The organism is Collimonas sp. NPDC087041 (assembly GCF_044745265.1).
Classification (GTDB): domain Bacteria; phylum Pseudomonadota; class Gammaproteobacteria; order Burkholderiales; family Burkholderiaceae_D; genus Collimonas.
The window spans coordinates 228,026-271,764 of the sequence record NZ_JBIUZX010000007.1 but is presented as its reverse complement, the minus strand read 5'-3'; the positions used below and the strand labels follow the sequence as shown (position 1 = coordinate 271,764).

Annotated in this window: 39 protein-coding genes and 1 riboswitch (1 of these 40 cut by a window edge); of the genes, 20 read left to right on the top strand and 19 right to left on the bottom strand. The window is 59.3% G+C overall.

Annotated features, from left to right (window positions below):
- A partial coding sequence (locus ACIPF8_RS15325; RefSeq protein ID WP_400422432.1) for a hypothetical protein occupies positions 1-214 on the top strand: 214 nt, incomplete at its 5' end.
- 47 nt (positions 215-261) lie between these two features.
- Here the strand turns inward: ACIPF8_RS15325 and ACIPF8_RS15320 are convergent.
- The 3 genes from ACIPF8_RS15320 to ACIPF8_RS15310 all read right to left on the bottom strand — a co-directional run bounded on the left by ACIPF8_RS15320 (position 262) and on the right by ACIPF8_RS15310 (position 2,321).
- Positions 262-903, bottom strand: coding sequence for an alanyl-tRNA editing protein (locus ACIPF8_RS15320; RefSeq protein WP_400422430.1), 642 nt, complete (start codon positions 901-903; stop codon positions 262-264).
- Positions 904-1,040: 137 nt separating this feature from the next.
- Positions 1,041-1,895: a pirin family protein gene (locus ACIPF8_RS15315; RefSeq protein WP_400422428.1), complete on the bottom strand. Its 855-nt coding sequence runs from the start codon at positions 1,893-1,895 to the stop codon at positions 1,041-1,043.
- A 42-nt stretch (positions 1,896-1,937) separates the two neighbouring features.
- On the bottom strand, positions 1,938-2,321 hold the full coding sequence (locus ACIPF8_RS15310) for a DoxX family protein (RefSeq protein WP_400422426.1): 384 nt from the start codon (positions 2,319-2,321) through the stop codon (positions 1,938-1,940).
- A 193-nt stretch (positions 2,322-2,514) separates the two neighbouring features.
- On the opposite strand from ACIPF8_RS15310, the gene ACIPF8_RS15305 reads away from it, so the two are divergent.
- Both ACIPF8_RS15305 and ACIPF8_RS15300 read left to right on the top strand, forming a co-directional pair.
- Entirely contained in the window at positions 2,515-3,426 is a 912-nt protein-coding gene (locus ACIPF8_RS15305; RefSeq protein WP_400422423.1) for a LysR family transcriptional regulator, read from the top strand.
- Between the two features lie 62 nt (positions 3,427-3,488).
- Positions 3,489-3,587, top strand: a riboswitch (Fluoride riboswitch).
- Positions 3,588-3,675: 88 nt separating this feature from the next.
- Entirely contained in the window at positions 3,676-4,998 is a 1,323-nt protein-coding gene (locus tag ACIPF8_RS15300) for a voltage-gated chloride channel family protein (RefSeq protein WP_400422420.1), read from the top strand.
- Between the two features lie 9 nt (positions 4,999-5,007).
- On the opposite strand, the gene ACIPF8_RS15295 is transcribed toward ACIPF8_RS15300, so the two are convergent.
- Positions 5,008-6,258 (bottom strand): Hsp70 family protein, encoded by a 1,251-nt coding sequence (locus tag ACIPF8_RS15295; protein WP_400422418.1) that lies wholly within the window; start codon positions 6,256-6,258, stop codon positions 5,008-5,010.
- Between the two features lie 136 nt (positions 6,259-6,394).
- A complete protein-coding gene (locus tag ACIPF8_RS15290; RefSeq protein ID WP_400422415.1) occupies positions 6,395-7,426 on the bottom strand; it encodes a DUF2804 domain-containing protein in 1,032 nt (343 codons plus the stop codon).
- Between the two features lie 416 nt (positions 7,427-7,842).
- Between ACIPF8_RS15290 and ACIPF8_RS15285 the strand changes: the two genes are divergently transcribed.
- The 6 genes from ACIPF8_RS15285 (at position 7,843) to ACIPF8_RS15260 (ending at position 15,967) form a co-directional block, all read left to right on the top strand.
- The gene (locus ACIPF8_RS15285) at positions 7,843-9,282 is read left to right on the top strand and encodes a Wadjet anti-phage system protein JetA family protein (RefSeq protein WP_400422413.1); all 1,440 of its coding nucleotides are present in this window, start codon (positions 7,843-7,845) and stop codon (positions 9,280-9,282) included.
- Positions 9,269-10,033, top strand: a complete 765-nt coding sequence (locus ACIPF8_RS15280) for a DUF4194 domain-containing protein (protein ID WP_400422411.1) — start codon at positions 9,269-9,271, stop codon at positions 10,031-10,033. The genes ACIPF8_RS15285 and ACIPF8_RS15280 overlap by 14 nt, the downstream gene beginning before the upstream one ends.
- Positions 10,030-13,650 carry an ATP-binding protein gene (locus tag ACIPF8_RS15275; RefSeq protein WP_400422408.1) on the top strand — a complete coding sequence of 1,207 codons (3,621 nt, stop codon included), beginning with the start codon at positions 10,030-10,032 and terminating at the stop codon, positions 13,648-13,650. The genes ACIPF8_RS15280 and ACIPF8_RS15275 overlap by 4 nt, the downstream gene beginning before the upstream one ends.
- A 40-nt stretch (positions 13,651-13,690) precedes the next feature.
- Positions 13,691-14,287 (top strand): transglutaminase family protein, encoded by a 597-nt coding sequence (locus tag ACIPF8_RS15270; protein ID WP_400422406.1) that lies wholly within the window; start codon positions 13,691-13,693, stop codon positions 14,285-14,287.
- Positions 14,288-14,304: 17 nt separating this feature from the next.
- The gene (locus ACIPF8_RS15265; RefSeq protein ID WP_400422404.1) at positions 14,305-14,856 is read left to right on the top strand and encodes a hypothetical protein; all 552 of its coding nucleotides are present in this window, start codon (positions 14,305-14,307) and stop codon (positions 14,854-14,856) included.
- A 67-nt stretch (positions 14,857-14,923) separates the two neighbouring features.
- Positions 14,924-15,967: a menaquinone via futalosine step 2 gene (locus tag ACIPF8_RS15260; protein ID WP_400422402.1), complete on the top strand. Its 1,044-nt coding sequence runs from the start codon at positions 14,924-14,926 to the stop codon at positions 15,965-15,967.
- 82 nt (positions 15,968-16,049) lie between these two features.
- On the opposite strand, the gene ACIPF8_RS15255 is transcribed toward ACIPF8_RS15260, so the two are convergent.
- The 8 genes from ACIPF8_RS15255 to ACIPF8_RS15220 form a co-directional block, all read right to left on the bottom strand.
- Complete coding sequence (locus tag ACIPF8_RS15255) at positions 16,050-17,195, bottom strand: D-alanyl-D-alanine carboxypeptidase family protein (protein ID WP_061534936.1); 1,146 nt, start codon at positions 17,193-17,195, stop codon at positions 16,050-16,052.
- 230 nt (positions 17,196-17,425) lie between these two features.
- Positions 17,426-18,061 (bottom strand): alpha/beta hydrolase, encoded by a 636-nt coding sequence (locus tag ACIPF8_RS15250; protein ID WP_400422399.1) that lies wholly within the window; start codon positions 18,059-18,061, stop codon positions 17,426-17,428.
- 169 nt (positions 18,062-18,230) lie between these two features.
- Positions 18,231-18,551, bottom strand: a complete 321-nt coding sequence (locus ACIPF8_RS15245; RefSeq protein ID WP_061537483.1) for a ferredoxin — start codon at positions 18,549-18,551, stop codon at positions 18,231-18,233.
- 108 nt (positions 18,552-18,659) lie between these two features.
- A complete protein-coding gene (locus ACIPF8_RS15240) occupies positions 18,660-19,829 on the bottom strand; it encodes a VanZ family protein (protein ID WP_400422396.1) in 1,170 nt (389 codons plus the stop codon).
- Positions 19,829-20,431 carry an ABC-type transport auxiliary lipoprotein family protein gene (locus ACIPF8_RS15235; protein ID WP_400422394.1) on the bottom strand — a complete coding sequence of 201 codons (603 nt, stop codon included), beginning with the start codon at positions 20,429-20,431 and terminating at the stop codon, positions 19,829-19,831. Before ACIPF8_RS15235 ends, ACIPF8_RS15240 begins: the two co-directional genes overlap by 1 nt.
- Positions 20,432-20,477: 46 nt before the next feature.
- Positions 20,478-21,431 carry an MlaD family protein gene (locus tag ACIPF8_RS15230; protein WP_400422391.1) on the bottom strand — a complete coding sequence of 318 codons (954 nt, stop codon included), beginning with the start codon at positions 21,429-21,431 and terminating at the stop codon, positions 20,478-20,480.
- Between the two features lie 59 nt (positions 21,432-21,490).
- Entirely contained in the window at positions 21,491-22,273 is a 783-nt protein-coding gene (locus tag ACIPF8_RS15225) for an ABC transporter ATP-binding protein (RefSeq protein ID WP_400422388.1), read from the bottom strand.
- Complete coding sequence (locus ACIPF8_RS15220) at positions 22,273-23,394, bottom strand: MlaE family ABC transporter permease (RefSeq protein WP_400422385.1); 1,122 nt, start codon at positions 23,392-23,394, stop codon at positions 22,273-22,275. Before ACIPF8_RS15220 ends, ACIPF8_RS15225 begins: the two co-directional genes overlap by 1 nt.
- 186 nt (positions 23,395-23,580) lie before the next feature.
- On the opposite strand from ACIPF8_RS15220, the gene ACIPF8_RS15215 reads away from it, so the two are divergent.
- The 4 genes from ACIPF8_RS15215 to ACIPF8_RS15200 all read left to right on the top strand — a co-directional run bounded on the left by ACIPF8_RS15215 (position 23,581) and on the right by ACIPF8_RS15200 (position 26,987).
- The gene (locus tag ACIPF8_RS15215; protein ID WP_400422382.1) at positions 23,581-24,435 is read left to right on the top strand and encodes a biotin--[acetyl-CoA-carboxylase] ligase; all 855 of its coding nucleotides are present in this window, start codon (positions 23,581-23,583) and stop codon (positions 24,433-24,435) included.
- A gap of 3 nt (positions 24,436-24,438) precedes the next feature.
- Positions 24,439-25,224: a type III pantothenate kinase gene (locus tag ACIPF8_RS15210; protein WP_400422380.1), complete on the top strand. Its 786-nt coding sequence runs from the start codon at positions 24,439-24,441 to the stop codon at positions 25,222-25,224.
- A complete protein-coding gene (locus tag ACIPF8_RS15205; protein WP_400422378.1) occupies positions 25,218-25,922 on the top strand; it encodes an SPOR domain-containing protein in 705 nt (234 codons plus the stop codon). Before ACIPF8_RS15210 ends, ACIPF8_RS15205 begins: the two co-directional genes overlap by 7 nt.
- A gap of 213 nt (positions 25,923-26,135) precedes the next feature.
- Positions 26,136-26,987 carry a class I SAM-dependent methyltransferase gene (locus ACIPF8_RS15200; RefSeq protein ID WP_400422375.1) on the top strand — a complete coding sequence of 284 codons (852 nt, stop codon included), beginning with the start codon at positions 26,136-26,138 and terminating at the stop codon, positions 26,985-26,987.
- On the opposite strand, the gene ACIPF8_RS15195 is transcribed toward ACIPF8_RS15200, so the two are convergent.
- Positions 26,984-27,166, bottom strand: coding sequence for a cysteine-rich CWC family protein (locus ACIPF8_RS15195; RefSeq protein ID WP_400422372.1), 183 nt, complete (start codon positions 27,164-27,166; stop codon positions 26,984-26,986). The genes ACIPF8_RS15200 and ACIPF8_RS15195 overlap by 4 nt on opposite strands.
- Positions 27,167-27,564: 398 nt before the next feature.
- On the opposite strand from ACIPF8_RS15195, the gene argB reads away from it, so the two are divergent.
- The 5 genes from argB to ACIPF8_RS15170 all read left to right on the top strand — a co-directional run bounded on the left by argB (position 27,565) and on the right by ACIPF8_RS15170 (position 35,237).
- Positions 27,565-28,467: an acetylglutamate kinase gene (argB, locus tag ACIPF8_RS15190; protein WP_061534928.1), complete on the top strand. Its 903-nt coding sequence runs from the start codon at positions 27,565-27,567 to the stop codon at positions 28,465-28,467.
- Between the two features lie 380 nt (positions 28,468-28,847).
- A complete protein-coding gene (locus tag ACIPF8_RS15185) occupies positions 28,848-31,340 on the top strand; it encodes a type VI secretion system Vgr family protein (protein WP_400422369.1) in 2,493 nt (830 codons plus the stop codon).
- A gap of 86 nt (positions 31,341-31,426) precedes the next feature.
- Positions 31,427-32,977 (top strand): lipase family alpha/beta hydrolase, encoded by a 1,551-nt coding sequence (locus tag ACIPF8_RS15180; protein WP_400422367.1) that lies wholly within the window; start codon positions 31,427-31,429, stop codon positions 32,975-32,977.
- 99 nt (positions 32,978-33,076) lie between these two features.
- Positions 33,077-34,069: a T6SS immunity protein Tli4 family protein gene (locus ACIPF8_RS15175; RefSeq protein WP_400422364.1), complete on the top strand. Its 993-nt coding sequence runs from the start codon at positions 33,077-33,079 to the stop codon at positions 34,067-34,069.
- Between the two features lie 184 nt (positions 34,070-34,253).
- Entirely contained in the window at positions 34,254-35,237 is a 984-nt protein-coding gene (locus ACIPF8_RS15170; RefSeq protein ID WP_400422462.1) for a T6SS immunity protein Tli4 family protein, read from the top strand.
- A gap of 351 nt (positions 35,238-35,588) precedes the next feature.
- On the opposite strand, the gene ACIPF8_RS15165 is transcribed toward ACIPF8_RS15170, so the two are convergent.
- Entirely contained in the window at positions 35,589-36,305 is a 717-nt protein-coding gene (locus ACIPF8_RS15165; RefSeq protein ID WP_400422361.1) for a pseudouridine synthase, read from the bottom strand.
- A 142-nt stretch (positions 36,306-36,447) separates the two neighbouring features.
- Between ACIPF8_RS15165 and ACIPF8_RS15160 the strand changes: the two genes are divergently transcribed.
- The gene (locus ACIPF8_RS15160) at positions 36,448-36,783 is read left to right on the top strand and encodes a low molecular weight protein tyrosine phosphatase family protein (protein ID WP_400422358.1); all 336 of its coding nucleotides are present in this window, start codon (positions 36,448-36,450) and stop codon (positions 36,781-36,783) included.
- A gap of 15 nt (positions 36,784-36,798) precedes the next feature.
- On the opposite strand, the gene ycaO is transcribed toward ACIPF8_RS15160, so the two are convergent.
- The 4 genes from ycaO to ACIPF8_RS15140 form a co-directional block, all read right to left on the bottom strand.
- Positions 36,799-38,526, bottom strand: a complete 1,728-nt coding sequence (gene ycaO, locus ACIPF8_RS15155; RefSeq protein WP_400422355.1) for a 30S ribosomal protein S12 methylthiotransferase accessory factor YcaO — start codon at positions 38,524-38,526, stop codon at positions 36,799-36,801.
- A gap of 187 nt (positions 38,527-38,713) precedes the next feature.
- Entirely contained in the window at positions 38,714-39,292 is a 579-nt protein-coding gene (locus ACIPF8_RS15150) for a DNA-3-methyladenine glycosylase I (RefSeq protein WP_400422352.1), read from the bottom strand.
- A 72-nt stretch (positions 39,293-39,364) separates the two neighbouring features.
- Complete coding sequence (locus tag ACIPF8_RS15145) at positions 39,365-40,843, bottom strand: PepSY domain-containing protein (RefSeq protein ID WP_400422349.1); 1,479 nt, start codon at positions 40,841-40,843, stop codon at positions 39,365-39,367.
- Between the two features lie 19 nt (positions 40,844-40,862).
- Entirely contained in the window at positions 40,863-43,043 is a 2,181-nt protein-coding gene (locus ACIPF8_RS15140) for a TonB-dependent receptor (protein ID WP_400422459.1), read from the bottom strand.
- Between the two features lie 230 nt (positions 43,044-43,273).
- Here ACIPF8_RS15140 and ACIPF8_RS15135 point away from each other — a divergent pair, with 230 nt between their 5' ends.
- Positions 43,274-43,739: the 5' portion of a D-amino acid aminotransferase gene (locus ACIPF8_RS15135; RefSeq protein ID WP_400422347.1), read on the top strand. The gene runs 383 nt beyond the window's last position; only the first 466 of its 849 coding nucleotides appear in the window; its start codon is at positions 43,274-43,276; its stop codon lies beyond the right edge, outside the window.

Sequence of the window (43,739 nt, the reverse complement as noted above, 5' to 3'; positions counted from 1 at the left end):
GATGGGACACAAACTCGCTGCGCTCAAACATGTGTCCCATAATTCCCGACTGTCGCACGGCTCATTTGGCAACGTCAGCATGCGAAAAGTCAAAAGCAACGGCAACGTCAAAAGCAACGGCAACTTCAAAACCAATAGCAACGTCAAAACCAACCCCGCGCAGTTAAATGGGGTCGGAGTTTTTTTTCGCGGCCTTTTGCGAAAATTACTCTGACCCCTTTTAACGGACCACGGAGCGCACGCCGTAGCATTCGCCAGGCTTTATTCAACCAGGCTGATTTCAATGCGCTCCTTGCCCTTGCCAGTGTTTTTTCGCTTCAATTTGAGCAAGCCGATTTCTGCGGTCGAGCGTGGGTGGGTGCCGCCGCATGCCATGCGGGCGAAGCCGGCGACTTCCCAGTAGCGGCGTTGCGCGGCTTCATCGGTGAAGGCGGTGACGATCGGCAGGTCTGCCTGCGACAGCGCCGCTGCTTCCTGTTCGATCTGCGGGAACAACGTGGCGATGCTGCCTTCATGGGCAAAATCCACGCGTGCCTTGTCGGCCGAGATGTGGGCGCCGATGCGTTCGATTCCGGGACACAGCCGGTACACCATCTGCAACACCATTTCGGCGGCGAAATGCAAGCGCATCAGGCGATAGCGGCGCTCCCAGTCGATGCAGATTTCGACCTCGCTGCCGACCTGTAATCCATGTCCGTCCGCCAGCGTATAGACAATTTCCAGGCCATCCTTTTCCGCCGCCAGCACCGGCTGCCCGCCGATCGTGCCGGCGTCGCTTTCCTGGCCGCCGGAAAAGGCGAAGAAAATGGTTTCCGCCAGGCGGATGCGCTGCTTGTCGACTGCCGTCACCCGGGTTGCGAGCGTGCTGCGGTAAGGGTCTTGCCAGAATAGCTTGCTGGTCATGGCTGGTTTGGATTATCGAAGATTCTTCAAGGATAAATCGCTTTGGCGATTCAGGCTCGAATATTCTTTTTGAATTTGCGCGCCGGCATAAAAAAGGCGAGCTCGCGGCTCGCCTTTTTACTTCCTTGTCGCGAAGCTCAGAACTTGCCATCCCGGAAATCCTGGATCGCTTGCTCGACCTGTTCGCGGGTGTTCATCACGAACGGTCCCCATTGCGCAATCGGCTCGTTCAGCGGCCGTCCGGCGATCAGCAGGAAGCGACTGTTGCCCTGGGCTGTCACGCTGACGCCAGCGGCATCGGCGCTATTGCTCAGGATCGCCATGCGGCCTGCCGGCGCACTGCGCGCATCCTCGCCGATCTGCAGCGCGCCTTCAAACACGTACAGGAAGGCGTTGTGGGTCGCCGGGATCGGCAGGTCGAGCTGCTGGCCGGCTTCCAGTTGCACATCCAGGTACAGCGGTTCGGTGGTCGGCCGTTGCATCGCGCCGGCGGTGCCGAAGGCGTTGCCGGCGATGACCTTCACCTTGACGCCGGGCTGTGGCGACACTTGCGGGATCTCGTCGGCTTGCAGGTCGCGGTAGCTGGGCGTGACCATCTTGTCGCCCGAGGCCAGGTTCAGCCACAGCTGGAAACCGCTCATCAAGCCGTCTTCCTGTTCCGGCAATTCCGAATGCACCAGCCCGCTGCCGGCAGTCATCCACTGTACGCCGCCGGGTTGCAGCAAGCCCTCGTTGCCGGCATTGTCGCGATGGCGCATGCGGCCGGCCAGCATGTAGGTGACGGTTTCAAAGCCGCGGTGCGGATGGTCGGGAAAGCCGGCCAGGTAATCTTCCGGCTTGTCCGAGTGGAAATTGTCCAGCATCAGGAACGGATCGAGGCGACGTTGCAGATCGTGCGTCAATACCCGCACCAGGCTCACGCCAGCGCCGTCCTGGGTGGCAACGCCGGTGACCAGGCGTTCAAGTTGGCGATTGAAAGTTGGGTTGCTCATAAAAATTCTCCGTTCCGTGATAACTGGGCAAATGGTGTGCGCTTACTTTTTTGATTCTGAGCTGGTAGCAGCCAGCATCAGCAATGCACCGATGATCGAGATGTTTTTCAGGAAATTATTCAGCTGGTTCTGCACGTTGGCTGGATCGGCTTCCCAGAAGCGGTGTGCCGTCAGGGTTGCCGCCACCGTGAACAGCGCCACGATGATGGCGATCGGACGCACGTTCCAACCGGCCATGAGCGCCAATCCGCCGCCAAGTTCAACCACGATCGTGGCCGGCACGGCGAGGGCCGCAAACGGCACACCGAGGCTGGTCATGTAGCCGACCACGCCGGAGAAGGCGGTGATTTTCAGGATGCCGGAAATGACGAACAGCGAAGCCAACAGGACGCGGCCGATGCGATACAGGTTTGGCGAAGTTTGCATGATAGATCCAATCTATAAAAGGGTTGTAGTGTAAGTAAGCAGTTGCTTTCACGTCGCCGCATTTACTGATTGCGCATGTGCCGAATAGGTATTTCGTGCAGCGAGTGAAGCCATATTAATCCTGTTGCCGCCGGCAGGATATTGATTATCTTGCGATAATCTATATCTAATTATTAGATAGTGTTGAATCGCCATGAATATCGAACGGCTGTCACTGGATCAATTGCGGGTGTTTGCCCAAGTCGCCGATAGCGGCAGTTTCCTGGCTGCGGCGCGGGCCTTGACGCGCGCCCAGTCGGCAGTCAGCTACGCCATCACCACACTGGAAAGCCAGCTCGATGTCGCCCTGTTCGACCGCAGCAGTTATCGGCCGCAATTGACTGCGGCCGGGGTCGAGTTGCTGCGCGACGCGCGCCAGGTGCTCGATCAAGTCGATGCCTTGCAGGCGCGCGCTGCCGCCTATTCGCAAGGACAGGAGCTGGAGGTCACATTGGCGCTCGATGTCTTTTTCCCGACTTCGACGCTGGTGGGTTTGCTGGACGAATTCCGCGCGGCATTTCCCGGCGTCACGTTGCGGCTGGAAATCGAGGCACTGGGGTCGGTCGCCGAGCGCGTTATCGATGGCGAGGCAATGCTCGGCATATTGGGAACCCTGCCGATCATTCCGCCGAATCTGTTGCACGTCAGCCTGCCGACCGTGCTGCTGGTCGGCGTGGTGGCGCCGACCCATGCGCTGGCGCAAATCAGCGGCCGCATTCCCGGCCATGTACTGAAGCAGCAGGTGCAACTGGTGCTGAGCGACCGCAGTGCGCTGACTGCCAACCAGGATTTCTCTGTGCATTCGTCGCTGTCCTGGCGCATGAGCGATCTTGGCACCAAGCACGCGTTGCTGCGGGCCGGCATGGGTTGGGGTTACATGCCGCGCCATGTGGTGGCCGACGATCTGGCCAGCGGCCGCCTGGTGCAGATCCAGACCGCCGGCCATCCGCCGCAGGGGGCGGCGTTGCCGATGCAATGCGTGTACCGTCCTGACCGCCATGTCGGCCCGGCGCTGACCTGGTGGCTGGATGCGCTGGCCAGGCTGACCACCTTCGATCCGGTGTAACGCTGTTGGCTGTACGCCACGCTTGGCGGTTGCATCGGGCCTTGCTGTCCGGCACAATGGCGGCAGCAATCGGAGATGGCATTCCTCCTCGAACCGCTGCTTTGTGCTCTGGACCGACAAGGGTCACACGGTCGACAGCAGCTGATGATGCCTACAAGTTCCTGGATGGGAAGTTGTAGGCGCGCGTGCCCCGATTGACGTTGCGTTGCCATCCGGGTTTGAGTTCTTCAAATCCAATTCCAGTTATATATGAAAAAAACAAAATATCCCGAACAGCTATCGATGCTGGTGTATCTGGCGCGCTGGCTGGTCTTGGCGTCCGCGGTGGGCGCTTTGGCCGGCCTGGCATCATCGGCATTGCTGCTGTCGCTGGAATGGGCGACGGATACGCGCAATGCCCATCGCTGGCTATTGTGGTTGCTGCCGCTGGCCGGGTTTGCGGTTGGTTTGCTGTATCACCTGCTGGGCAAATCGGTCGAGGGCGGCAATAATCTGCTGATCGATGAAATCCACGATCCGAAGAAAATCGTGCCCAAGCGCATGGCGCCATTGATCCTGCTCGGCACCGTGATCACCCACTTGTTTGGCGGCTCGGCCGGGCGCGAGGGGACGGCGGTGCAGATGGGCGGTGCGCTGGCCGACATGATTACCCGCATCACCCGCCTGGGACCGGACGAGCGCCGTATCCTGCTGATGGCGGGGATCAGCGCCGGCTTTGCGTCGGTGTTCGGCACGCCGCTGGCTGGCGCCATCTTTGGATTGGAAGTGCTGGCCATCGGCCGCTTGCGTTACGACGCCATCCTGCCTTGCTTCATCGCCGCGATCATCAGCGACCAGATCCCGGGTTTGCTCGGCGTTCATCACACGCATTACGTGATTCCGTTCGTACCGCATTTCAGCATCGGCATCTTTGGCGCCACGCTGCTGGCCGGCATCGTATTCGGCCTGGTCGGCATGCTGTTTGCCGAGGCAACCCATGGCCTGTCGCGGCTGATCAAGCGGGTGATTGCATTTCCGCCGCTGCGGCCGTTTGCCGGCGGGGTAGTTGTGCTGCTGCTGGCCTTGCTGCCGAATACCGATAAATATCTGGGATTGGGCATTCCGACCATCGTCGAGGCCTTTGAAAAGCCGTTGCCGGTATATGACTTTGCCGGCAAGATCGTCTTCACGGTAGTGACGCTGGCGTCCGGCTTCAAGGGTGGCGAGGTGACGCCGCTGTTCTATATCGGCGCCACGCTCGGCAACGCGCTGGCGCAATTGCTGTCGATGCCGATTCCGGTGCTGGCTGGTTTGGGATTCGTCGCAGTGTTTGCCGGCGCAGCCAATACGCCGATTGCCTCGACCGTGATGGCGATTGAATTATTTGGGCCGGAGATTGGCGTGCTGGCGGGGATCGCCTGCGTGGTCAGCTATCTGTTTTCCGGGCACAGCGGCATCTATCATGCACAGCGCGTCGGCCATGCCAAGCGCCTGACGATTCCCGAAGGCATGCGCTTGTCGGACATTGCCGGCTTCCGCAAGCGCGAGCGGAACCGGGATGACACCGACAAACCGGATGCCGACCGCAAATAGAGCGGCCGTTTAGCCGAACTTGCGCACCGCATCCAGCGCCAGGCCGGCGCCGATGCTGCCGAACAGATCGCCTTCCACCGCTTTTGCCGAAGGCACCAGCGCAGCGATCTTGTGACGCAATAGTTGTACGCCGCTGGAGCCGCCGGTAAAGAACACCGTGTCGACTTGTTCGGCACTGACGCCGGCATCGCGCAGCAGGTTGGTGACCGTGTCTTCCACCGAACCGACCAGGTGCGAAATGCTGTCGTTGAATTGTTGGCGCGTCAGTTGCAGCGTCTGCTCCGGCGCGATGCGATCCAATCCCAATTGCACCGTCTCGGCATCCGACAAGCCGATCTTGCCCTGTTCCACCTGCAATGCCAGCCAGTGGCCGGCGCGCTGTTCGACCAGGTCGAGCAGGCGGCCGAACTTGTCGCGTTCAACGGTTTCGCGGTGCACATCCTTCAGTTGCTGCCACGCCTTGCGGGTATAGATCTGGTTGATGGTGTGCCAGGTCGCCAGGTTGAAGTAATAGCTGGATGGCACTTCACTGTTGTTACGCAGGCGGCTGCCCAGGCCCAGCATCGGCATCACGCTCGACAGGCTCAGGTATTTATCGAAATCGGTACCGCCGATATGGACGCCGCCGGTGGCCAGGATGTCGTCGCGTCGCTCGCTGTTGGCGGCGCGCTGCGGTGACAGCCGCACCAGCGAAAAGTCCGAGGTGCCGCCGCCGATGTCGGCAATCAGCACTAGTTCTTCGCGTTCGATGGTGGATTCATAATCGAAGGCGGCGGCAATCGGTTCGAATTGGAAAGCGATGTCCTTGAAGCCGACCGAGCGGGCGATTTCCGCCAGCGTGTCTTCGGCGCGTTGATCGGCAGTCGGGTTGTCGTCGACAAAGAAGACCGGACGGCCTAGCACCACGCTGCTGAATTCCTTGCCGGCCGCAGTTTCGGCGCGGGCTTTCAGTTCGCCGATGAAATGGGTCAGCAACGCGCGGAACGGCAGCGCCCGGCCGCCGACTTCGGTTTGGGCATCGATCAGGCTGGAGCCGAGCAGGCTCTTCAGCGAACGCATCAGGCGTCCTTCATAGCCGGTCAGATAGCCGCTGAGCGCAGCACGGCCGAAACTGAAGGCTTCATCCTCGGCATTGAAGAATACCACCGACGGCAAGGTCACCTTGCCGTCTTCCAGCGGCAGCAAGGCATCGTGTCCAGGCCTGCTCCAGCCAACCGTCGAATTAGACGTGCCGAAATCTACGCCACAAGCGAAAGACATTCGAATACCTCGCAAACAAAAAATGGGTCGGCAATGGTATACCAAACGTATTCCGGGCGCAGAGGAAATGCTGGCGGTGTTGGAAATTTGCGAATATCGGGGGTCGGAGTTGATTCCAGGCAATTTTACCCGGCGATTACCAGCGCGAGAAGTGTTCTTCGGTCACGCCTACCAGATGCTCCACCGGGCGCGGCGCGGCTTGCCGGTTCGGTTTGACCCAGCCGCTGAAACTGCCGATCGGCTGGATATAGCGGGTGGCGGCGATCAGCATGTTCTTGTTCTCGCGGCGCGCGCCTTCCGGCATGAACTGCAAATCCAGCAAGCCGTCGTCGGTATAGATGTGCCACGGCGCCATTGGCGCATTCATGTCGTACTCAAAGCGCACATGGCCGAGCGCATGCAGCTGGCCGTCCAGCCACAGCACGTTTTCCTGGTTGCCGAAGTAGCCAGCCTGCAGGTTGAAGCCGATATCCAGGCCGTGGGCGGAAGCCCAGCGCCATTCGGTATTGCGCGCCAGCAAGCCGTTCGAATAGTCGAAGCTGGCTACCCCGCCCTGCAGGTCGAAGCGCTGGCCGTCGACATGCACTTCGCCAGTAAGCGGCATGCCGGGCGATTTTTGCGTCGCATGCACCGAGCCGTTGACGATCGGCCCGACCGCCAGCAGCAGCGGCGCCGTACCCTCGGCAGCGAATTCGGCGTCGATGCTGAACTGGTCGCATTGCAGGCTGAGCCGGTACTTGCCGTCGGCAGCAGCGCCGGCGGCCGGCGGCAGGTAATCGATGCGGCTGCCGAAGAAACGGAAACTGCTGGCGCCGCCCGGGCGATGGCTGACGGTGGCGCTCAGGCCGGGGATGCCGTCCTGGGAGAAACTGGCGATCTGCTTGCCTTGCCGACGGTCAAAAACATAGGCAAATGCGGTGTTGGTCCAGCCAACATCGACGATGGCGATACCGCACAGCAGCTCCGGCGTTGACAAAGCTACGTATTGCCAGCGTTTGTGATGAAAACGGCGCCATACCTTGCTGCGGGAGAACGGCGCGCTCAGTTGCGACCAGTCGATGGCGCCGGTCTGGCCGGCATAACGCCCCATGCGCGGCTGGCCGCCGCCATCGATAACGTTGTCGGGAGCGGCAGGCAGGTTTTGCAGCGGCGGTTGCGCGGATGTCATGGAAGTAGGCCTTGGGTGGGGGCGGGTAGGGCTTTAGCTGGCCTCAAACAGCTGTTTCAACGTCGTCAGGTCGTTCATCAAGGCGTCCACCAACGGGCAGGCGATGGCAATACTGAGTTGGTAGCTGGGTACAAGCATATTTGTCTCCTGGCGGCTGGCGTGGGTAAGCCTTGCCGGTGGCGTTGATTTTCTCGACAGCCCGGATGGTTGCCGGGCTGCGGCGGCCTTATCCCCCAAATGCACAGGATAATCCAATGATGGGAAAGCATGTTACGGACCCCTCAGGGTTCTGTCCACAGGCGAATATGGATGCTCGCAGCCGGGCATCAGCCTTTACAATGGCGGTCAGAATATTCCGTATGGACAGCGCCAAGGCGATATATTCACGCCTTGGTCATTACAGCAGGCGAATTGCATTGTTTTTTGAACCCGAACGACTTAATTTTTTCCGGCCCCTTGCCGGCAAGCACCGCAGCGTGGTGGTGGCTTGCGTGCGTGCGCTGTATGAGCGGCTGCACGGCCCCAGCGCCGATTACGGCCAGAACCTGACGCGCGACGGCTTGCGCGACCTGTTGCTGCCGGTGATCCAGGAGTCGCGCCAGATCCTGCTGCAGCAGGAAGACGCCGCCGCCGGCTTGCCCGACGACGATTTCATTGCCGATGGCGGCGACGACCAGCAAAGCAGCAGTGCGCTGCTGCGCACGCTGCTCCGGGACGGCTGGCTGGAAACCTTCGGCGACCGCGCCGGGCTGGTCACCGCCTATCGCTTCACCCGCGCCGGCAAGCTGTTCGCTGAAGCGTTCTGGTCGCTTGAGCGGCGCAGCGCCCGCACCCGCCAGCGCAATGTCCGTAGCTGCCGCAACGCCCTCAACGCCGCACTGCGCAATGTCGATGCCTACGATCTGATCGACGCCTACGACTACGCCGAAAAAGTCATCAGCGATTTGTCGGAAGGCGTCGATTATTTCCAGGAATTGGTGCGGCGATTGATGCTGGAAGCCTCGCAAACGCCGTGGGACGGTTTCATGGAATTCCTCGACCGTTTCGAAAAGGAATTCAAGAAGCAGCTGACCGCCGACAGCATCGAACGGCACCGGCAGGCGATCCGCGATGTCATCGCGCGTTTGCATAGCCTGGAGGCGGAACCGGCACAGGCGCTGGAGTTGCAGCTGAACGACATCGCCCGTTGGGCCACCCAGGAACGGCAAGGGCCGTCGACCCTGGACTGGATGCTGGACCGCATCGAGGAAATGGTGGAAGCCGCTTGCACCACCAAGCATCCGGAACTGATCAAGGCGATGAGCGTATACATGCAGCGCGCCGCCAGCATCGTGCAGCAGGCGTTGATGCTGCGCGGCGGCCAGACCCGCCAGGCCTATAGCGTGGCGATCGGCAAGACCGCCAGTCTCAGCGGCGCAGAGCAGGATGCCTTGCTGCTGCGGATCGGCGCCGCCATCGCGCCGGCAGAGATTCGCCTGCTCGATCCGGCCGCCTTCAAATTGCGCAGCGCATCGCAGCGGCGCAAGGCGCTGACCGTCACCGCGCAGCCGAAAGTGACGCGCGATGCGCGTCTGGCGGCCGCCATGTACCGCGCCGAAGCCGACGCCTTCGCACTATCCAATGACGACATCGTGCATCGCCTGCGCGCCGAACTGCGCTTGCGCGACCGGCCGATCCGCCTGTCAACGCTACCGGTGGCAACCACCACCGACGTCCTCAACAACATGCAGGTGGTGGAAGCGGTGCGCGGCGCGCGCGATCCGCGCCTGACCGTACAAAAATTGCCGGGCAAGCTCTGGAACGAGTTCTATGCCGGCGATGATTACCAGATCGAGATGAAACATGACACTGAATGAAACATTGCACACCCAGCTAAGCCTGCACGGCTTACCGCTGGAACGTTTCCGTGAAATCGTCGCGCGCCTGTTCGCGGCCGGCATCGTGATGCGCGAGGAAGATGGCGTCGAGCAGCGTTTGTACGACGACGCACGCCGCATCGAAGCCTGCCTGGGCGATTATTTCCAGCTCGGCGGTTTTCGCCTGGAGCACAATTTGAAAGGCGAATTCTTTCGCCTGTATGCGCCCGGCGCCGAAGTGCCGGGATTGCCGGAAGATGGCCTGGAACCAGTGCCAGGTTTGCGCGCGCGGCTGTCGCCGGATTTCGTGGCGGCTGCATTGGCTCTGCGCTTCCAGTATCAGCAGGGCCTGGCCGAAGGCGGCAGCCGATTGACCGACAGCGGCGAGGTGCTGACCCGCTTCGAAGAACTATCGGCCACCTTGCAGACGCAACTGAAACGCGCGCTGCCGCCGACCAGCGTCGAACGGCAACGCCTGCTGAACGAACTCAAGCGCCATCGCCTGATCCGCCTGGCCGCCAATTTTTCAATGGACGATGAAGACGCGCTGTTGGCGATCCGTCCGACCATCCTCGGCATCATCAGCGACGACATGCTGGAAGCTGCGCTGGAATCCGAACCGCTGGCAGCCGGCAGCGAGGCCGCGGCAGACGAAGAGCCGGGCGATCTGCAAGGCACTTTGGATGAGATGTCGGAAGATGCGTTGGAAGACAGCCTGGAAGCAGCACATAAAGAAGGAAGCATCGAATGAAGCTGGATAAACTGATCCTGGTGAACTGGGGCGCGTTGCGCTCGCAGGAATACCCGATGGGTAACATGACCCTGCTGACCGGGCCGACCGGTTCCGGCAAATCGACCATGCTGGATGCGCTGCAAACCGTGATGACGGCGGTGTACCAGAATATTTTCAGCTACAACCCGGGCCAGGACGAAACCACCCAAGGCGCGCGCAACGGCAAGACCAAGCGCAGCCTGTGGTCTTACATTGTCGGCGCCGAGGACAACCTGTTTGCGCGGCCGAACGGCGCGCATGGCTATGTCGCCGCGGTGTTCAAGCCGAGCGAAGGCGAAGAGGGACGCGAGTTCACCGCGCTGGTGGCGGCTTCGGCGCGCGTGGATGGCGCCGGCGAGCGCCGGCAAGCGGTATCGGAACGGTTGGCGCTATTGATCATTGATGGCGTCGCATTGCAGTTGGGCGACCTGACATCGACCGAAATCGATGGCGGCATGGCGGTGGTAGCGGTGGAAAAGATCGAGCGCCATCTGTCCGGAAAATACCGCGGCGTCACCAATTTCCGCGACAGCAAGCGTGAGTATCTGTGCCAGCTGTACGGACGTTTCCGCGGCCAGAAAACCGTTTCCTTCGCCGAAGCTGAAAGCGCGGCGCGCGCCTGGAGCCAGTCGATCGCGCACAAGCCGATCGGCAGCGTCGACGATCTGGTCAAGCACCAGATCCTGGAACTCGATACCACGCAACTGTCGCAACGCATCGGCCAGATCAGCAAGCTGATGCGCCAGGTCAACGAGCTGCGCAAGGAAGGCGAGCGTTTGAGCGACAACGTCAAGCGGCTGGAGCTGTTGAGCAAGACGGTCGGCGATACGGCGCGCGCACATCAGTCGGCCAGCCAGTCGCAATTACTGGTGTCGTCGTTGGCGCTGCGCGAAGATCAACGCCAGTTGGAAACTGCGGCCTCTGCCATCGAGGGATTGCAGGCATTGATCGATGACGAAACCGAAACCGTCGATCAGCTGGAGCAGGACCGCAATGCCAAGAACCGTAGCCTGACGCAGATTCATGCGCAGATGATGGGTATTCCGGCGGCCGAACAAAAGACCCGCATCCAGAATCGCATCGAGCAATGCGACGGCAAGATCAAGGCCGTCTTCAATTCGCTGCAGCACAATGCGCTGATCGCCCAGCAGTTGGAAACCGCCGCACGCAGCGTGGCCGGCATGCAGATCCCGCTGGAACAGAAAGAGATTGCCGATGCCGCGCGCCAGGTGGTGCTGGCCTTGTCGGCGGCCGGCACGCTTGATCTCGCCACGCATCTGCGCAGCATCGCCGAACTGGCCAAGGCCGATCAAGTGGATGTACTGAAATCGCTGATGCTGGTCAACGACTTTGAAGGCGTCGACGCCGCGTTAGGCAAGCTGCATGGCGCGCTGGCCGGCACTGAACACAGTTTCGTCTCTGCCCTGCACACGCAAATCGCGCAGTTGCGCAACACCGAACACGAAGCGCTGCGTCGCGAAAAAGATGCCGCCTCGCGCAAAGCCAACCTGGCCGAAGGCGGCGCCGACTATCCGGCACACATCCGCCACGCGTTGAAGGAATTCCGTAGTGAGCTGGGTGCGGCGCGCGCGCAAGTCTTGTGCGACCTGGTCGAACCGTTGTCGGAAGAATGGCAGGCCGCCATTGAAGGCTATCTGGGCGGCGCCCGCTTCAATCTTGTGGTGGATCAGGCCTGGGAAGGCAAGGCCATCGATTTCGTGCGCCAGAAGCGTCTGCGCGCCAATGTGATCCAGGGCAGCTTCTGCCTGAAGAACCTGAAGGTCGAAAGAACGCCGAGCGATTCGATCGTGCATGAACTCAGCACCGAACATCCGATCGCACATGCCTACCTGCACGACCAGTTCGGCCAGGTGGTCAAGGTGAGCGATACCGAAGCGCTGCGCCACACATCACGCGGCCTGACCAAGGACGGCAAGGGCAGCGGTTCGCGCACGATGTTTACTGCCGATACCGACTTGCTGGTGTTCGGCCAGGAAGCCAAGCGCCTCGCCAAGCAAAGAGCCGAGCAGGAACATGCTCAGGCAGAACAGGAACTGACGCAAGTGCGCGCCCAACTGCGCGAACTGCAGGGCGCGCTGGCATTGATGGGGCAGCTGCAGTGCCCGTCGTTTGCGGCGATTGACGACCTCGGCAGCCTGGTGCGCGATCTCGACGCCGCCCGCCAGGATCTGAGCCGGCTGGATCTGACCCAAGTCAGCAAGCTGGAAGACGAGGCCGAAGCGTTGAGTGTCGAAATCGCCAACCTTGAAGCACGCAAGACCGCCTGCAGCAAAAATATCGGCGGCCATGAAAAAGCCATCCAAGGCCATCAGGCAGCGATAACCAAGCTGGACCTGGGCATGGGCGGCAAGCAAGCGCGGGTCGACAGCGATACCGCAAAACTGCGCGACTTGTGCATCGTCAACGGCAGCCTGTCGTTCACTGCGCTCACCGACGAAGTCGCCGGCTGGGTCAACGAAGGCAGCTATACGCCATTCCAGGCTTCCAGCAACGTCGCCAAACAAACAGCGCTCAGTTGGCAACTGTACGGCGATGCGCGCAACGCGCTTGGCGAATACCATGCCCACGCACGGATTGATGAGCGTTTCGACGTGGCGCAGGGCGACGATCTGCGCGACGGCGATTTCGCGCCGCTGTATGCAATGATGGTGACCTTGCAGGAGCGCACCCGCGGCCAGCTGACGCGCCAGAAAGATATCGGCCTGATCAAGAACCTGGAGCAGTTGCGCACTGCCGAATCGTCGTTCAACGACGTCTTCACCAAGCAGTTCTGCTACGAGATCCGCAACGCTGTCGACACCGGCGTACGCACCTTGAAAACGCTTAACATCGAACTCGACAAGCTCAAGTTCGGCACCGACAAATTCCGTATTGACTGGTCGGAATGGATACCGGAATTCAAGGCTTATTACGACTTCTTCTGCGCCACCTCGGAAATGTCGGATACGCAGGAAAACAGCAGCCTGTTCTCCGGCCCCGGCCTGAGCGCAGAAAACTGCCAGGTGCGCGATCGCCTGGTGCAATTGCTGTTGTCGGACGATGAAGACAAGGCCGTCAAGGAGTTGCAGCGGGTTGCCGATTACCGCAACTATCGGCGCTACGAAATCTACAAGGAATCCGATACCGGCTCTCACGTGCGTCTGTCGGAATGGGGCACCGGCTCCGGCGGCCAGCTGGAGACGCCGGCCTATATCATTCACTCGGCAGTGGTCACCAACCGCCTCAAGCGGTTTGAGAAAGGCACCAGCCTGCATTTGCTGGTCAATGACGAATCGTTCGCCAAGATGGATGAAGGCCGCGCACGCGACGTCCTGAAATTCTTGCGCGACAACCTCGGCATGCAATTGATCTGCGCGATGCCGACCAAGCACGCCGGCGCCATCAAGCCGGAATTTTCGCGCGAATGGAGCTTTAGCCGCACCGTCGCCGACGGCAATGGCGAAGTCGGCTTCGTATCGGAATCGGATGAACGCGAACTGCGTTCGGACAAGCTGCGCGAGCTGTGGGAATTGCGGCGCGCTCAGGTGCGCGAACAGGCACAGATCAATTTTGAAGCTGCCGAGCAGGCAGCGTAAATCGACAAAGATTGCGCGAGACAGATTTCGGACCGAATACATGAATCAATATCTGGCATTGAGTACTTACATCGATGGCGACCATCCCGAAGTCGCCGCCAAGGCGCGTGCGCTGGCTGCCGACTGCGTATCGGAAGAAGAAGTGGTCAAGGCTTGCTTCGAATTCGTGCGCGACGGCATCAAGCATAGCTGGGATTTCAAACTGGACCCGGTGACTTGCCGCGCTTCCGATGTGCTGCTGCACGGCACCGGATATTGCTATGCCAAGAGCCATCTGTTGGCGGCGTTGTTGCGTTGTAACGGTATTCCGACTGGCTTGTGCTACCAGCGACTGTCGGTGGGGATGGAAGGACCGCCGTTTTGCCTGCATGGGTTGAATGCGGTTCATTTGAAGCAGCATGGCTGGTACCGTATCGATGCGCGGGGTAACAAACCTGGTATCGATGCCCGCTTCATGCCGCCTGTGGAGAGGTTGGCGTTCCCGATCCTGGCGGAACAGGAAAGGGATTTGCCGGAAATCTGGGCAGAGCCGTTGCCGCAGGTCGTCGATGCGTTAATGCGGTATTCTTCGATCCGGGAAGTGGCGGAAAATCTTCCTGATATTGAATTGATCTCGACTCACTCAATCGGCGATTAGTCTTCGGAGACAACGACATGGCAATTCCCGCGCATCCTTCCTTCGTGGTTTCCGCCGGCATTGCCGCGTTGATTGTCTGGCGCCTGTATGCGCGTATCCGACGCATGGTCGGGCGGCAGAAATTGTCCAACGTGCGGCCTTGGATCACCATCTGTTTCTTTACCTGGCTGGTCGGCATGCTGCTGCTCGGCTCTATCGCCAATACCGCCCACGCTGCTGCCATCGCCGGCGGTGCGCTGTTGGGCGCGGGACTGGGTGTCTACGGACATCGGTTGACCAAATTCGAGAAAACGCCGGACGGCTTGTTCTATACGCCCAGCCTGCATCTGGGGATCGCGCTATCGCTGCTGTTCATCGTGCGTATCGGCTATCGGGCGATTCAGCTTTTCTATTTCTCGTCCGAGCCAGTCGTCTGGCCATCTGCCAACCTTTCCGGTAGTCCGTTGACGTTGCTGATTTTCGGCATCCTGGCCGGTTATTACGTCACCTACGCAATCGGCTTGCTGCGCTGGCGCTACAGCACCCGAGCGCATGGCACAGGAATTGCACAAGGTCCGGACAATACCTGATTCATTTATCCGCCTGTGGCGGCAGACGAATTGACCGCCGCTGAACCCCTTTGCGAAAGGAAGCCCCTTGCTTGCCAAAACCCCTGTATTGAAAATCCTCTGCCGGACCATGTTCAGTTTGCTGGCCGGCGCCGCATTGATATCGAGCGCCAGCGCCGCGCCCGCAGCGCAGAAGCAGTGCCTGACTGAATGCAAGCCGCGCATCGGCATCGTGTCGGCGTTCGGCGCCGAGGCCGATATCCTGCTGGAGCAGACGCAGAAAAAGCGCGACTGGCTGATCAACGGCAACCGTTTCACCACCGGTGAATTGCGTGGCAATCCGGTCGTGATCGTGCTGAGCGGCGTGAGCGTGGTGAATGCCACCATGGTGACGCAACTGATGATGGATCATTTCCATGTCGAGCGCTTGCTGATGAGCGGCATCGCCGGTGGCGTCAATCCTGCCAACCATGTCGGCGATGTGACTGTGCCGGAGAGCTGGGCGATGCCGATGGAAGTGTATTGGAATGGCGACGGCACTCTGCCATCCCCGTGCGGCGCTGCCGGCGACACCAGCTGTCTCGGTGTCAAACTGGCTTCTGAAAACGGCAAGCCGCGCCCCGATTTCAAGATCGATACGCCGAATGGCCCGGTCAGTAGCGGCTTGTTCATGCGCGACAATTTCGTGATGAATGCGACTAACGCGCCGCAAGGAGAATTCCGTTTCGAATTCCACGCCGATCCCGAGATGCTGGCGCTGGCCCGCAACCTGAAACCGGCGCTGGCGAAATGCGGACCGAAGAACCCATCCCTGTGCGTGAGCGTCCAGCCGGAATTGCGGGTCGGCGGCCGTGGCGTTTCCGGCAGCGCTTTCCTGGCCAATCCCGGCTATCGTTCCTATCTGTTCGATAACCTGCAGGCACAGGTGGTGGATATGGAAACTGGCGCGTTTGCCCAGGTGGCGTATGCCAACCGCGTGCCTTTCATCGCGTTCCGCAGCTTGTCGGACCTGGCCGGCGGCAACGATTTCAAGGATGTCGGAGCATTCTTCGGCAGCGGCCTGGCAGAAACCAATGAGGCGAATGTGACGTTGGCCTTCCTGGAAGCATGGAGTAGCCGCCGCAAGCGTTGATTGCAGATCGTCCCGGCAAAAAAAATGACAGCCGCAGCTGTCATTTTTTTTTGAGCAATCCGTTCAGGACCGCTGCAACGGATTACTTGAACATCAAACGGATCGAATCCCAGGCGCGGCCGAAGATCGAAGCCTGGTTCACGCCTTCCAGCGCCAGTACCGGGAATTCGGCGATGGTCTTGCCGTCGGCGTTGACCTTCAGGGTGCCGACCTTGGCGTTTTGCTGGATCGGTGCGATCAGCGGGTCGGTACGTTCCAGCACCGGCTTGATCTTGTCGGCGATGCCCTTCGGTACGGTCACGTAGACGTCGTGGTTGAAGCCGATCTTGATCTGGCTCTTGGCGCCTTTCCAGACTTGTGGCGTGTCGACTGCCTGGCCCTTGGAGTACAGTTTGACGGCGTCAAAGTTCTGGAAGCCCCAGTTCAGCAGCTTTTGCGCTTCCTGGGTGCGGATGCTGTCGGAATCGGTGCCGATCACGACTGCCAGCAAGCGGCGGTCACCGCCTGCATTCGGACGCTTGGCGCTGGCGATGATCGAATAGCCGGCGCTGCTGGTGTGGCCGGTCTTCATGCCGTCGACGGTTGGGTCGAGCCACAGCAGGCGGTTGCGGTTAGGCTGGGTGATCTTGTTGTAAGTGTATTTCTTGGTCGAGTCGATCTTGTAGAACTCGGGGAAATCGACAATCACGTGCGCCGCCAGCGTCGACAGGTCGCGCGCGGTCGAGTAGGTATCGGCGCTCGGCAGGCCGTGCGGATTGCCGAAGTGGGTCGACTTCATGCCCATGCGTTCAGCTTCGTGGTTCATCAGCGCCACGAACGAATCCTCAGTGCCGGCCACGGCTTCCGCCAGCGCTACCGCGGCGTCGTTACCCGATACCACCATCAGGCCGTACAGCAGGTCGTTGACCGAGACCGGCGTGGCTGGATCGATAAACATCTTCGAGCTGCTCGGATCGACTTTCCAGGCGCGCACCGACACATTCACCATTTGATCGAGGCTGATCTTCTTGTCGCGCAATGCGCCGAACACCACGTACGCAGTCATGATCTTGGCCAGCGAAGCCGGCTCGATGCGCATGTCGGGATCTTGGGCGGCAACTACTTGATTGCTGGTGGTGTCGAGCAGCAGCCACGATTTGGCGGCGACTGTCGGCGGCGGCAGTGTCTGCGCGAAGGCAGCGGATATGGAGAGGACGGTTGCAGCAAGCGCCGCGAGTATTTTTTTCATGGAGTATCGAGTAATGAAGTCAGTACCAACAAAATTATGCAATTGCCAATGTGGATATTGAGCAATTTTATTAGCGTAAATGGTTGAAAAAATAAGTAAGCGGAGACGGCAGGCAAACAACCGTACACATACAAGCTGACAGAATTATAGCCTTACCGCTTGCCCGGACGGCATTTACACGCTTCAAGAAGCGTGTAACCGCACTTGAAACATGCAGTTCCGGCCGCTTGTCAGCGATGCCACATTTCGACCATGAGATTCTTGATATGTTGCAGGCGGCGATGAAAAAAATGATCGGCGCCGGGAATCACGATCACCGGGATGTCTTGCGGCCGCGCCCAGTCGAGCACCCAGGCCAGTGGAATCGTCTCGTCCAGCTCGCCGTGGATCAGGATGCTGTTGCCCGGCACGGTCGGCATCGGCCATTTGCCGGCCGCAGTACCGACCAGCACCAGCCGTTCGGCCGGCGTGCCGGCTTCGATCTGGCGCTGCTGCAATTGCGATTGCACGAAGGTGCCGAAGGAAAAACCGCCCAGCGCCAGCGGCAAATCGGGATATTGCTGACGCATGTGCTCCAGCAGCAGCGCCATGTCGTCGGTCTCGCCGCGGCCTTCGTCATGCACGCCTTCGGATTTGCCGACGCCGCGGAAATTCATCCGTACTGTCGCATAGCCCAGCGCCAGGAAGCCGCGCGCCAGCGTGTGCACGACCTTGTTATCCATGGTGCCGCCGAACAGCGGATGCGGATGCGCCACCAGCGCCAATCCGCGCGGCACGGCAAAGGTATCGGGAGCAGGCAGGTCAAGTGCACATTCGAGTTGGCCGACGGCGCCGGCGATGAAGAAAGGTTGGGTTTGGGCGTTCATTGGATAGGATTGATTGGGTTACGGCGGAGGCAGATGAAGATTTCGTTGCAATTCAAACGCTTCGGTAGGGTGGGCACTTGTGCCCACGTGTCAGGTCGATGCATTTCCGTTGTTTGTTTCGGCAACGCGTGGGCAAAAAAACTTGCCTACCCTACGGTGATTCCTGAAGTCAGATTTTCAATCTTTCCACAATTTTTCCGCCAACCAGATGCACATCGATGATTTCATCGATATCGTCATTGTCGACGTAGGTGTACCAGGTGCCTTGCGGGTAGATCACCAGCGCCGGGCCTTCTTCGCAGCGTTCCAGGCAGCCGGCCTTGTTGATCCGGACCTTGCCTTCGCCGGCCAGGCCCAGCTCCTTGACGCGGCGTTTGGCATGTTCCTGCGCGGCTTGCGCGCCGCTGTTGGCGCAGCAGACCCGCTCGCCGGGGGCGCGCTGGTTCAGGCAAAAGAATACGTGGTGTTCGTAGTAGGGTTTATCGCTCATGACGGAGTGTTGGTATTGGGGTGGTTGGCTCGGATGCACGCATCGAGCAGAGGACACAGGCTGGAATCATACACCCGCATCATTTTCGTTTCAGGGTCGCCTTGCTTCTTATCTGGAATCTTGCGGCGAATTCTTGCTGGCTGCACGCCGGCGATGTAAAGGATGAAACAGGAACCAGAGTGTACAAAACGGCCACAGCAGGGCCAGGAACTGGGCCACGCCATTGAAATTCAAGAATTTCCCTTGCGTCCAGGTTTGCTGGGTTTCGACGTAATAAGGGTTGTCGGGCATGATATTCACCAACAGCAAGGTGATGACCAGGCATAGTCCGGCCAGCCGCCGTTGCGCCAGCTGCGGTGCGAACGCCAATCCGCCCAGCATCAGGCCGCCGATCAGCAGGCCGCCGAACGATCCCGGAGTCAGCCAGACGAAGGCGTTGTCAGGCGCAAACAGCAGCGCGGTGGCGAGCGCCTTGGTCATCAGCGTGACAAAGATCAGCAGCAGCGTCAGCTGCACCTTCGGCGCCTGCTTGCGCAGCAGGATCAGGAAAGTCAGCGCCGCGCCGGTCAGGCCGCAGGCGGTGATGATGGTTTCTGTCAGCCAGTATTGGGCGGCGGTAAATTGTATGTCGTTGGTAATCCAGCCTTGCAGGTCGACCGGCTGTTCCAGCAGATCGGATAGCCAGGTGGACAGCATCGAGGTGAACTGGCCAAAACCGAACAGGTGGCTGAGCGGGTAGATTTGCGCCAGCGGCCACAATGCAACCACCACCATGCCCTGGCTGGCTTCGCGGTTGAACCAGTGCTCGCGCAACTGCAGCAGGCGGCTGTCGGGACCGAAGCGCGGCCGCAGGAAGGCGCCAAGCACGGCGCCGAGCAGGGCGCCGGCGCTATTCGTCATCAAATCCAGATTGGAGGCGACCCGCGTCGGCAGGAAAGTTTGCACCGCTTCCATGGTGCCGGAGAACAGGATGCCGACCAGCGTTGCCGGCACGATCGCCCAATACACTGACCAGCGGCGCGATGTCGGCAACGCCAGCACCATCAGCATGCCGAGCGGCAGATAGCCGGCGACATTGGTCCAGACGTCGAACACCGTCCAGTAATGCGGCAGCGGGGCTTTCAGGTAGGCAAATGCCGACAGCCCGAGATCGCGCCAGCCGGCAAACGGATACCAGCTGGCATACATGATCAGCAGCAGGTAGATCACCAGGCTGATGCGGGCAAACGAGGATGCGACGGCGGAGCGGGCCGCCTGCGATTCAACCTTTTCCGTCATTATTTTTTCGGTGCGACGGTTGCCAGCCAGCTCATCAGGTTATCGATGACAGCATCATTGGCGGCGACAAAGGCGCGCGCCGCGCCGGCCGCATCCGCGCTGGGTGTTGGCGCCTGGCTGCTGAAACTCTTTTGCGCCAGCAGCTGGCGGCCATTGAACAGCGATGCCCGCACCTGAAGTGTGGCCTGGCTGCGATCCGGCGTGTCGAAGGTTTGCGTGAAGTCATCCAGGTCGATGCGCAGCAGCGGCACGTTGAGCGCCGCGTCCGACATCGCCAGCACCGTGCCGCCGGCTTGCGCCAGCCGCGATTTCAGGCGTTGCTGGAACAACTGCGCCGGCGGCATGGTCCAGCGGCTGTTGGCGTAAGGGCGCGGCTGCTGCTCGTTGGCGTAGGCCAGGCGGAAGAACATCATGTTGTTGTCGAGCCAGGCCGGCGCATTGACATCGGCCACGCTGATCGGCGGCAACGCGCTGGTCGCTGTCGCCGTGACTGCCGGCAGGCGGCCCAGGTCGTATTGGGTCGGCGTCTCGGGCCTGCTGGCGCAGCCGGCGACGAGGACGATAGCGGCAAGTGACGACAGGATTCTTGGCATAGTGGTCATGGCGTACCTTCTGGATTGGAGCGGAGTTGTGATGAGCGCTGGCCGGTTAGCGGCCTGGTACAGGTGCGGCAAAGCCGGCTTCTCCCGGCCCCGGCGGCAGGCCCTTGCTGCCGAACAGGATGCTTTGCGGCTGCTGGTTGAAGTGATCCATGGTCTGGTTCAGCGTGCGCATCGACGAGCGCGCTTCGTCAGCCAGCGTATTGAAACGCGGCAGCGTATCGTATTGCAAGCCGTTGACCACCGAACCGATATTTTGTGCGGCGCCCGACAAATTCGTCACCGCGCCGTCCGGCCCCTGCAAACTGGCAGTCAGGATATTGAGGCTCTTGCTCAGCGCGGTCATGTTGTCGGACAGCGCCGTGATCGATTTCAGCGCCTGGTTCATCTGCCCGGTCAATGCCGGCAGTTGCTGCAAGGTCGGCCTCATCTGCTGCGGAATAGTCCGGAATTCATTGGCGGTGTTGCTGACGTCGCTGAAGGCCTTGAGCATGGTCTTCTGGTTGTCGGGATCGAGCAGATTGTTGAGCTTGCTGACCATCTCGTCGGCGCGCGCCAGGATCACCGCGCCCTTGCTTTGCAGGTTGTCGAACAGGCTCGGGCGCAGCTCGATCCGCGCCAGATTGGCCTTGCTGCTGACCAGCCGGACCGGCTTGCTGCCGTCATCGTCGAGCTGGACGTAGGCGATCCCGGTCACGCCCTGGTAACCCAGCGTGCCGAACGTGGATTGCGTCATCGGCGTATCCGGATTGACTTTGATCTGGATCAGGATCTGCCCCGGCACCTTGGGATCGAAGGTGATCGCCTCGACCTTGCCGGCATCCAGGCCGCGATAGCGCACATCGGCTTGCGGATTGAGTCCTGGCACCGAGAGTTTGGTGGCGATCTCGTAGGGCACGCGCTCGACGCGGTCGCTGTTGAACCACATCACGCCGAAAATGGCCGCGATCAGTAGCAGCACAGTGAAGAGCCCGGCGATCAGGGCATGCGATTTGTTTTCCATAAGACTTCCTATCGTTGCGCCAGCGGCCATGCACTACTGCCAAGGCTGGCGGCAAGTTGTCAGCTGCAAGTGTCGTGTTCGAAATTGCGGGCTGTGAGAAAAAACGAGTCAATAAACGGATGGCGCACTTTCATCACCTGCTCCGGCGTGTCGTAGGCAATCACGTGCTTGTCGGCCAGCACCGCGATCTTGGTCGACAACGCCAGCAGCGGTTCCAGGTCATGCGTGATCATCACGACGGTCAGGTGCATGTCCTTGTGCAGCGAGCGGATCAGTTCGATGAATGCCGCCGAGGATGCCGGATCGAGCCCGGCGGTAGGTTCATCCAGGAACAGCAGTTCCGGTTCCAGCGACAGCGCGCGCGCCAACGCCACCCGCTTGATCATGCCGCCCGACAGATCGGAAGGCATCTTCAGCGCATGTTCAGGGCCGATGCCCGCCATCTGCAGCTTCAGCAGTGCGGCATCGCGGATCAGGTTGTCTGGCAGCGCCCGCAGCTCGCGCATCGGCAATGCCACATTGTCCAATACCGTCAATGCCGAAAACAGCGCGCCTTGCTGGAACAGCATGCCCCAGCGGTTTTGCAGCGAGTACATTTGATCGACGTCGGCCTTGCTGACGTCGACGCCGAACACCTTGACGGTGCCTTTGGTGGGCCGGTTCAGCCCCAGCACCTGGCGTACCAGCGTGGTCTTGCCTGAGCCGGAACCGCCCACCAGGCCGACGATTTCACCGGCATTGATGCTCAGGTCAAGATCCTGGTGGATCACGGTCTGGCCGAACTGGGTCCACAGCTTGTCGATTTCGATAATGGGTTGCACGTTCGCCTGTGTGTTAGCCATCAGAACCCCACACCGCTGAATATGATGGCAAATACCGCATCGGCGACGATGACGATGGTAATCGCGCTGACCACTGACGTCGTGGTGCCATGGCCGAGGCTCTCGGTATTCGGTTCGATGCGCAGGCCGAAGTAGCAGGCCACCATCGCGATCAGGCCGCCGAACACCGCGCCCTTGCCAAGTCCGATCAAATAATTTGGCAGCGGCACCGCGTTCGGCAACTGCTGCAGGAAATACGTTGGCGACAGGCCCAGTTGCAACTGCGCCGCCACCATGCCGCCGATCAGTGCAATCGCGTCGGTCCAGATCACCAGCAGCGGCATCGCTATCAGCAGCGCCAGCACGCGCGGCAGGATCAGCCGGAAACCATGCGGCAGGCCCATCACCAGCATCGCATCGAGTTCCTCAGTGACGCGCATCACGCCCAACTGCGCGGTGATCGCCGAGCCGGAACGGCCAGCCACCAGGATCGCCGCCAGCAGCGGCCCCAGCTCGCGGATGATGCTCATGCCGAGGATGTTGACCAGGTAGATGTCGCCGCCGAAAGTATGCAGCTGTTGCGCCGACAGGAAAGACAGCACCACGCCGATCAGGAAACCGACCAGCGCGGTAATGCCCAACGCCTGGTAGCCGACATGGTAGATGTTGGCGGAAATCTCTTTCCACGGCGCCCGGTGCGGGACTTGCAGCATGCGCAGGAAATCCAGCATCAGCTGCCCCAGCAGCGTGACGAAGCCGGACACGCGGCCAAGCATCGTGCTGCCGATGTTATAGATGCGGTTGAACAGGCTTGGCTGCGGCGGTTTCGGCGGCAGTGCCAGTGGACCGGCGGCATCCAGGCGCTGGAAGAAATCACGGTGTTGCGGCGCCACGATCAATTGCGGCGGCCGCGCCTTGCCCCAGGCGTTCCACAACAACTGGGCGCCGATATGGTCCAGGGTGCCGATGTGCGACAGGTCCCAGCGCAGTCCGTCGCGGCCGGCCAGGCTCTTCAGCCTGGCCTGGATAGCCTTGATTACCCCAGGTTGCGTCAATGCGTGCACCTGCCAGTTGCCGCGCGCGGCGATCAGGTTGCCATCGGTCAGGTCGAGAATGGGAGTCGAGGAATCGGGATTCGGCATCGCATCAGTTTAAGGGAGAATTGATATTAGTACTATTGCAGGTGCTGTAAAAAAGAGCTGGGAAGGTGAAATACGGCGGCCAGATTGTCAATTTACCGGTGAAAATCGGCGTAGTGATCGCTAACTTACATCTGGCGTCAGGCTAACCCATTTCATCGCAACCCGCATCCCGTTACAATGCGCGGCATGACCGCCCAATCTTTTGCCCCCCATTCTCCTGCGACGCCGCTTTCGGCAGCGCGCATTGCCGCCTTTGCCGGCCATCATGCCGAGCATTGCCGGATTGAGGTGGTGGCCGAAACCGGCTCCACCAATGCCGATCTGTTGGCACGAGTGGCGCTCGACAATGTCGGCAACAAATCGCCGCTGGCGCTGACCGCGCCGACGCTGCTGGCGGCCGAAATGCAAACCGCCGGCCGTGGCCGTGCCGGCCGACCTTGGCTGAGCGCACCGTCAGCGGCGCTGACGTTTTCGCTGGCCTGGCCATTTGCCTGTCCGCTGCAGGCGCTGGTCGGGCTGCCGTTGGCGGTCGGCGTGACGATCGCCGAGACCCTGGTCGATTTCGGCGTCGCGGTGCAATTGAAATGGCCGAACGATGTCTTGCAGGGCGGCCGCAAGCTGGCCGGGATCCTGATCGAAACCGCGACCGCGCCGGACAAGCAGGTGTGGGCGGTGATCGGCATCGGCCTCAATATCGCGATTTCCGAGCAGTTACAGCAACAGATAGGCCGCAGCACCGCCAACCTGCCGTCGGCGGCGGCGCAGGACCGTGACTTGCTGCTGGCTTCGCTGCTGACGGCGTTGGCCCGCAACATGCAGCAATTCGAGAGCGATGGCCTGGCAGCCTTTGTCGAACGCTGGAATCGATTGCACGCCTTTGCCGGCCAGCAGGTGGTGATCCTGGACCAAGGCAAGACCCTGCATGAAGGCCGGGCGCTGGGCATCGATCACATCGGCCGGCTGTTGCTGCAGGCGGACCATGGCAGCGCGCCGATTGCCATCATGGCCGGCGATATCTCCCTGCGTCCGAAAGAAGGTTGAACCATGACGATGCTATTGATCGACGTCGGAAATACTCGCATCAAATGGGCCGTCGCCCAGCTTCCCGCTGCGGGACAAGCGCCCGGGATATGGCTGGACAGCGGCTCGGCTGCGCATTCAGAACTCACGGAACTGGGCGCGCGCTGGAGCGGGTTGGCAGTATCCAGTGTGTTGATTTCCAACGTTGCGGGCGCCCAGTTGCATGCGCACCTGCAGGCCGCGCTTGAGGCGAGCATTGGTTCGCAAGTACCGGTCAACTGGTTTGCCTCGCCGGCGCAACTGGGCGCGCTGCGCAATGGTTATCGGCAACCGGCGCAACTCGGCTGCGACCGCTTTGCCGCAGCGCTCGGCGCGCAACGCCTGTTTCCGCAGCAGGCATTGATAGTCGCCACTTGCGGCACAGCGACCACCATCGACGCCGTCAGCGCCGACGGCCTGTTTGCCGGCGGCATGATCCTGCCGGGCCTGGGTTTGATGGCTACTTCGCTGGCGCGCAGCACCGCGCAGCTGCCGCACATCCGCGAACACGTGGAAGTGACCGCGCTGTTTGCCGACAACACCGACGACGCCATCATCAGCGGCTGCATCAATGCCCAGGTCGGCGCCATCGAACGTGCCGTGGCGTTGCAGGCGCGGCAGTATCCGGACGGCAAAATACGCTGTATCGTGGCGGGCGGCTCGGCGGCATTGATTGCGCCATATCTGTCGATAGAGCACGAAACAGTTGATAATCTGGTACTCATCGGCCTGCAAACCGCGGCGACATATCTTTCGACCCAATTATGCTGAAACTCATCTTCTGGCTGCTGTTATTGGCAAATGCCGCCTTGTTTGCCGCTGAACGCGGCTATCTCGGCGCGCTCTACAGCGACGGCCGCGAGCCGGCCCGCATAGGCAAGCAACTGCAGGCCGACAAGATCAAGCTGCTGGCGGCCGACGCCGTTCCTGCCGCCGGTGCCACCGCGACTCTGGCACCGGCCGCCGCCGCAGGCGCCGACAGCGCGCCGCCGCAAGTTGCCGATGCCGCACCGATAGCTTGTACCGAAATCGGCAATTTCAGCGCCGCCGAGGCGCGCCGCTTTTCGAGCCAATTGGCGGAGCTGACGCCGAACATCAAATTCGTCCGCCGCGATGTCCAGGAAATCGCCAGCCACATGGTCTACCTGCCGTCGCTGGGCAGCAAGGAAGCCGCCGACAAGAAGGCCGACGATCTGCGCCGGCTCGGAATCAGCGACTTTTTCGTGATCCAGGACGGCGGCCCTTTGCGCTTCGGCATTTCACTGGGTATTTTCAAGACCGACGAAGCCGCCCAGAAACAGGTCGCCAACCTGGCCAAGCGCGGCCTGAGCGGCGCCAAGGTCGGCAGCCGCAATGCCAGCTCAACCAAGGTAGCGTTCCAATTACGTGACCTGGGCGGTGACTCGAAAGTTGCCTTCGACAAGATCAAGACGGATTTTCCTGGGCAGGAAGTGCGTAGCTGCCACTAGTGAGAGCTTCATGATTTGTGACATTGCCGCAGAAAATGGGCAGAGTCATTTGGGGTTGGAGTTTTTTTTTCGCGGCCCTTTGCGAAAATGACTCCGACCCTAGTTAGCTACCTGTTCTAAGCGCGACGAAAACCAGACGCGCGACTCAGCTGAATAAATTTGATAGGTCAGGCAAAAAAGACGCACGACAACAATAATTTTCTAGGGACAGAAATGATGGTTGTAAGTCTGCTTAAACGGCTGGTCGGAGGTAAAAAAGTCGTCCTGGAGGCTCCTGCACTGGTGGAGGACAAGGACATCAGGTTTCCCGGAGACTTCAATCCCTATACGTTAATGGAGAAGAGCCTGCGTGCGAGCGGCTGGTTCAACGACGCAACGGGGGAGCTATTCAAGGGCTTTACTGTTTCCAAAGAAGATATGGTTTTGGATGCGGGCTGTGGCGGCGGTTCGAACGCCCTGTTCTGCGCGCGTCAAGGCGCACACATCGTGTTTGCCGATATCGATCCGGCAATGGTGGAGGAGACCGGACGCCTGCTGCAGGCGACCGCCGCGCGCCAGGTTGAAGCGGTCATCACCGATGCAAATCCGCTGCCGATGGCAGACGAAACATTTACGCGGATCGTCTCGACGGAAGTGATCGAACACGTGGCGGAGCCGGCGGCATTTCTGCGCGAGCTGGTGCGCGTTGGGAAGCCGGGCGCCTTGTATTTGCTGGCCGTCCCCGATGCCTCTTCAGAGGGCATCCTCAAGCGGGTTGCGCACCCTTCCTATTTTGAACATCCGAACCACATTCGGGTTGTCGGTCGCGAGGAATTCGCGCAAATGGTATCGGCAGCCGGTCTTGAGATTGTGTCGCACGACCTTTATGGATTCTTCTTCACCGTTTGGTGGTCGCTATACTGGAGTTCGCACAAGGACGGCCTGACCCCGACTGGTCACGCAACCTTGAATCATTGGGCTGCTACATGGGAAGCGTTACTCCAGTGCGAACACGGGATGCGGGTCAAGGAAGCCCTGGATTTGGCGCTGCCAAAGAGCCAGGTCATCATTGCCAGAAAGCGCTAAAGATCGTTGCAGGTAGCAGACTGCAGCAGGCGCTGCAGGCAGTCGGGGCAATAGCACTGGGCAGACGCTGCCGCAACGACATCCGGCAATGGCGGCAGCTGGCTGCACCAGCACGGCTGCTCGGGGTGCTGGGCGGCGCCGCAGGAAAATTCCTGTCGGCAGGCGGGGCATTGCGCCATTGCTATGATCCTTTTGCGTAAGTTGTTGTCTGGAAACTCGCTGGGTTTGCCGGCGACTATTGCCATTCAAGCAAAAAATAAGCGTCCGAAATGCTGTCGTTGTAGCGCTATTATTTGCACTGCACAACACCAGCTTATACCGATGGTATGCTTACGCAACAACATGCAAGGAATGGTCGTGTTGTCGCACCTAATTCGGCGCATTTCCATGTAAAATCGCGCTGATCCATTGCGCAGCGATTTATGACTCCAGCGAGTTGCAGTCTTTGCACCCTTTTACTTTCTTCTGACAAGCTGTCACAGGTCCCAGCCTCCGCCACGGGTCGTTAGCCGCCGGTATCATACTGGGCCGCGATTCCCCTCTGGCAGCCACTCAGAAATCTCTTGTAGGACTGTTCATGGCCGATTTGACCAACAATCTTGCCAACGTTGCCCCAGGAATCAAAGCAGAAATTCTGGCCGAGGCGTTACCGTACATCCGTCAATTCCACGGAAAAACCATCGTCGTCAAATACGGCGGCAATGCAATGACTGAAGAGCGCCTGAAACACGGTTTCGCGCGCGACGTGATTTTGCTGAAGCTGGTCGGCATGAACCCGGTGGTGGTGCATGGCGGCGGCCCGCAAATCGATAACGCGCTGAAGAAAATCGGCAAGCAGGGCACCTTCGTGCAAGGCATGCGGATTACCGACGAAGAAACCATGGAAGTGGTGGAGTGGGTGCTGGGCGGCGAAGTGCAGCAGGACATCGTGATGCTGATCAACCACTATGGCGGCCAGGCAGTGGGCCTGACCGGCAAGGACGGCGGCTTGATCCGCGCCCGCAAATACCGGATGCCGGACCGCGAAAAGCCGGGCGAATTCCTCGACATCGGCTACGTCGGTGAAATCGAAGCGATCAATCCGGCGGTGGTCAAGGCCCTGCAGGACGATGCCTTCATCCCGATCATTTCGCCGATCGGCTTCGGCGCCGACGGCCAGGCCTACAACATCAACGCCGACGTCGTGGCCGGCAAGATCGCGGAAATCCTGCACGCCGAAAAGTTGATCATGATGACCAACATCGCCGGCGTACAAGACAAGCAGGGCAATCTGGTGACCGACCTGTCGGCGCGCGAGATCGATGAAATGTTCAAGGACGGCACCATCTCCGGCGGCATGCTGCCGAAGATCTCGTCGGCATTGGATGCCGCCAAGTCGGGCGTCAACACCGTGCACATCATCGACGGCCGCATCGAGCACTCGCTGCTGCTGGAAGTGTTGACCGAACAGGCTTTCGGCACCATGATCCGCTCGCACTAAGCTGCTGCGGGAGTCGGAAACAAAAAGCGCAAGGTGCAAGCCTTGCGCTTTTTTTCATTTTGGACCGGCGCCAGCCCGGTAGGGTGGGCACCCGTGCCCACGCGTTACCGTCATCTCCAGAGTGGGGCTTATGCCATATCGACGGAGGCATCTGCGTGGAGTAAGTTCACGCGTGGGCACGATGTGCCCACCCTACGCCGGCACCAGCAACGCCAGCCTGGGAGCGTGGGTACCCGCGCCCACGCAATGTCGCGAATGCGAGCTCAGGCATTCGTACCGCCATTTAGCAAGTGCAAAAAAATGTTAAGTAAATAATTGTTTTATAGACAATGTATTAAATTCCTGATAAGTTTTCTCCTCGGAACTTTTGAGAGGAAAACATGGGGCAAGAAGCACGCGATTGGATCTCATCACTTGGAATACCTGTCCAGCAGCCCTATCATCTCGAAGTAAGGCGCGCCGGCGCGCTGGCCAAAGCATTGAGCGTGGTCAGTTTTGAAGGCACTGAAGAACTAGGCCAGCCGAACCGCTTCGTGATTCGTTTAACCCATCCGCAGCCTGATTTGCCGCGCGCCAGTTTCCACGGTGTGCCGGCAAGCTTTTCCATCAGCCCACCGGCCTTGCCAGGGCTGCCGGCCTTGGGCGCCGGTCGCAAGATACAAGGCGTTATCACCGGCTTCAACCAGATCGACAGCAACCAGGACGTCACCACCTATCAGGTCATCCTGGAGTCACGCCTGGCCCTGCTGCGCAATGTCACCCGTTGCCGCCTGTTTTTAGAGCAGACCTTCCCGCAGATTATCGAAAGCATCCTGCGCGAACATGGTTTCGCCGGCGACAGCAGCAATTTCAGTTTCACCCTGTTGCGCCAATACGAAAAGCGCCCGATCGTCACCCAATGGCAAGAATCCGATCTGGCGTTCATTCAACGTCTGTGCCGCCGTAGCGGCATCTGGTTCCGCATCGATGCCGGCGAATGGGGCGAGGTCGTGCATTTCGGTGATGACTTTACCCACTACCGCCGCCAACCTGCCTTGAGCGCCTCGATGGGCGACACGGCAGGGCTGGAGAGTGTTGGCGCCGAATCGGTGCAAGCGCTTGAGACCCACATCACCAGCATCCCGCAATCGATTTTGGTCAGGGACTACAACCGTCTTGCCGCGCCAGCGAAGGTAGAAACGGAAACCAACCTGGCGCGCAACGACAAGACCACCTACGGTCAATCGTATGCCTGGGGCACACTGCATTTGGATGCCGATCAGGCCGAGTGGGAAGGGCGCCTGCGCCACGAAGCCGCCCTGGCGGCGCAAATTATCTATCTCGGTAAAAGCAATGTACTCGGCCTGGTGCCGGGCGCGGTATTCCGCATCACCAATAAAGTCCTGCCGGATGCCGAATACGGCCAACTGATCACCAAGGTCACGCATCACGGCGCACGGGATGCGGCCTACCACAATAGTTACAGTGCGATCCCGTCCGATCGCATATATCGCCTGCCGCTCAATGAAGCCGAGTGGCCAAAAATCCCCGGCACCGTCAGTGCGCGGATTGCCTCGCCAGGCAACTACCCGTATGCCTACATGAACAATGGCGGCGATTACATGGTGCAGTTCGACTTTGATCGCGATGCGCGGACCGCCGGGTTGAATAGTTGCTGGATGCGGTTGGCAAAACCGTTTGCTGGTAGCCTGCAAACCGGCTTCCATTTCCCGCTATTGGATGGCACCGAAGTGGCCGTCGGCTTCCACGATGGCGATCCGGACCGCCCCTATATCGCGCATGCCATGCACGACAGCCACAACAGCGATCTGATCACCAATCAGGATCGCTGGATGAGTCGCAATGAAATCCGCACCCAGAGCAACAATAAATTGCGCCTCGAAGATTGGGAAGGTCAGGAACACATCAAGCTGGCCACCGAGCACGACAAGAGCCAGCTCAATCTGGGCCATCTGGTTGACGCCAAGAAGCAGAAGCGTGGCGAGGGGCTTGAACTGCGCACCGATGGCTGGGGCAGCGTCCGCGCCGGCAATGGCTTGTTCCTGTCGGCTGATGCGCAACCCAAAGCCAATGGCCAGCAGCTCGACATGCAGGCGGCCACCGAGCGATTAACCCAGGCGCTGGCACATACCCAAGCGCTAGCCGACATCGCCAAGGCTGCCAAGGCGAATGAAGCCGAGTACAACAAACAAAAAGCACTCTTCGAGGACACGCTGAAACAACTCAAGCAAGCCGGAATAGTGATAAGCGCACCGGCAGGTATCGCATTGACGTCTGGCAGTCATTTGCAGATGAGCGCAGCGGACAACCTGATCGCCACCGCCGGCGGCAACGCCGATATTGGCGTGATGAAGAAATTCACCGTTGCTGCAGGTGAGGCAGTTTCATTGTTTGCCCAGAAGCTCGGCATGAAACTCTTTGCCGCCAAAGGCAAAGTAGAGATTCAGGCGCAAAGCGATGACATGGCCTTGACGGCCTTGAAAGATCTGACAGTCACTACCGTGGATGGAAAACTCATACTCTCAGCCCAAAAAGAAATCTGGATCGGCGCAGGCGGCTCTTATATCAAAATCGTGCCAGAAGGCATTGAATACGGTACGCCCGGCGACATCAATGAGAAATGTGCGCACTGGGCCAAGTCAGGCGCAACGACGCAAGCGCAAGCATTGAATGCCCTGCCACATGCAAATTTTGATGAGCAATACACGCTGAAATGGCCCTATAGCGACGAGCCTGTTCGCAACAGAAGTTTCACGCTTGCGCGCGGCGACGACACCGTCATCCGCGGGAAGACGGCGGCGCAAGGCGATACCAATTTGCAAAAGAGTTTGTTTGCAGAAAATATGCAGCTACACATAGACAAAGAATCTTGACCGCATGCTTCCATGCCGGCCGCAGCAGATGCTTGCCAGCACGGACATGCTGAGAGAGATGCAACGAACAAAACCCGGAACGACATATGGCAACGACTCAGAGAATTATCCCTCCCACTTATGACAAAGACGGGCATGTCTCATTTCACTCCGTCTCGTCACCGCCCGACGACAGCGTTGCACTGTGCTACATGATCCCAACGCGGGTTATTCCAGTGATCTTTGTGCCGGGAGTGATGGGGTCTAATTTATCTACACTGGAGGGTAAAGCAGTGTGGCTGCTGGACAGCGCGAAGCAGATGGCGGAAGACTGGACGTTGAAGGGTGCAAAGGCTCGCAAGATGATTCTCGATCCGAAAAACACAAAAGTCCATGACGGCGGCATCATCCCGACTGGCACCATGCATGACAAAAGCGAATTGCGCCGGCGAGGTTGGGGAACCGTGTCTTACATGAGCTATGGTGAATCGTTGGTGTGGCTGGAAAATGCGCTCAACGATTTTGATACTTGCAAAACCGGGGTGCGCTCTGAACTGGTCAATCAACTGGTGGCGCAAGCACCGGGCGTTGAAACCTTGACGCACGAAGAAGTCGGCTTGTCTTATAAATACCGCTTCCCGGTCCATGCGGTGGGTTACAACTGGCTGCAAGGTAATGACGATTCAGCCAAACACTTACACGCCAAGATCCAGGAATTTGTGAGTCATTACATCAAACTCGGATTTCGTTGTGAGAAGGTGATCCTGGTGACGCATTCGATGGGCGGCCTGGTCGCACGCTATTACTCGGAAGTGTTAAGTCAGGACACGGACTACACGGCGTTTGGCTTGCGGGAAAAGGTGCTCGGTATCGTGCATGGCGTGATGCCCACCATCGGCGCCGCCGCCATTTACAAACGAATGAAATTGGGCATAGAAGGAACGACCGGCCTTGTCGCCGGCAGCGATGCCGAAAAAGTGACGGCCGTATTGAGCAGCGCTCCCGGCCCCTTGCAATTATTGCCAAGTCCAGAATACGGTATGGGTTGGCTTAAAATCAAGGATGGCAACAAGACAATGAGCTTGCCAAAAGACGACCCCTACAGCGAAATCTATACTGAACGTCAGGCTTGGTGGGGTCTGGTCGACGACAAACTGATTAATCCGCTCGATCCGGCAAAGGAAATGCTAGAGAAAGATTGGGCGACGTTTGAAACAACCATTATTCAGCGTGTTGCGAAATTTCACACGGATATGCGCGGCAAATATCATCCGCAGACCTACGCTTTTTATGGCGCAAGCGATATGCACAAAGCGTATGGCGATATTTCATGGAGAAATTCCTCATCGATATTTAATGACGACCTCCCGCGCGAATTTGCACGAGCGCCAACTACGCCTCCAAGAGGGGAGACATATAGAAAATCGACAAACATCCGATTTCATCTCGCTGCGCCGGAAGAACCCGGCGACGGCACTGTACCCATGCGCTCAGGCAAAGCTCCTGCTTCCAGCAACAACGTGAAAGCATGTGTGCCTTATCGCGGCGTTGAGCATGAACCAGCGTACGTGCCAGACGCTACGCGACGCTTTGCCCTGTGGGCGATCACCAAGATCGCCCAGAACGTCAAAGGCACCTCTTTGGAGTACATCGATTAAATGCAGCCATCAAAAATAGGAAGTGTGGCATGTCTATTGATAAGTTTGGCAGCTTGCGGTTACCGCGCCACGCCATTAACCCCGCAGGAGCAACAAACTATGAACGACATGACCTCCAATCTCAAAACCCGTTGCATCGGACGCTACTTGGTCGATCTGCCGGACGATGTATTAACAGATCGCGGACAAACTAAAGTACAAGGCATCGTGGTGGAAGCGCATCCAATGTCGCAGGAAAAGTATGTGGAGACCATCGCCGCCCGCGAACAGGAATTAAAAGCGAGAAAGACCCAACCTGGCTGGACCTTCCTGTCAGCCAACGGCAAGGCATGGGACGAAGGATCACGCTACTTTATTCATTTACCAGATACTGCACCCACCGATGCAGGGCAGGTGATCGAGGCGTATAAGTGGCACAACGGCAAATTAATCAAAGTAGAAACATCGGCAAACGATTATTCGAATTCGGTCTACTTTCGCCAGCATCCAACCAAGATAAAAACTAAAGACACGGTCTTTGATAATACCTATGCGGTCTTCGCCTTGTTGCAAAGAATTCGCGGTCGTGAAGAAGATGAGATTCCAAGCGAACCGGGATTTTGTTTTAGCGGTGGTTTTGTATCAGGAAAAACTGGGGACGATGAGGAAATCAGCCGTTACTTCGCGTTGCGTAAAACACCTGACGTGACGTTGGGATTTACAACATATACGTCCATTGGCGATGAAAAATCGCTATTGCAGCGCAGCGATCAAATCAACGCGGTTATTTCTCAAGATGACACAGCCAAAACACTGCGCAAAGGCGTGGTGGATTTGCCTGGCCTGAAAGCCGAAGAATGGTTAATGGCAGCATCCCAGCCGCCGAAATACATCGCGGGAAATAGTTTTTTCCTGGAAGCCAACACCACGATTGGCAGTACAAAAACGCCTGGTGTGAACTTGGAAATGCACAATGGAGAATCAAGCGATTACACGAAAGATAAAGAAACGGGAGTCACCAACGTGGAGAAAGCCTCCCTGAGTACGAGTGAGGCGTTGGCATTCTGGGACGTTATATCGCGAACTTTGCGGCCTCGTCCCGGCGCGTTTTGACAGACGACTGACGCTTTACACTGTGGGCGATCAGCAAGATCGCCCAGAACGCCGAAGGCCGGAGTACATAGATTAAATGCAACCATCAAAAATAGGCGGAGTGGCGTGTCTATTGATAAGTTTGACAGCCTGCGGTTACCGCGCTACGCCGTTAACACCGCAAGAGAAGCACACCGTGAGCGAGATGACCGCCAATCTCAAGACACGTTGTGTCGGCCGCTATCTGATTGATATCCCCGCTGATGCATTCGCCGATGAATGGCGAACCAAAGTACAAGGCATCGTGGTGGAAGCGCATCCAATGTTGCAGGAAAAGTATGTGGAGACCATCGCCGCCCGCGAAAAAGAACTGAAAGCTAAAAAGACTCAACCTGGCTGGACTTTCTTGTCGGCCAACGGTAAGGCATGGGATGAAGGATCGCGCTACTTTATTCATCTGCGAGACCATCCACTCACAGATGTCGAAAAAATAATCGAGGCCTATAAGTGGAACAGCGGCAAATTGATCAAGGTAGAAGTATCCGCGATAGACGAAGAAACATCGGTAGATGTCCGTCAGAATCCGAGACCGTACAAGCCAATCAATAACGTCTTTGACCATACCTACGCGGTCTTCGCCTTGTTGCAAAGAATTAGCGGTCGTGAAGAAGATGAGATTCCAAGCGAACCGGGATTTTGTTTTAAAGGTGGTTTTGTGTCAGGAAAAACTGAGGACGATGAAGAGATAGAGCGGGTCTTTACATTGTCTCAGACGCCTGACGTGACGTTTGAATTTAGAACAGATACGAATATTGCTGATAGAAAGTCACTGTTGCAGCGTGGCGATGAAATCAATGCGGTTATTTCCCAATCTGACGATATAAAGACGCTGCGCAAAGGCGTGGTGGATTTGCCTGGGCTGAAGGCCGAAGAATGGCTGGTGTCCATGCCTCAGCTACCCAAAAACATAGCGGGACATCGTTTCAGGCTGGAAGCAAACACCACGATTGGCAGTACCAAAACCCCCGCTGTGACGCTGGAGATGGATAACGGTGCATCAAGCAAGTACACGCAAGATAAAGAAACGGGAGTCACCAACGTGGAGAAAGCTTCGCTGAGTGTGGGTGAGGCGATGGCATTCTGGGACGTTATATCGCGAACTTTGCGGCCTCGTCCCGGCGCGTTTTGACAGGTCACTAGACGCAGTACCCTGCGGGCGATCACCACGATCGTTCAGAACGCCGAAAGCTGGCGTAGATCGATTAGATGTAACCGTCAAAAATAGGCGGCATAGCATGCCTATTGATAAGTTTCGCGGCTTGCGGTTTCCGCGCCACGCCGTTAACCCTGCAGGAGCAACAAACCATAACTGGCATGACCGCCATCTCAAGATCCGTTGTGTTGGCCGCTACAACCTAATCTACTGGATCAGGCGTATAAAAATGGCGAAGCTTTATCAGCCTTATTCAAGGTCGCATATGTCATACCGAAGGGGGCATCTGCGTGGAGTAAGTTCACGCGTGGGCACGATGTGCCCACCCTACGCCGGTACCAGCAACGCCAGGTGCTCCGGCTCCAGGTAAATCCATTCGCCTAATTCCAGCTCCAATGAATCCAGCGTCAGGCCGCCAATCGCAGTGCGGCGCAAGGCGGTGCAATGGTTGCCGGCGGCGACCAGCATGCGCTTGACCTGATGGTATTTGCCCTGCTCCAGCACGATTTCGACTTCATGCTCGCCCACCTTGCGGCAGCTGACGGCGGCCAGGGTTTGTGGCTCATCGTGCAATTTGACGCCGGCCAGCAGGCTTTGCACCAGTTCTTCGGTCACCGGATCATGCGTGGTGGCGACATACAGCTTCGGCACATGGCGTTTCGGCGACGATTGGGCGTGGATGAAGCTGCCGTCGTCCGACATCAGCAGCAGTCCGGTGGTGTCGTGGTCGAGCCGGCCGACCGGCTGCACATCGCGCCAGCTGAACTGTTCCGGCAGGATGCTCAGCACGCCGGGATGATGGCTCGGTTTGCGTGAACATTCGATATCGGACGGCTTGTTGAGCACGATATAGACGTGCTCGCGATAGGTCCATTCTTCATCGAACAGCGTGAACACCAGGCCCTCGGTATCGGGGACGGCTTTGTAGTCGGTCACGACTTCGCCGTTGATGGCGACTTCGCCATCTTCAATTAATTCGCGGCAGTATTTGCGGCTGCCGAAGCCCTGCGATTGCAGGATTCGGTCTAGGGTCAGTTTAGGCATGGCGAAAATGTAGCAGAATGGTACAAGGACGAAAAGAGCGGCGTCCCCTGTACCATGTTGTTAAATCAAATAAAATCAAAAAAACAAATGAATTGCCGGCAACGGCAAATCGAAAAATGACCAAGCTCAATAACCAAGCACGATGACCAAATTACTCTTTGTCTGTAGCCGCAACCAGTGGCGCAGCCCCACCGGTGAGCAGGTCTGGCGGCGCCAGCCGGGCATCCAGGCCCGCTCGGCGGGAACCCGCCCGAATGCGCGTCACAAGATCAGCGCCGCCGATATTGCCTGGGCAGACCTGATCCTCGTCATGGAGAGCAAGCACAAGAACCGGATCAAGGCTGAATTTGGACGCCTATTGGAACACAAGCCGATCCATGTGCTGGATATTCCGGATGAATACCAATACATGGATCCGGAACTGGTCGAGCAACTGACCGGCGCCGTGGCCCAGATACTGGCCGACAACCGCTCCTAGCCGTCCGCTGCCGCATTATGCCAGTTTAGCGGCGTTCAGCTTGGCATAGGCCGCCAGCAGGCGCTGGTGTATATCGCAGCCTGCCAGGTTCAGGCCAGGCGCATTCAAGCCGAAGAAACGCTGTTCGCGGTTCAACAACGCTTTAGCTTGTTGCAAGGTGGCTGCGCCGTACAGGTGTTGCAGCGACTCGGCATAGGCAGAGGCATCGCCTAGGGCGATCAGGCTTTCGATGCAGCGGTATACCAGCAGGCGCTCGGTGCTGATCTGGTTGAAATGGCGGATCCAGTCGCAGCCTTCACGCACCGCGTCGAGATCGCCAATGGCCAGCGCCAGCAGTGTCTTCAGTTCACCGACGCGCAACTCTTTCCACAATGAGTCGGCATCGGCCGCCAGGCCAATCAGGGCCGCTACCGGACGCTGGTCGGCCAGGCCTAGTTCATTCAAGGTTTCCAGCAAGTCGACACATTCATCGTCATCGAGGTCGGTCAGGTACAGGATCGCTTCGCGGATGTCGTTGCCGGCGCTGTTGTTGTCCCATTCCAGGTCTTCCACCGGATAGATTTCCGACATGCCAGGCACCAGGATGCGGCAGGCGTACACGCCCAGGTGGCTGAAATCGGCGATGTAGATATCGTGGCCGGTAGCGTGGATGGCGGCCACCGACCAGGCGTAGTCTTCGGCCGTGGTGCTGCTGAAATTCCAGTCGCTGAACACGAAATCCGGCGTGGCGCGCAGGAAATTCCAGCTGATGATGCCGCTCGAATCGACGAAGTGGATTTCCAGGTTTTGCGAATGGGCGATTTCTTCGAGGTCGAAACCCGGTTCGGGGAAGCCGTCCAGCGCATCCAGCGCGCGGCCTTGCAGCAGTTCGGTCAGCGCGCGTTCCAGCGCGATTTCGAAACGCGGGTGGGCGCCGAAGCTGGAGAAGCAACCCTGGTCGCGCGGATTGAGCAGGGTCACGTTGATGACCGGGTACTTGCCGCCCAGCGATGCGTCTTTCACCAGAATGCCGAAGCCGGCGGCGCGCAAGTCGCGGATGCCGGCGGCGATGCGCGGGTAGCGATCGATCACTTCATGCGGCACGTCCGGCAGGCACAAGCCTTCCTGGATGATGCGGAACTTGACGGCGCGTTCGAAGATTTCCGAGAGCGCCTGGGTGCGCGCTTCGGCGGGGGTATTCCCGGCCGACATGCCGTTGCTGACATACAGGTTGCCGATGACGTTGACAGGGAACCAGACCGTGGCGCCGTCGCGCTCGCGCAGGTAGGGAATCGCGCAGATGCCGCGTTCCTCATTGCCCGAGTTGTAATCGACCAGGGCGGTGGCGTCGACCGTGCCTTCGGGGTTGTAGAACTTTTGCAGCTCCGGCGTCAGCAAGCCGGTTGGCCAGCTTTCGTCGTCATCGTTGAGCTTGAACCACTGTTCGCGCGGGTAATGCACAAACGCGGCGTCGGCGTTCTTTTCACCCAGGTAGTAGTGGTTCCAGAAATAATTGCAGGACAGGCGCTCAAAGAATTCGCCCAGCGCGCTGGCGCGTGAAGCTTGTTCCGACACGCCTTTGCCATTGGTGAACAGCAGCGGGCAGTCGCGGTCGCGGATATGCACCGACCAGACGCCATCGACAGGGTGCAGCCACGAGCGTTCTTCAATATGGAAGCCGAGCTTGTCCAGCCTGGATTGCATCGCACTGATGGACGATTCGAGCGAGGCATCTTTGCCCGCAATGAAGCTTTCGGTGGTCATGGGGATTCCTGGGGTGAGGGTACTGAAGTGGACGCGAGCGAGGCAGGATGGTGGGGCGGCTGCGATGGGGCCTGGTGGCAACAATCGCATCACAACCCCGTTAGCGCCGCGGAATGGCGCGATGATACCCTGTGTGACCGCTCACAACCGCTTCAGTGCACAATTACTCCGGGAACGGCTCCCGCGGCTATTCCTTGACAGCCTGGTGCCTGAAACACTCGACACAATGGTCGTTGACCATGCCGATCGCCTGCATGTAGGCGTAGATGATGGTGGAGCCGACGAATTTGAAGCCGCGCTTGGACAGATCCTTGGAAATCCGGTCCGACAGTGGCGTCTTGGCGGGATTGCCGCCCAGTAATGTCCACTGGTTCTGGATCGGCTCACCGTCGACGAAAGCCCATAGATAGGCATCCAGTCCGCCCAACTCCGCTTTCAGGCGCAGATAAGCCTGGGCATTGGTGATGGTGGCGGCAACTTTCAGGCGATTGCGGACGATGCCGGCATCGGCCAGCAGAGCAGCCACCTTGTCCTGGTCGTAGCGGGCGATTTTCTTGGCGTCCCAGTTGTCGAACGCGCGCCGGTAGTTGTCGCGCTTGTTGAGGATGGTTTCCCAGCTGAGGCCGGCCTGCGCCCCTTCCAGGTTCAGCATTTCGAACAGTTGTACTTCATCGTGGCAGGGCTGGCCCCATTCCTGATCGTGATAGGCCAGGTAGCGCGGATTGGCGGGATTGGCCCAGGCGCAGCGGGTAAGTTCGGTGGTCATGGTCGATGCTTAGGAGGAGCGTTGCCGCTCCTCGAAGTTAAAGTACGCACATGCTACCGCATCGCGCCGATTTCATCCGACGCGGCAGCGACGTACTGCAATCACGATCCCGGTCGCACTCAACAACAGGCCGCCGATGCTGAACAGGATCATGGCAATGTCCCACAACGGCCGGCTGGCCAGCAGCGGCGGCAGGTCCCAACTGTGGAGGAAAGAAAACAGCCAGCGCTGCAGGCGTTGGCGCTGGTCCAACTGGCCGACAACGTTGCCGCTGTACGGATCGATATGCACCCATGTCTGCTGCGCATCGGCGAACTTGACGCGCAGCAGTGGCAGGCGGCGGGCTGCATCGCCCATCATGGTGTGGTTGTCGCGGTCGTAATAGTAATTGTCGTAACGCTCCAGCACGCTGGTTTCGGCAATCGGCGCTGCGGACAGGTGCTGCGCCGCGTCCAGCAGTTGTGGCGTCGGAAAAATATCAAGCGGCGCTTGCCCGGCACCGCGCACGATGCGTGTGCGGCCATTGCCATCGGTCGCTACCAGATAAGCCTGGCCGGCCAGTCGATGCCAGCCGATTTCACGCGCCTGCAGATCGCCGCGCAAGGCAGACAATGCATCGCTTGCCTGAAGCTGGAATTGCGCGGGCTGCAGTGTGCCGCCGGCATAGGCGGTACGGTCCAGCGGTGCAGCGTCGGCGTTGAACATTTTCCAGGGATTCATCGACATCAAGCCACTGAAGATCCAGGTGATGGCGAGTGTGCCAAACAGCAGGCCGCTCAAGTGGTGCCAGCGCATTACCGGTTCGCGATAAGGGGTCTTGCTGCCGGAGCGGAAGCGACCACGAAAACGCCAGCGCAGCAATCCCACCACGCTGCCGCTGACGGCCAGCAGCACGCCGGCCAGCGAGAGGTAAATCACGATGCCGGTCCAGGCGCCATCCAGCGGGCCGCCGCGAAACATGTACAGCCAATGCAACCAGGCGCCGGCGAAATTCCACAGGCGCTCGCTGCGGGTAGCCACGCGCACGACGTCGCCGGTGGCCGACGAAACATAGAGCAGGGTGTGCGCCGGATCGTCCATCTGCACCCGATGCAAGGGGCGATGCAGGTCCAGCGAGCGCGAATGGCTCCAGCTATCTTCGTTGACCGCATCGCGATACTGCGCCGCCGCGTCCGGCATGAACGCGTGCGCCGCGCGCAATGCGTCGTCCGCCGAAACGCGTTGCAATTTTGCGCCGCTGAGCGCATCGACTGCGACGATACCGCGTTGTCGCGTGGCGGACAGGGTGCCGAACTGGTATTGCGGTTTGCCGGCTACGCTGGTCAATGTGATCGAGCTTACGTTCGCTTCGGGCGGCACCGCGCGCGCCGCCAACGCCAGCGGAACGACGGCCGGATTACCGAGGTCGGGCAGGTGGGCCAGGCGTTGCGCTACAGTCAGTTTCGGATAGCCGACATACATCATCACCACGCCGCTGAAAAACCAGAGCGCCATGAACAGGCACAGGCTGACGCCGAGCCAGCGGTGCAGCAGATACAGGTAGCGTTTCATCGGTATCGCGCGGTCTCGGTCACAGGTCGTAGCTCAGCGCCAGTTCCACGCTGCGCGGCGCGCCAAGGTAATACATCGGCGTGCTGGTGATGTTGTCGGCGTACAGCTTGTCGGTCAGGTTTTTGACGCGCAATGCCACGCTGCTGTTCTTTTGCAGCCGATAAGTGAGGCTGGCGCCGAAGATCGTATAGGACGGCGCACTGATGGTGTTGGCGTTATTGGCGTAGACCGACGACACATAGCGCGCATCGGCGCCGACGCTCCAATCCGGCAGCGGGCGGTAGTCGAGCCAAAGATTGGCGACCCGCGCCGGCGTGTTGGTGGGGCGCTTGCCAGCGCGCGAGACGCTGACGCCGGCGACATTCTCATTGAACTCGTCGTATTGCGCATCAACCAGCGCCAGGTTGCCCTGGATCCGCAGCGCATCCAGCGGCCGCAGGCCGAACGCCAGTTCGATGCCTTTCGACGATTGCGCGCCGACCGGCAGGGTCATGGTCGGATTATTGGGATCGGCCACTGCCAGGTTCTTGCGCTTGATGGAGTAAGCCGCCAGCGTGGCGTTGCCGCGCCCATTCCAGAAATCGAGCTTGCTGCCGATTTCCAGCTGGCGTCCGGTGCTCAGGTTGAAATCGCGCAGTTGACCGAGGCTGGCGGTGCTCAGGATACCGGCCGGCGGATCGGCGGCGGTGCTGTACTGAATGTAGACGTTGGCATGCGGCGTGATATCCAGCACCAGCCCGGCGCGCCCGGTGGTTGGCGCGTAGTTGCGTTTGAAATAGGCTGGATTGCTGGCGCTGACGGCGCGCTGGTTGTTCACTTCCAGCGTGATTTCATCGTGGCGCAAGCCGCTCACCAGCGACAGGTTCGGCAACAAGCGGGTGCGGTTTTCGAGGAAGGCAGAGAAAGTGCTGACGCGGTTGGTCTTGTCGGGCACGAAGCCTGGCGTCATGCCGGGAATATCGAAAAACGATCCGGTCGTGAAATCGTACGGATCGACAGTGCTGACCGGCCCCGGCAGTGAACGCGGGAAGCGGGTGGTGCGGTTGACGCTGTAGTCGATGCCGCCGGCCCAGTCGGATTGCAACTGGCCGAGACGCCCCTCGTGCTGCACTTCAAGACGGTCGCCGATCAACTCCTGGTCGTGCCGTTGCAGCAGCGCCGCCGAGCGCACAATCGCGCTGTTGTCGGCGGTGTAGCGATATTCCTCGACGTTGCGGAAATCGCGCTGTGCGGTATAGCGATAGAGGGTGTTCTTGATGGTGGTGCCCGGCGCTAAACGATAGTCGAGTATCGAGCGCAGCCACTGCACGTTCTGCTGATACACGGCGTCGCTGGCATTGTAGTTCTTGAAGCGGATGCCGCTGTCGATGCGACCGCTGCCGCCGAGCGGATTCAGCAATGGCGTGCCCCAGTAGGGCCGGTCGACGTTTTCTTTCTGGTACTCGTAAGCCAGCGTGTGCGACAGGTTCGGCGTGAAATCGGTCAGCAGCGACAGCGCGACGTTATAGGCGCGCCGCGTCTCGCCATCGACATAGCCGTTGCTGGCGGCGCGGCTGGCGTCGATGCGCAGGTAGTTGGCCAGTCCCTGGTTGTCGTTCAGCTTGCGGTTCAGGCCGAATGCCGCCACCGAAGAATTGAACGAACCGTAGCTGCCGAACAGTTGAGTCTTGTCGCCATCGCGATTCGCCAATTTGGTGATGTAGTTGATCGCACCGCCAACTGCGCCGGCGCCGTACAGGAAGCTTGATGCGCCGCCGACTGCTTCAACGCGGTCGTAGATCCAGCTGTCGACTGGCCGCGCGGCGATGGTATCGTATTGCACGGTGATGCCGTTGAACAGCTGCGTGATCTGGCTACCGCTGAAGCCGCGATAGGATACGAAGCCGGCGCTGCCGGGCGGCGAGGAAGCGGTGATGCCGGGTACGCCTTTGAGGATTTCCTGGGTGTCGGCGGCGCCGCGTGCATCGATCGTGGCGCGGTCGACGATACTGACGCTGGCCGGTGTGTCGCGCAAGGTCAGGCCGAGCCGGCTGCCGGTCGAGCCGACTGCATCGAGCAGCAATTGTGCATTGGGCAGATCGCGTGTGGCCGTTACATGCACCGTATCCAGTGTCGTCTCATGCGGGGTTTGTTGCGCCGACGCGTCGGCCATGCCGGCCAGGTTGCAGGCGGCAAAGACGGCAACGGCTACTGAGCGCATGGGCGGCAGGGAGGTGTGGACTGATGCGGAAATGCGGCTCACCGAAGGACTCCAAAATCATGGAATTCTACGGCCGGGAGCGGTTGCCGCCCATGCGACAGATTGTCGCAGGAAAATACTTACGCGATCGAAAAAGTGACAACAGCAGCCGTAACACATACTTTTTTTGCATACCGGGCGCAGCGGCGCTGTGCCAGAATTGACCTCTCTACTTTTTTAGGAATCCGATCATGCAAGACCCGCTGGTCTATCTCAATGGCAGCATGACTCCGCTGTCCGAAGCGCGCATCCCCGTCCTCGACCGCGGCTTCATTTTCGGCGACGGCGTGTATGAAGTGATTCCTATCTATGCACGCAAGTTATTCCGCGCCGAGCACCATCTGGCGCGCCTGTTCCGCAGCCTGGCGAAAATCAGTATTCCAAATCCGCATGACAAGGAACAGTGGATGAAACTGATCCAGGGCGTGATTGACGCCCATCCGGCGGACGACCAGATGGTCTACATCCACGTCACGCGCGGCGTTGCCAAGCGCGCCCACGCGTTCCCGAAGGAAGCGCTGACGCCGACCGTATTCATCATGACCAATCCGCTGGTGTTGCCAAGTGCAGCTTTGCGCGCCAGTGGCGTGCCATGTGTGTCGATGGAAGACCAGCGCTGGCTGCATTGCGAAATCAAGTCGATCTCGCTGCTCGGCA

Coding starts and splice junctions, on each gene's coding strand:
- ACIPF8_RS15275 (WP_400422408.1), top strand. CDS start 10,030: ATGAAGCTGGATAAACTGATCCTGGTGAACTGGGGCGCGTTGCGCTCG.
- ACIPF8_RS15265 (WP_400422404.1), top strand. CDS start 14,305: ATGGCAATTCCCGCGCATCCTTCCTTCGTGGTTTCCGCCGGCATTGCC.
- ACIPF8_RS15245 (WP_061537483.1), bottom strand. CDS start 18,551: ATGAGCGATAAACCCTACTACGAACACCACGTATTCTTTTGCCTGAAC.
- ACIPF8_RS15140 (WP_400422459.1), bottom strand. CDS start 43,043: ATGCGCTCAGTAGCCGTTGCCGTCTTTGCCGCCTGCAACCTGGCCGGC.
- ACIPF8_RS15295 (WP_400422418.1), bottom strand. CDS start 6,258: ATGTCTTTCGCTTGTGGCGTAGATTTCGGCACGTCTAATTCGACGGTT.
- ACIPF8_RS15175 (WP_400422364.1), top strand. CDS start 33,077: ATGAACGACATGACCTCCAATCTCAAAACCCGTTGCATCGGACGCTAC.
- ACIPF8_RS15165 (WP_400422361.1), bottom strand. CDS start 36,305: ATGCCTAAACTGACCCTAGACCGAATCCTGCAATCGCAGGGCTTCGGC.
- ACIPF8_RS15230 (WP_400422391.1), bottom strand. CDS start 21,431: ATGGAAAACAAATCGCATGCCCTGATCGCCGGGCTCTTCACTGTGCTG.
- ACIPF8_RS15290 (WP_400422415.1), bottom strand. CDS start 7,426: ATGACATCCGCGCAACCGCCGCTGCAAAACCTGCCTGCCGCTCCCGAC.
- ACIPF8_RS15305 (WP_400422423.1), top strand. CDS start 2,515: ATGAATATCGAACGGCTGTCACTGGATCAATTGCGGGTGTTTGCCCAA.
- ACIPF8_RS15150 (WP_400422352.1), bottom strand. CDS start 39,292: ATGACCACCGAACTTACCCGCTGCGCCTGGGCCAATCCCGCCAATCCG.
- ACIPF8_RS15220 (WP_400422385.1), bottom strand. CDS start 23,394: ATGCCGAATCCCGATTCCTCGACTCCCATTCTCGACCTGACCGATGGC.
- ACIPF8_RS15180 (WP_400422367.1), top strand. CDS start 31,427: ATGGCAACGACTCAGAGAATTATCCCTCCCACTTATGACAAAGACGGG.
- ACIPF8_RS15270 (WP_400422406.1), top strand. CDS start 13,691: ATGAATCAATATCTGGCATTGAGTACTTACATCGATGGCGACCATCCC.
- ACIPF8_RS15200 (WP_400422375.1), top strand. CDS start 26,136: ATGATGGTTGTAAGTCTGCTTAAACGGCTGGTCGGAGGTAAAAAAGTC.
- ACIPF8_RS15280 (WP_400422411.1), top strand. CDS start 9,269: ATGACACTGAATGAAACATTGCACACCCAGCTAAGCCTGCACGGCTTA.
- ACIPF8_RS15225 (WP_400422388.1), bottom strand. CDS start 22,273: ATGGCTAACACACAGGCGAACGTGCAACCCATTATCGAAATCGACAAG.
- ACIPF8_RS15195 (WP_400422372.1), bottom strand. CDS start 27,166: ATGGCGCAATGCCCCGCCTGCCGACAGGAATTTTCCTGCGGCGCCGCC.
- ACIPF8_RS15235 (WP_400422394.1), bottom strand. CDS start 20,431: ATGACCACTATGCCAAGAATCCTGTCGTCACTTGCCGCTATCGTCCTC.
- ACIPF8_RS15160 (WP_400422358.1), top strand. CDS start 36,448: ATGACCAAATTACTCTTTGTCTGTAGCCGCAACCAGTGGCGCAGCCCC.
- ACIPF8_RS15255 (WP_061534936.1), bottom strand. CDS start 17,195: ATGAAAAAAATACTCGCGGCGCTTGCTGCAACCGTCCTCTCCATATCC.
- ACIPF8_RS15320 (WP_400422430.1), bottom strand. CDS start 903: ATGACCAGCAAGCTATTCTGGCAAGACCCTTACCGCAGCACGCTCGCA.
- ACIPF8_RS15210 (WP_400422380.1), top strand. CDS start 24,439: ATGACGATGCTATTGATCGACGTCGGAAATACTCGCATCAAATGGGCC.
- ycaO (WP_400422355.1), bottom strand. CDS start 38,526: ATGACCACCGAAAGCTTCATTGCGGGCAAAGATGCCTCGCTCGAATCG.
- ACIPF8_RS15315 (WP_400422428.1), bottom strand. CDS start 1,895: ATGAGCAACCCAACTTTCAATCGCCAACTTGAACGCCTGGTCACCGGC.
- ACIPF8_RS15250 (WP_400422399.1), bottom strand. CDS start 18,061: ATGAACGCCCAAACCCAACCTTTCTTCATCGCCGGCGCCGTCGGCCAA.
- ACIPF8_RS15240 (WP_400422396.1), bottom strand. CDS start 19,829: ATGACGGAAAAGGTTGAATCGCAGGCGGCCCGCTCCGCCGTCGCATCC.
- ACIPF8_RS15170 (WP_400422462.1), top strand. CDS start 34,254: ATGACCGCCAATCTCAAGACACGTTGTGTCGGCCGCTATCTGATTGAT.
- ACIPF8_RS15300 (WP_400422420.1), top strand. CDS start 3,676: ATGAAAAAAACAAAATATCCCGAACAGCTATCGATGCTGGTGTATCTG.
- ACIPF8_RS15205 (WP_400422378.1), top strand. CDS start 25,218: ATGCTGAAACTCATCTTCTGGCTGCTGTTATTGGCAAATGCCGCCTTG.
- ACIPF8_RS15215 (WP_400422382.1), top strand. CDS start 23,581: ATGACCGCCCAATCTTTTGCCCCCCATTCTCCTGCGACGCCGCTTTCG.
- argB (WP_061534928.1), top strand. CDS start 27,565: ATGGCCGATTTGACCAACAATCTTGCCAACGTTGCCCCAGGAATCAAA.
- ACIPF8_RS15145 (WP_400422349.1), bottom strand. CDS start 40,843: ATGAAACGCTACCTGTATCTGCTGCACCGCTGGCTCGGCGTCAGCCTG.
- ACIPF8_RS15310 (WP_400422426.1), bottom strand. CDS start 2,321: ATGCAAACTTCGCCAAACCTGTATCGCATCGGCCGCGTCCTGTTGGCT.
- ACIPF8_RS15185 (WP_400422369.1), top strand. CDS start 28,848: ATGGGGCAAGAAGCACGCGATTGGATCTCATCACTTGGAATACCTGTC.